This window comes from Flavobacterium nackdongense, from assembly GCF_004355225.1.
Taxonomy (GTDB): domain Bacteria; phylum Bacteroidota; class Bacteroidia; order Flavobacteriales; family Flavobacteriaceae; genus Flavobacterium; species Flavobacterium nackdongense.
This window is the reverse complement of sequence record NZ_CP037933.1, coordinates 4,150,074-4,207,744: the sequence shown is the minus strand read 5'-3', so window position 1 is coordinate 4,207,744 and position 57,671 is coordinate 4,150,074. Positions and strand designations below refer to the sequence as shown.

Sequence of the window (57,671 nt, the reverse complement as noted above, 5' to 3'; positions counted from 1 at the left end):
GCCATAAGCATTTCACAATCTCAATTAGAATTAGACAAAAATAAATTGGCTTTGAAATTGCAAATGCAGGAATTGAAAAATAATTTCGATAAACAACAAAAAGCATTAGACTATTATCAAAAGGAAGGTTTGCAGTATGCAGAACAGATTATTACTACGGCTCAAAAAAGTTATGCAAACGGCGATATGAGTTATTGGTCGTACATCAGTTTTTTAAACCAAGCCATCGACATCAAAAAACAAAATGCCGAAGCTACTAATGCTTATAATCAAAGTGCTATTCAATTGCAATTCCCATCCATTTCTAACAACTAAAATTTCTTAAAATGAAAAATATATTTTTAAAACAAAATAATAAACTTGGTTATTTCTTCAACCTCTGTATGCTGTTTTCTATTCTCTTTACTCTAAATTCTTGTGCCGACAAAAAATCAGAAGAAGCCCACGAAGAAGAAAAATCAGAAAACGAAGTAGCATTAACCGCTGTACAATTCAAAACAGTTGGTATTGAAACGGGTTCTGTAGAAAACAGGAATCTCAATTTAGTAATAAAAGCCAATGGATATACAACAGTTCCACCACAAAACAGGGCAAATATTTCTACCTTGATTGGCGGAACGGTTAAAGACATTTTGGTTCTTGAAGGCACGTTTGTAAACAAAGGAAAAGTATTGGCAACCATTCAAAATTTGGAAGTTGTTGAAATGCAGGAAGATTATAATTCGGCTATTGCCAATATTGAATACTTGCAATTAGAATACAATCGCCAAAAAACATTAAGCGATCAAGATGTAAATCCTAGAAAAGTACTTCAGGAAGTAAAAGCAAAACTAGCTGTTGAAAGAGCAAGAGCAAAAGCAGCAAAAAACAAATTACAAGCCTTGAATATGAGTACAAGCGGTTCTAGTTTAGTGCCAATTGTTGCACCAATATCGGGTTATGTTGGAAAAATCAGTATTGCTAAAGGGGCATTTGCCGAAACGGGAACAACCCTTTTTGAAGTGGTGGATAACAGTCAGATGCACTTGGATTTGAATGTGTATGAAAAAGATTTAGGGTCAATTTCTGTGGGGCAAACAATTGACTTTATTTTAACAAACCAAGGAAACAAATCCATTAAAGGAACAATATTTGGTATCAATAAATCATTTTCAAACGAAAGTAAAACTGTGGCGGTTCACGCCAAAATTAATCCAGCTGATTCCAAAGATTTAATTTCTGGGATGTATGTTTCTGCCAATATCAATATCAAAAACACAACCGTTCCTGCCGTACCCAAAGATGCTGTAGTTAAAAATGGGGATAAATACTTTGTGTATATTCAGGAAGAACACGAAGAAAAAACCACAGCTAAAAAAGCAGAAGCACACGAACACAAAGAAGGCGAAGCACATTCCGAAGAAGCTGTTGGCGAGGAAGAAGGACACAATGAAGTTCATTTCAAAGCAATAGAAGTTATACCAGGAACAACTGATTTAGGTTATACCGAAGTGAAATTTGTTGAAGCAATTCCTACTGATGCAAAAATTGTAATTAATGGGGCATTTTATTTACTTTCTGCTATGAAAGGTGGTGGAGAACACGAACATTAATAATTGAAAAATGAAGCACAAACATAAATACGATGCAAACGGCAAACAGCTTTGTTGCACACTCGAAGAAAAAATAAATCAAGAAACTGATATTGACATCAGTTGTTGTGCTGTTGACTCTAAATCGGAACATTCTGATGATGACGGACACGATCACGACCATTCCCAAAAAAGCGAAAGCACCCTTAGAATGTTCGTTCCGGCAATCATAAGTTTTACATTATTACTTATTGCCATTGGTTTTGATAACTATTTTCCACAAACTTGGTTTACAGCTTGGGTACGTATTGCTTGGTATGCGGTTGCCTACTTACCTGTTGGTTTTCCTGTGCTAAAAGAGGCTTTTGAAAGCATTCGCAATGGCGAAATATTTTCAGAATTTCTATTAATGAGTATCGCAACTATTGGAGCATTTGCCATTGGTGAATATCCAGAAGGTGTTGCCGTGATGCTGTTTTATGCAGTTGGCGAAGTATTTCAAACATTGGCAGTTCAAAGGGCAAAAAAGAACATCAAATTATTATTGGATCAAAGACCGGATGAAGCAACAGTAATGAATGGAGAAAAGGCGACTGTAAAAAAAGCTTCCGAAATATCCATTGGAGAAATCATTCAATTAAAACCTGGAGAAAAACTGGCACTGGACGGAAAGTTAATTTCTGACACCGCTTCGTTCAACACGGCAGCTCTAACAGGAGAAAGCAAGCCCGACACAAAACAAAAAGACGAAACCGTTCTTGCCGGAATGATAAACCTGAATACAGTTGTTTTGGTCGAAGTAACAACAGCTTATTCAGATAGTAAGCTCTCAAAAATCTTGGAAATGGTGCAAGATGCCACCGCAAAAAAAGCACCAACTGAATTATTCATTCGGAAATTTGCCAAAATATACACACCAATAGTGGTATTTTTAGCCATTGCAATTTGCGTGTTACCAATGCTTTTTGTCGACAATTATGTCTTCAGCGATTGGCTGTACAGAGCATTAATTTTCTTGGTTATTTCCTGTCCTTGTGCGTTAGTAATCTCCATTCCGTTAGGATATTTTGGAGGAATTGGAGCAGCAAGTAAAAATGGAATTCTGGTCAAAGGATCTAATTTTCTGGATATAATGGCAACCATTCAAGTGGTCGTTATGGATAAAACAGGAACGCTGACCAAGGGCGTTTTCAAAGTTCAAAAAGTGGTTGCTGTGGATATTTCCGAAGCTGATTTAGTAAAATTTACGGCTGCATTAGAAACCAAATCGACTCACCCCGTTGGAACAGCTATTATTGAATATGCAAAAGGAACAGAGAAAAACACAACCGTTACCGACGTCGAAGAAATTGCAGGACACGGATTAAAAGGCAAAGTAGATGGAAACGAAATCTTGGCAGGAAATGTAAAACTGATGAAGAAATTCAATATCAGTTATGATGCCGAAATCGACAATACACCTTTCACGATTATCGTTATTGCCATCAATCAAAAATATTCTGGCTATTTTCTAATTGCAGACGAAATAAAAGAAGATGCCAAACAAGCTATCGAAAGTTTACATAGAATAAATGTAAAAACAGTAATGCTTTCGGGAGACAAACAAGCCGTTGTTGATGCTGTTGCCAAAGAGTTAAATATCGATCAAGCCTATGGCGATTTATTGCCTGAAAATAAGGTAGAGAAAGTAGAAGAACTCAAATCTGAAAACTTAAAAATTGCTTTTGTTGGCGATGGTGTAAACGATGCACCAGTAGTTGCCCTTGCCGATGCAGGAATTGCAATGGGTGGTTTAGGCAGTGATGCCACTATTGAAACGGCAGATATTGTAATTCAAAACGACCAGCCTTATAAAATTTTCACAGCAATAAACATCGGTAAAAAAACCAAACAAATTGTCTATCAAAACATTGGTTTGGCGTTTGCAGTAAAAGCTATTGTTTTGATACTCGGAGCAGGAGGATTAGCCACAATGTGGGAAGCCGTTTTTGCCGATGTTGGGGTAGCATTATTAGCAATATTAAATGCAGTTAGAATACAACGAATGAAGTTTTAAAGTTAATTATATATTTTAGAAAAGACGTTTGTTTTAAAAGGCAGATGTCTTTTTGTTTTCTTAATCATTATCTCATTCAGCTGCACAAAACTTTCGTTTAGTCCAAGTATTCCTAAACTCAAGTTTTAATTGGCTTAATTTCTCTAATTACGTAGGTGGTGGTGATAACGTTTTTTTCGTTCGCGGTGAATAGGACGTTTTACACTTCGATTGGCACTCCTGGCCAACGCTCCTAAAAAAATTACTGTCACGGTTTTTGAGACAAAAACACGTACACTGCGTGACTCGCGCCAGTAATTTTTTCCCCCAAGCTGTGTTACATAATTGAGTATTATAGTTCATTACAAAGCTTTTATATTGTTTTTTTGGTTTTTGCAATGAAGCTATAATATCATTTATGTAAAACAGCCGCTCTGCCAACGCTCCGGTGGTTTGCTCCAGGACAGCAGTTTGAGCAGCTCAGAAAATCTATCCTACTATTAAAACATCCGTTACGAGCTGCTCAAACTGCCGCCCTTCACAAACCACAAATATTCCTCACGTAGAAACTATATCCTTAACAAAACGATTCCGTATCGCTGATAAATAATAATGGTCTTTAGCAACTTAGTAGTGAAATCGGAAGTCTTTGCATTGATTTTGTGAGTAGAAAAAATGGCTTTGATGTGTAGTTGATTTGCCTAGGGTAAAAGCCATTTTTTCTACCCACAAAATCAAAAGGCCAGCAAGAGTATTGTTTTTTTTTTTTGCCATTTATTTAGGAGCAATTGTTTTTCCGGAAAAGCAGTTGCCATAACGTGCTAAAATAAAAATCTATTTTTCCTTCTGTACGCTTAATAGTAAATCAGGCACCAGCTTTTCCACAAAAACAATCTTTAACTCCTCAATCTGCATAAAAAAAAAACAATACCCTTGCCCGCGCTACTGCCCCGCCTCACTAGGAATTATAATGCATTGTTTTTGTGAGTGCAGACCATCACTTACAACGTTGCCTACTACCATTCAAGATTCCAATAAAGCAATGGTCTGCACCCACAAAATCAAAAGGGCCAGCAAGAGTATCATTTTTTCATTTGCCATAAAATCCCCAGTAATTGCATTTGCGAAAAAGCGGATGCCATGCAGGTTCATAACACCACTTTGATTAGTTTAAAGTATCATCTTTGATTAAAGTCTATGGCATCCACTTTTCCACGAACGCAATCAGAAACACCCCGTAAGCAAATAAAAAAACAATACACTTGCTTCGAGCTACCGCCACCAACACTAGGAATGATAATGCATTGTTTTTGTGAGTACAGACCATCACTTACAACGTCGATTGGTAAATTCAAGATTCCAATAAAGCAATGGTCTGCACCCACAAAATCAAAAAAACCAGCAAGAGTATCGTTTTTTCATTTGCAATAAAATCCCCAGTAATTGCATTTGCGAAAAAGCGGATGCCATGCAGGTCCATAACACCACTTTGATTAGTTTCAAGTATCATCTTTGATTAAAGTCTATGGCATCCACTTTTCCACAAACGCAATCAGAAGCACCCCGTAAGCAAATAAAAAAAAATACACTTGCTTCGAGCTACTGCCACCAACATTAGAAATGATAATGCATTGCTTTTGTGAGTGCAGACCATCACTTACAACACCATTTGCTAAATTAAAGATTCCAATTAAGCAATGGCTTGCACCCACAAAATCAAAAGTGCCAGCAAGAGTATCGTTTTTTCATTTGCCACAAAATCCCCAGTAATTGCATTTGCGAAAAAGCGGATGCCATGCAGGTCCATAACACCACTTTGATTAGTATCAAGTATCATCTTTGATTAAAGTCTATGGCATCCACTTTTCCACAAACGCAATCAGAAACACCCCGTAAGCAAATAAAAAAACAATACACTTGCTTCGAGCTACTGCCACCAACACTAGGAATTATTATGCATTGTTTTTGTGAGTGCAGCCCATCGCTCACAACGTCGATTGGTAAATTAAATATTTCAATAAAGCAATGACCAGCACCCACAAAATCAATTCCAGGAAAGAGTATGGATTTTCAAAACAGAAAAAAATTGGAATGGAAGTTATTGTGTTTTTCTGTTTTAAAAATCCATACCCTTTCCACAACCATCCGACTATAACAGAACATTCTCTAATAGGTAAAAGATAGGAAGTATTTGCATTGTTTTTGTGAGTGCAGACCATCGCTAACAAAGTTGATTCCTTAAAAATACGACTCCAATAAAGCAATGATCTGCACCCACAAAATCAAACGGGAAGAAAGAGTATGGATTTTTAATACAGAAAAAAAATTGGAATGGTAGTTTTAGTGTTTTCTGTTTTAAAAATCCATACCCTTTCCACAACCATCCGACTATAAAAGAACATTTTGGGATTAGTTAATTAAGGACACTACGGCGTTGATTGAAAAATAAAAAAAAATAAAAAAAAAGAAAGTAAAGGTAAGCTCCAGTTTCAAGAAAGTAAAGTTCAGGCCTCCGGTTTTTATAAAAAAATCTCCACCCTCATCATTTCACAACAACTTTTGCTTAAAGATTCACGCCTCCGTTTCTAAGGACGCGTCGGGTAGTATTTTTTTATAAAAAAACTTGACTTTCTTGAAACCTCCACTAATAAAACGACTTTCTTTTTTTTCCTTTTTTTGTCTTTTGAAAAATTTTATGTGTGGCGAGCGCAGCGAGGCACATGAGTCTTTCAGCCGAAACCCTGCGAAAAATTGGAAAGTTAACCCGTTTTTAAATCCAGTCCTATGACCAATTTTATCATCAAAACCCACCGAAAAGATACCCTGTACACAAAACCCCACTTATTCATACTTAACAAGGGGATGAACAGCGGAAAACCCCAAAAAGAGCCCTTCACAAACAGTTTCGTAGTCATTTTTGAGAAAGAAAAAGATTGCGAAAACATTTTTTTCATTGCCTATAGTTTGTGGCAGACAAAATTCTGGCACCCATTTTTAATCGGTTCCGTGATTCCCTTTTTACGACTTCCAGACTTCCAAAAGGAATTTAATCCACAAGCAAGCCTAATGATGGTCGAACACGAGCAGCATTTAAAGAATGTGGAGGCCCTCAAACTTCTGGAAAAAAAAGAAAAGCAATACAAAGAGGATATTCTCCTGATAAATGACATCCGCAAAGCCATTTTGTACCGCTATTGCAAGAAATAAACTGTGTTTTAACCTAATATATTTAAGCTATGAAACTATTTATCCTTTACCAAACCGACATTTGGAAAACCAAAATCTCCAGAGTCTTTTACGGAATATTCGACAGCCGGATTAAAGCCCTGGATTGTGCCAAATACAATGGATTATATGGCAGAAATGCAAAAGTGGTAATTGAGGAAGTAACCCTAAATATTTTCGAAGAAATCTAAAAAAAAATGCCCAATCCAAAGTAGGAAAGGGCATTTTTAAAATCTAATCCAAAGGTCACCACAACTAGAACTAGACTATTTTTTGTGCTTCTTGATGAGGTATTTGAGTAGCATTGATATTACAAAACTGACAATCGCTCCAAGAGCTGCTAATAGAATCGTTTTTATAACATCTTCCGAATGTAAATTCGGCAAAACACTCAAAAATGTACCTCCGGCTGTCCCCATCAGGGTATGGTTACTGTTGGTCATCTTTGCTTGGCGCCAAAACCGCTTCCCCTGTGGTCAGCTGGCTTACCGCCGAGACAACTCCACCTGCAACAGCCAAATAACCACCAACAGTAGTCAAAACAACTGGCAAAGCCACTGGAGCAGCCAGGATCGTTCCGCCAATGGCAGCCAAAGCCAATCCAATATTTCGAAGCACTTTAAAAAATTTAGGCGTTGGAGCTTTCACTCGTTTTATAATATTCATCTTTTCTCTTTTTTTGTCATTCCCGCGAATGCAGGAACTGTCATCCTTCCACAGTCAGGAATCCAGATTGAACAATCAACTCAATACTTTCTTTGTGATCCAAAGCTTGATAAACCAAATCTTTCAACTTGACAAAAGCTGTTCGAGACATCAGACCCAATCCGGGCCCAGAAAGTTTAGTTACGGGAGCAATACAACCATTCAATTCTCTTAAGGCATTATTGGCTGGGTGAAACAGAATTAAACTTCTGTTTTTTACATCTACTATTTCCAAATGCCATTGAAACTTCTTGCTGTACCGCTTTTTAATAAAATATTTCCCCTCCGGAATGCAGGAAACCTTCGTTTCGTTATTCTTCCAAGGCAATTCAATAGTATGGCAGATTAATTTGCCCTCGCATTCGAGTTTACCATTGCATCCTTCAGGGAAATAAGTTCTAGTTAAAAATAGTATCATTACTGAACACTAAAAACTGATCACTGACCACTATCTTAGACTCCACCATCAACTTTCACCAACGCCAATGGGTTGTAAGCACCATTTTTCAATGGGTACATTTGTCCATTCACTTCTTGGTAAAATTCAATTCCCAAAGCCAAAAACAACGGTTTTGTGCTTGCTGGAGTGACAGTGTTCACTTGGTTGATGGCTGCTGTAGCAGTTCCATCCCAAGGTAGAATGGCACTCTCTGAATGAGCTTCTACGAAAGTTTCATTCTCAAAATCAATTTCTGCTCCTGCAGAAATGATTTTAAAGTGAGTGGTTCCACTTGGTGCTGCAAGCATATTCGCCGGAATAAACGAATCCAAATCAACAGTGATGTCTCCAGATACACGATCAATTGCGCCCACAAAAGGTGCAAATAAACTGGTGCCCAGTTTTCCTCTGATGTTGAATTCGAAGCCAGTAAGCAATTCCGCCTCACCATCAATCACATTTCGCAATCCTCTTACGCTGATAACATCAGCTTGGATTACCTTAACCATTTGCTGAGTCAATCGGCTCACCATTCTGCCATCAGCAGAATTCAAGTGCAAAGCTCTCAAAGCCGTTCTCAAAATCTTACCGGCTGTCCCGGCTCTTCCAAATTCAGAACCGTTCTCACGCGTTCTCTGAAACGCAGGATCACTTTTGATTCTGCTGGCGTCGATGCCCCCTTTTTCGCGGGCCAAATGCCCGTCCTGGGTTTTGTAAAAGGTAATATCTCCGATAGTACCTTTCAACTTAATTATGCCTTTTTGCCTTGCCATAATTCCTAAAATTTAGATTATTAAATCATTTAAAACTCCCTCAATCATCATCCGTTGCAACATCTTTCAATTGATTTCGAGAACAAATTTTAGCCTATTTAACAGAAAATAAAAGCAAGCACAGTTCCATATGTCCAAAAATGACACAAATGGCTTAAATCGACACAAATGCACATAAAAAAACACCCGAGAGGGGTGTAACTTGCAGCAAATAATAGTATCTTAGAATATCTTAATTTTGTCAAAATTTTTGACTTGTCACCTAGCACTTTGAAGCTAGTCAAAGCCTAGTCAAAGGTATAGATAGTGTATGAAAAACGAAAAACAGAGGGTTTGCATTTATCCGAAGGACATACAGCGTATAACAGGCAAAAGTTACCGCCAAAGTACCAGATTAATGCAAAAGGTCAAAACCGACCTCAACAAGCTCGAAAATGAGTTCTTAACGATAGATGAGTTCTGTTTGTACACAGGAATAAAATATGAACAAGTAGCTCACTTGATTTTTGGATAAAATGTGGATAAAGACCCTGTCTCATTTTAAACCATTGTAGAAAAACACATAGTTAAACAACTAGTTCATTTTTTAGTATTCTTTACCCTTTAAATTATGATTTATCTAGTTAATTGTGTACTTTTACACTTCACAAATTAATGGAATTCTAAACGATAAAAAGGGGGTAAATTCGGTTACCCAATTTTAAATTCAATTATATAATACTGAAATACAACGCATTAGAAGCAGGAAATTAGACCCTCTTTCTCCGCTAAATTAAAACCCTAACGATTGAAAATCAATTAGTTAGGGTTTTTTGTTTTTGTATATAGCCCACATTATCCCCACACTTCGGATCAAAATCAGTGACATACAAATCGCTTTAGCTGATTACAACATCCCAACCAAGCAACTCAAAATCGATATGTACCTCCCCGATTACAACGAGCTCCAACAATTCGAGGACCTCGAAGCCAATATCGATTGGATTGTCATACAAATTATTGGCGAAATAGCCTTCCGCAAACACATACGACAAATCCTTTTACATCCTATGCCCTTGGAACCCGTCGGCCTTTTACCTCTGATAGAACTCCCCGATTTTATTGAATATCTCTATCAAATCAACTCCAGAAGGAAAACGAGAATAGTGTAGTTATAAAGCAGTAAAAGTCTAGTTGAAAAAAAATAGTAAAAAATTAGCCCTTTTACGGTTTCTCGTAAACTGTAGTAAATTATTTTCAATACCTTAGCAGAAATAATTCTTTAGGAAACCAAATGAACAAGAAAGATTTATCGGAAAGAGATATTTGTTCAAAATTTATTACTCCAGCTCTCCAAAAAGCAGGATGGGATCTACACAAACAAATTTTAGAAGAAGTTTTTTTTACAGACGGCAAAATCTATGTCAGAGGCAAATTAACCGCAAGAGGCGAACGAAAACGTGCCGATTATATCCTGTACTATCAGGATAATCCCGTAGCCGTAATTGAAGCTAAAGACAACAAACATTCCATTAGAGCGGGCATTCAACAAGCCTTGGGCTATGCGGTAACCTTAGACATTCCTTGTGTTTTCAGCAGCAATGGCGATGGATTTCTATTTCACGACCGAACAGCAACCGATGCTTCTATTGAAACGGAATTGTCTATTGACGACTTCCCTACCCCTGCAATGCTATGGGATAAATACAAAAAATACAAAGGTATTGTCAATCCTGAAGGGGAACAATTAGCCTTGCAAAAATACTTCTCCGATGGTTCGGGACGCAAACCAAGATACTACCAGCAAATTGCCGTGAACCGCGCTGTCGAAGCCATTGCCAATGGCCAAAACCGAATCATATTGGTGATGGCCACCGGAACCGGAAAAACTTACACCGCTTTCCAAATCATTTATCGGTTGTGGAAAGCCAGAACCAAAAAAAGAATTCTATTTCTTGCCGACCGAACCGCTCTTGTAGATCAAACCCGAAAAGGAGATTTCAAGCACTTCAAGGATAAAATGACGATCATTAAAAAGAAAGTCATCACAAACGGAAATGGGAAGGACGAATTGGTGAGCAACAAAAAAAGAGGTATCGACACTTCCGATAAAGCCTTTGAGGTTTTCTTGGGACTGTACCAAGGATTAACCAATAATGAACCGGGCATTGAAGATGCTTACAAAGATTTTTCTCCTGACTTTTTCGACCTGATTATTATTGATGAGTGTCATCGAGGCAGCGCCAATGAAGATAGTGCCTGGAGGGAAATTTTAACTTATTTCAGCAAGGCCACTCACATTGGTTTAACCGCTACACCCAGAGAAACCAAAGAAACCAGTAACACCGAATACTTTGGGGAACCGGTCTATACTTACTCTCTAAAACAAGGAATTGATGATGGGTTCTTAGCACCCTATAAAGTAATTCGAGTAGCGCTAAATGTGGATTCAGAAGGCTACCGACCTCAACAGGGCAAAACTGATAAAGAAGGCGTTCCTATAGAAGACCGCATTTACAACCGTAAAGATTTCGACAGGAAACTGGTCATTGACGAACGTACCGATAGTATTGCCCAAAAAGTAACCGAATACCTCAAAGGATTAGACCGTTTTGCCAAAACCATTATTTTTTGTGTGGACATTGACCACGCCGAAAGAATGCGCAATGCCATTGCCAAACACAATGCCGATTTAGTTGCTGTGAATCACAAATACGTGATGCAAATCACGGGTGACAATGAAGAAGGCAAACGGGAATTGGACAATTTCATTAATCCTGAAGAAAAATACCCGGTTATTGCCACTACTTCAGAATTGATGACTACCGGTGTCGATGCACAAACCTGCAAGGTAATTGTATTGGATGCCAACATCAATTCGATGACCAAATTCAAGCAAATTGTAGGTCGCGGCACTCGTATCAACGAAGAATACGACAAACTCTATTTTACCATTTTGGATTTCAGAAATGCTACTGATAATTTTGCGGATCCTGCTTTTGATGGTGAACCGTTGCGAGTTAAACCCATTACGGAAGAAACCGATTTGACTACTATAATCGACGAGGAAGAAGAAGACGATACTACTATAATTGATGATGTATCTGGCGACGAAATTATTATAGTGCCTCCAAAGATTAAAAATCCTATTAGCGAACCCCGCCCAGAATACCAATACAGACCCAAACAATACATCAATGGTGTCGATGTTTCGGTTTTGGTCAGTCGTGAATTATTTTTTGATTCTAATGGGAAACCAATCACCATCAGTTTAAAAGACCATACCAAAGAGATTATCCAAGGTAAATATGCTTCCTTGGAAGACTTCCTTTTGACCTGGAATCAGGCCGACAAAAAAGAAGCCATTATCAAAGAATTGCAGCAACAGGGCATAATGGTCGAAGCTTTATATGATGCAGTAGATAAACAAGTAGATTTATTTGACCTGATTTGCCACGTGGCTTATGATCAGCCGCCACTAACCCGACAGGAACGTGCCAACAACGTCAAAAAACGAAACTACTTCACGAAATATGGAGAACAGGCCCGTAAAGTATTGGAAACCTTATTAGACAAATATGCAGATGAAGGAGTAGAAAACATCGAAAACATTGATGTATTGCGCGTAAAACCCTTTGATGATTTTGGTTCACCTATTGAAATTATCCAACACTTTGGTGACAAACAACATTATTTAGAGGCAGTTAGAGAACTGGAGAACGAATTATATCGAAAAGCATAATGGCAAAATTAGAAACTTACAATACTCTAAAAGATAAAGATGAAGCATTTGAACAAATAAATATTGATTCAAAAGAGCAATTAGACATTTATATTGAAAAATATAAAAAAGAACAATCAAAATATGGTCTAGTTTTTAGAGGCTGTCCAGACTCAAAGTATAAATTATATAACTCATCACAAAGGAAATGGTTAAACATAGAACTTCATAAATTGGGAAGAACATATGATGAATTTATTGAAATAGAAATAAATAATGCAAAGAATTGGCAAAATGGGTTATTAGAAAAGTTTTTTAATGCTTTCGGTCAACCTCCATTTGACATTTCGATACTTAGTTTCCTTCAACACTATGGTGCTCCTACCCCATTGTTAGATTGGACCTATAGTTTTGAAAATGCTCTGTTTTTTGCAACAGATGGCCTAAAATCTGCTGACTCGGATAATGACATTGATAATTATTGCTCAATTTATATTATAAATACTAAATGGCAAGAACTTACAAACTATCTTGTATATGTTCAATCAGGCTTAGATCAAATTGATAAAATATTAGATAAACATCCAAAAGTTAATTCTGATAATGTTATCGAAAATTTACAAAATTTTAACTATAATACTTTACACCAAATAAAAATTGCTCAAATTCCAGGTTATAAAAGGAATGGATTTGCATTTAGTTTGCGTAATAGACCCTCATTCAATTTGGTTTGGAACCAGCAAAATCTAAATATTATTAATCAAAAAGGACTTTTTGTTTTTAATTCAAGTGAAAATAAACCTTTAGAATTTTTTTTTAAAGGAGATAAGACTAAAGTTGAAGGCAGTCCTTATTACTTACCCAAAATTATATGTTTAAATATCCATAAATCATTATATGAATACATTAAACTTAAATTAACCAAAGGAAAAAGATTTCCAATTAATAAAGATTTCATTTATCCTCAAGAAGAAATGATTGCCAATAAATCATTTCAACATTTTTTAAATTTTGACTTTTAACAACATAATAATGTCCAACATATCCTCCATCTTAAAATCAATTCAAAACATAATGTGGCAAGACACCGGACTCAACGGTGATGCCCAACGCATCGAGCAACTCGGTTGGATGCTCTTTCTAAAAATATTCTCGGACAAAGACAAAGAACTCGAACTGCTCAACGACAATTATACCTCTCCAATTCCCGACCTATTCCATTGGGTGAAAGAAAAAGGCAATTGGGCGGGCGATGACGAAGGAATGACAGGCGACGAACTATTGGAATTTGTAGACCGCCAATTGTTTCCTGCCTTGCGAAATATTGATGTTAGTACAGGAAACCGACGAGCATTGATTGTCCGCGAAGTCTTCGAAGGCAACAACAACTATATGAAAAGCGGCATTAACATCCGCAAGGTGTTGAACAAGCTCAACGAAATGGACTTTAACATTGCCAAAGACCGTCACGCTTTTGGGGAACTATACGAAAGCATCCTCAAAGGATTACAAAGTGCGGGTAAAAGTGGCGAGTTCTATACTCCTCGTGCCATCACTTCCTTTATTACCGAAATGATCAACCCACAATTGGGTGAAAAAATATTAGACCCTGCTTGCGGAACGGGTGGTTATCTAACCTGCGCCATCGAGCATTTGAAAAAACAAGCCAACAGCGTCGAAGATCGCCAAAGCATAGCCGAAAACATTGAAGGTTGGGAATACAAACCACTACCCTATTTGCTGGCGACAACCAACCTGATTCTCCACGATATGGAAGTGCCCAACATTCGTTTTGGTGATGCTTTGGACAAACCCTTAAGCAGTTTTACCGAGAAAAACCGCGTAAACGCTATCTTGGCCAACCCTCCTTTTGGCGGTATTGTGGCGAACAATAACGAAACCAACTTCCCGCAAAACTTTAGAACCAAAGAAAGTGCCGATTTGTTCCTGATTTTAATGATACACTTATTGAAACAAGGCGGTCGTGCCGGAATTGTGTTACCTGATGGTTCCTTGACAGGCGACGGTGTAAAACAAAGAGTACGACAAAAACTGTTGGAAGATTGCAACCTGCATACCATTATTCGTTTGCCCAACTCTGTGTTCCAACCCTATGCCACGGTAGCCACCAATTTATTGTTTTTTACCAAAGGCACACCTACTAAAGAAGTTTGGTATTACGAACACAAATTACCCGAAGGACAAAAAGCCTACAACAAAACCAAACCCATTCAAGCCAAGGAATTCAACCCAATTAAAACCTGGTGGAATGACCGCAAGGAAAGTGAGATTGCCTGGAAGGTGGATATCAAAACCATCATTGACCGTAATTACGACTTGGACATAAAAAACCCAACCAAACAGGAAGAAACCCACGAATACAATAGTTTGGAATTGATGGATTTGTTGCATACTTCTTTTGATAAAAGCAACGCTTTGTTGAACCAATTAAAAAAAGCGGTGAAATGAGTGTAGCACCACAATTCTCGGAGGTAATATCGTTAATAAAAAAGGCGAGATACAATGCGTTTAAGGCTGTAAATACGGAGCTTATTAATTTGTATTGGGAAATAGGAAAATACATAACCACCCGAACCCAAAGCGAAGGTTGGGGCAAAGCCACTGTACAACAACTAGCACAAGTTATCCAATCGCAAGAACCAGATTTAAAAGGATTTTCGGATAAAAACTTGTGGCGAATGAAGCAGTTTTACGAAGCCTATTGCCATTTTCCAAAACTCTCACCACTGCTGAGAGAATTGAGTTGGACGAATAATGTTATAGTTTTTAGCAAAACCAAAACAGCAGAGGAAAGAGAATTTTATTTGCGCCTTTGTAAAAAAGAAAATTACACAACAAGAGAGCTGGAACGTCAAGTCAACAGCTCCTATTTTGAACGTACTATGTTGAGTAATCAAAAACTCTCGGCAGTGCCGAGAGTTTTGCCAAACGAATTTGAAAACATCTTCAAGGATAGCTATGTACTAGAATTTTTGAATTTATCCGAAGACCATTCCGAGAAAGATTTACAGCAACAACTCATCGAGCAAATGAAACATTTTTTGCTCGAATTGGGCAAAGATTTTTTGTTCGTGGGCGAAGAATACCGTTTGCAAGTAGGCAACAAAGACTACCGAACCGATCTTTTATTTTACCACCGCAACCTACAATGTTTGGTAGCGTTTGAACTTAAAACAACCGATTTTGAACCTGAGCATTTGGGCAAACTCAATTTTTACCTCGAGGCCTTGGATCGCGATGTAAAAAAACCACACGAAAACCCAAGTATTGGCATTTTGCTATGCAAAGGCAAAGACGATGAGGTAGTAGAATATGCTTTGAGCCGAAACCTATCGCCCACCAGGATAACCGAATATACCATTGCGCTACCCAATAAAAAACTGCTGCAAGATAAACTGCACGAAATATACGAGTTGTTTGAAAGTAGAAAGAAAAGTGAAGTGGAATTAAATAACGAAAGGGAATAATGAGCATTGAAATAAAATATATACCACTTTCTTTTATTAATACAGAAGAAGAAATTTTAAAACAAATTAAGAACACAGTTTTATTTTCTCATTTATACCAAACATTTGAGGAAACTTCATTGAATCACTATTTAGAAAGCACTCAATATGGATATAATGCACCTTCATCACCTTCAGGAACACATCAATTAGTAAGAATTACGGATATAAATAGCGGAAAAGTTAATTGGAATACCGTTCCTTTTTGTGATTGTGATGCCGAAGATAAATACCTTTTAAATGATGATGATATTTTAGTGGCTCGAACTGGAGGTACAACCGGAAAAAGTTTTATAGTTAATTCGGCACCAAAGAATGCGATTTTTGCAAGCTACTTGATTCGATTAAGACTCAAAAAAGAAGTGAATTTAGAATTTATTAATCTATATTTAAACTCCTATGCATTTTGGAGTCAAATAGTGGAAATGAAATCGGGTTCATCTATGCCAAATGTAAATGCTGAAAAATTAAAAACGCTTCGAATTCCTAAAATAAGTTCAAAAGAACAAAATGAGTTTGTAACCTCTTTTAAGAATATTGAAAAAGCAAAAAACTTGCATTCATTATTCGATAAGATTAACGAGGTAGAAAGTTTGTTTCTAAATTCAAAAGAAATTGTAAATGAACTCACCCACCAACTCGACCTCATCAAGCAACTGCGTCAGGCATTTTTGCGGGAAGCGATGCAAGGAAAGTTGTTAGCTCCCTCTCCTTTGGAGAGGGCGGGGGGAGAGGATGGACAACAACTCCTTGCAAAAATAAAAGCCGAAAAAGCAAAACTCATTGCCGAGAACCTGCCTGCCGGCAAGGCAGGAAAACTGAAAAAAGAAAAAGAATTACCGCCAATTACGGATGAGGAAATTCCGTTTGAAATCCCGAAACATTGGGCTTGGTGTAGATTGGGAGAGATTTGTAATAAAGTTACGGATGGTTTTCATAATACCCCTCCTAAAGTAAGTTCCGGATTTCCATATATAGCAGCAACTCAAGTTAAATCAGACAAAATTGATTGGGATAATTGTAATTATGTTGAAGAAAAATTCCATAGAGAATTGTATAATAAGACTACTCCAAAAAAAGGGGAAATATTGGTAGTAAATATTGGTGCTGGATGTGGAACACCTTCAATAATTGATGTTGATTTTGAATTTAGTTTTAAAAACACTGCAATATTAAAGTTCAATCAAGATTTGATTTACAATAAATACCTGTTCTATTATTTCATTCTAAGAAAAGATGAGTTTTATATAAATCTGACAAAAGGAGGACTACAACCATTTTTAAGCCTTAAAATACTAAATGAAATTGACTTTCCCCTTCCACCACTTCACGAACAAGAACAAATCGTAAACAAGTTAGGAGAGTTAATGTCGTTTTGTGATAGTTTAGAGCAAAGCATCAAGGAAAGTCAAGCCTATAACGAAATGTTGTTGCAACAGGTTTTGCGAGAGGCGTTGCAGGGGAAAGATGCTGTTTATGTTATCCAAGAAAAAGGCTAAGATACTCTAACGCCATTTGAATAATAATTATTGCTATTGACGCATAACCAATTAATTCGAGTCTTTATAACACCGACCCAGGTTCTTCAAGAGATTGTGGAATTACTAATAGCAATAGCTCCATCTAGTCAATACTAGACTTACTTGATGAAATTATCGCAACGACTTTCAAATTTTATTTCTCGTATTGGACTAACCAAAGAAGTAGAAGAATTGAAAACTAATAGCGCATACAATAGATTAAGACTATTTTATTGTTAGAGGTCGCCTTCAAATTTTAGCTTTAAAAAATAACAAAAAAAAGAGTCTGCTTTTTTAAAACGACAGACTCTTTTACTACTAAAACAAAAAATTAAATACTACTTAAAATCAGACAGAATCTTTACCAAAATTTGGCGTACAAAGCAAATATTATTAACAATGTGATTACAATCATCACTGTAGTTTGAGGCTTTATCTTGAACATTTCAGTATCTAAATCGAATGCTTTTGGGTTAATTTTTGGTCCAGCGAAACTCACGGCAATCATCAATATCATCGTAAACATAAATGACAATCCCATACAAATATGAAATGGTATTTCGAAACCGCCTTTGCCATTAGGCCAAGCTGTATATAACAAGGTTTCATTTCCAAATAAAGCTGGGGCAAATTCATTGAATAAAACGGATAATACAAAACCGGCAATTACACCAACGATAGCAGCAGTTCCTGTAGTTCTTTTCCAGAACATCCCCAAAATAAACATAGCAAATACCCCAGGACTAATAAAACCAGTATATTTTTGGATATACGTAAATCCTCCAACTCCACCTATTCCAAGAACATCATTCCAAGTAAACATAACTGCCAGGAGCATCGCGGCAAAAACAGCATATCTTCCAATATTAACCTGACTTCGGTCTGAAGCATTTTTTTGAATGTATTTTTTATGAACGTCCAAGGTATAAATAGTAGAAATACTATTTACTTTACCAGCCAATGAAGCTACAATTGCGGCTGTCAATGCAGCAACCGACAACCCCTTTAAACCTGTTGGCAAGAAAGTCAATACTGCTGAATAAGCTCCGTCTTTTCCACCAACCAATTGAGGTAAATGCCCATTTTCGTATAAAACAAAAGCTGCAATTCCAGGCAACATTACGATAACTGGCATTAATAATTTTAAGAATCCTGCAAACAAAATACCTGTTCGTGCTGTTTGCAAATCGGCTCCTAAAGCCCTTTGAGTAATGTATTGATTGCACCCCCAATAATTCAGATTAATGATCCAAATCCCAGCCAAATAAGACATCATTCCTGGAAAAGTAAGGTATTTATTTATTTCTAATTGAGAAGACGTTTCAGTAGGTCTTGGAATAATCATTTTGAAATGTTCTGGTGCTTTTTCCATTAAGACGTTAAATCCGGCAATTGCATCTTGACCTACTCCAAAAAATTGTCCAACGGTTGTTAAAGCTATATAAGTAGTCACTAACCCACCAATTATTAAAACAGCCACCTGAATTACATCCGTATACGCCACCACTTTCATTCCACCTAGTGAAATTAACAAGGCAAAAACAGCAAGACCAATCATAATGGTATGAAGGTATTCTCCTCCGGCTAATCCGTTTATGGCCACTGCTCCTAAATATAAAATAGATGTCAAATTTACAAAAACATACAAAAACAACCAAAACACAGCCATAATCAAAGCAGTCGATTCGTTATATCTCGTTTTTAAAAACTGCGGCATGGTATAAATCTTATTTTTCAAATACACTGGAATGAACCAAATAGCTATTATAATCAATGATATAGCAGCAATCCACTCGTAGGCGGCAACAGCTATTCCTAAAAAGAATCCTTCGCCACTCATCCCAATAAATTGCTCCGCAGAGATATTAGAAGCAATTAAAGAAGCTCCGATGGCCCACCAAGTTAAGGTTCCTTCCGCTAAAAAATACGCTTTAGCATCGTGTTCGTTTTTTTCACGTTTACGATAGATAACATATCCATAAACGGATACAATTATAAAATAGATAATAAATACCGCATAATCAGCGAAGACAAGATTCTTACTCATTTGTTTATTGTTTTAAAAAAATTACTTTAACTACTGCTTTCAATTTTGAAAGAAATTGTTTTTTTTGGATAAAAAAAGTGATTCAATTCCTCCAATTCTTTATAATTATTATTTCAAAATATCTAGATAATCACCACTATCTATCAATTCATAAATTTGGGTTCTTTCTTTGTCTCCCTTATTGGGCTGATGCAAACAAAGCATTGATTTCCCTTCAAATGTTTTGAATATCATCCCATGTCCTCCGCCTTCTTCAAAAATCATTTTATCAATTTGCTTCCAAGGGCCTTTTATAGACCCAGACTCTGAAATTAATTGTCCCAAACCGTATCCTTTATCTCCAAAACTTGACCAAATCATCAACAACTTTCCAGTTTTTGTTTTATAAAGAAAACAACCATCGGTAACATAACCATGATATTTGAAGCCAGTAGTAGACAAACTTCTTACCCATTTAGCCTCTGTAGCCTTGAACAAGGTTCGCGGAACTCCAACAGTGCCGGATAAATCGTCTTTTAATTGAATCAATTCCATCGTACCATCTCCAATCTGTGCCCATTCGTGACAAAAAACCATATAAGGCACATGATTTTCAACCCATAACGTACCATCTAAACTCATCCATTCTTTTGGAGTCGTAGGTTTATTGGTAAAAGCTTTAAATGGACCTGTCGGTTTGTCTGCCACTAATATTTGAGTTCCTCTACGATATTGCTCTGGCTGTTCCTTCGGTTTTAAAGCCATTTCATCACCCGTAAAGGTTACAAATAAAAAATATTTACCTTTATAATAATGCATTTCAGGTGCCCAAACCATTCTTTTGCCCCAATGGTCGCTCGGAGCTGAAAAAACAGTATCAGGTCCTGACCAATCCTTCAAATTAGTACTTTTATACACTTCAACACCTTTTATGGTATCGTTATCAAGTAAACGATTCCCCGTTTGTGCATATAAATAATAGGTTTTAGAAATACTATCTGTGTAAATAAAAGGATCCCTAACTCGAATGTCTGCTAATGTTTTTAATTGTGAAAAACCTGTTAGACTAAGCAATAAAAAAGAAATTCGAATATAAATCCTCATTGCATTCGTAATTTAAATTAAATAAAATATAGGTTTTCAAAAACCCGTTATGTAAAGTACCGCATAACGAGTCTTCAAAAACCAAACTAACCAAAACCTCCTATTTAACTACTTTAGTTAATCTAAATACTTTCGCTCCGTGACTATCAATCTTAGCTCTAATTTGTGTATTTATTATTCCTATATCTTTTTTCTCCCATAAATCACGGACACTATAATCCCCTCGAATACCTTCATTTTCTAAAGTAAATTTAACTTCCTTTTCTTTTTCTGATAAATTAAACAACGCTATAAATCGATCTCCGTTTTTTGGGTCAGTTGCTATCCACACCGCTTGTCCATCATTTTTTATGACTTGTCTATTATCTGTAGAATGTTGATTAACATAAAGAATTTCACTATTTTTCAAAAATTTCATAGTACTTTCTGCTGTTGTCAATAAATCGCCACCCATTATTAAAGGAGATTTTGCCATAGACCATAAACTCATTAACGTATAATGCTCAGGCACTGTAAAATTTGACATTCTTTCTTTCCCATGAGGACGGTCATCTAGTGACAAACGCCCTATTGGTAACATATCGCCATCCGGCCAATGTCCCTCACCAATAAAAGGAGACCAGGCATTTAATAAATCGAAGTTATGCTCTAATGATTCCCAATTATCCCAAAAATCACCAGAAATTCTCCACATATTGGCATTTTCTATTAAATGTGAGGCTCTAGAAACGGGTGCTTCACCACACGACAAACTTAGGACCATCGGTCTACCACATTGGGCAATAGCTTTGTGCATCATTTCGATTTCCTCTTTATGATAAGGAGGAAACATGGTGTCATCCGCTTTAATAAAATCTACTCCCCATTGGGCATATAAATTGAAAATTGAATTGTAATATTCTTGTGCCCCAGCTTTGGATGCGTCAACACCAAACATGTTGTTACACCAATTACAGGTATCGAATGGTTCGGCAATATCTTTTGCAGTTGCTTTACTTCCCATTATTGGCGTACCATTGAAAGCTGCTGCTCTATGGATCCCACGCATAATGTGTATTCCAAATTTCATTCCTTTTCCGTGAACATAATCGGCAATTGGCTTGAATCCTTTTCCATTGGCTGCAGAAGGAAAACGCTCTACCGAGGGCAGCAGTCTTCCGTATTGATCCATAGTAACATCTTTAGGGAATTTAAGACTCCCGTCAGCATTAAACTGGATGTCCGGATGTCCCTTTCGTTTTGGTGTATTCCAATTTCCTGGTTCTGGATTCCACCAGATATAATCAATTACAGCATAATTCCATCCGTATTGCAAAAGGTTTTCAGCCATATAATCAACCGTAGCCTTAAATTCTTTTTCATTTATTCTACAATCATAGGCATCAAAACTATTCCAACCCATAGGTGGGGTTACAGCCAAATTTGATTTATTCTTAGCAACTTCGCTTTTGCTTTCAACACTTTTATTTTTGTCCTGAACCTGCGAAAATGCTGAAATTCCAAAAATCAAAGCCAAAACTATTCTTTTAATATACTTCATAATTCAATTATTTTCAATTTTCTTATTTAAATCTAGTTTCAACTTCTTTTTCATCGGGAGTAAATAATGAAATCAAATGATGTTCCGTATGGGCAGTTTTCATCAAATTACTCAACTCTTTTGCCTTTTTAGGATTGGCAGAAAAAACATTTTTAGTTTCAGAGGGATCTTCCACAATATTATAAAGTTCTTCAACAATGGCTTTAGATTTATCTCTTACATTAAACTTAATGTATTTCCAATCACCCACTCTAATCGCTTGCCTACCGCCTAATTCATAAAATTCCCAGTACAAATATTTATGCGCCTTTTGTTGGCTATCCTTACCTACTAAAGTGGGTAAGAAAGATATCCCATCAACATTTTTAGGGGCTTTAGCTCCTACAGCATCAGCAAATGTTGACAAAAAATCCCAAGTCGCTACTGGAGTATTTGACACTGAAGCTGGTTTAATTTTTGCTGGCCATTTCACAATTAATGGTACTCTAATTCCTCCTTCGTACAAATCTCGTTTATCACCTCGATAAATACCATTACTATCGAAAAACTTAGACGTATGTCCTCCTTCATTATGTGGCCCATTATCGCTAACAAAAACAACAATCGTGTTATCGGCAATACCCAACTTTGCAAGTTTTTCATCTATTTCTGCGACACAGCTATCTATAATTGAAATAGTAGTTGCAAAACCTTTTTCTGGATTTGGCCATTCTTTATTGGCAAACTCACCATAATTAGGAACTTCCATTCCGTCTCCTGTAAAATAGCCCGCTTCGTTATTTGTATGTGGTATATTCAAACAGTAATAAAGGAAGAAGGGTTTCTTTTTATTATCTTCAATAAATTGTAATGCATCTGCTCTCAACTTATCAATTGCATAGGTTTCTTTAATTTTAGCCACTCCTGCCCCTTCTTTCATTCCTTTCTCATAGGCGTATGACCAATCGGTTTTATTTCCGGCTTGAACTTCTTTTTTCCCATTTCGATACAAAAACTCAGGAAAAAAATTATGTGCATGCCACATATTTACATAGCCATAAGCATGGTCAAAACCATTTCTTGCAGGATCATCTGGTAATGGATCATTACCAACGCCCCATTTTCCTACCACTCCTGTTACATAACCTTTACTTTTTAATACATCCGCCACTGTGGTTTCATTAGTTTCGAGTAATTGCCCCTCTGGACTATTTCCTCTAACTGAGGTATGTCCTGTATGTTTTCCGGTAAGCATTGCGGCTCTTGATGGTGCACAAACCGAAGAACCGGCATAATGCTGAGTAAAAATCATTCCCTTGGAGGCAAGCTTATCAATGTTTGGAGTTTTCAGCGTCTTTTGTCCAAAACAACTTAAATCACCGTAACCTAAATCATCAACATAAATAAAAACAATGTTGGGTTTTTCATTTTCATTTAACTTTCCTCCTTGGTTCGTTTGAGAAAAACCTCTTCCTACCACAATAAAAAATACAAGAACTAATGCCTGCCTAATTAAATACTCTTTTTTCATTTTTTAACAATACTAAAATTTCTATCCAAAAGTAGAAGATACATGCTTTATTGAGCAGCTCTATTGTTCATTATTCTTGCTTTTTTTATCGGAAACATAATTTATGAATCTTTTCTATTGCACAATTACTTCCCGAGTTGTTGTTTTATCAATAATTATAAAGTCGGAGGCAGTATTCATTTTTTTTCCATTAATTTTTAAATTATCAAAAGTAAAATTAGAGATCGGATGATTACTGTCGTGCCCCATAAGTAAACTCGGAATTTTTTGTTTACCATAAAATTCTATATCCTTAAAAATAAAGTTAGAAAGTGATCCTTGTGTAGGATTCCAATTCCCCCATCTATTAGGACGGGTTACAATATGGAAAATACGCCACATAGAATTATCGATTCGAATATCTTGAATGTGGAAATTACTAATAGTAGCTTTTGATCCGTGCACTGCACAAAAAACAGCCAAATTTTCGTTATCCCAATGATGCTCTACTCTAATGACATCAATATCCTGAACTTTAATATTCCCAAAATCTTTACCTCCGTTCCAACTTATCATAAATGGAGCACCGTTTTCTAATTGCCATATAACACAATTTTTTACCGTAGTATGGCTATTATAGAGTTTGACAGCATCATCATTTACCTTGAAAAAACAATTCTCAATAAGCGTATTTTCACCTGCCGAAATTCCGTCGGTACTAAACCACCAACCCATCATTTTGACATTATCAATATGATGATTGAATCCGCTCAACGAAATCATATATCGAGGAGCATGAAGTATTGTAATTCCTTCGATTGAAATGTCTTCACTATTTTTAATCGTAATCATATGATTGTGTGTTCGTGCTTTATAATCTTCTCCAGACAAAATACCACGACCTTTGATGCTAATTTTTTTGCCACCTTCAGCATAAAATTGACCTTTAACATAGGCTCCGCCAGCGATATAAACCGTAGTATTTGAAGGAATTATAAATTTATCCCCAAGTTCATGAAATCCAGGTTCAAAATAGATCACATTTTTCTCATTCCTATTTGGGATATTCTCTTCTAAAGGATTGGCAAAAAGCAATAATGGATGTTCAATAAAAATTCCTTTTTCGAATTCAACCGAATAGTGCCCTGCTTTTGCCAGTTCAAATTCAATGGTAGTGTCATTTATTATTTGAACCTTTATGTTAGATATTCTAGGAAGAACTTGAACAAAATTAACTTTAGACTTCAATAAAATAACTCTAACTTTAATCGTTCCTTGAAATGAAAAATTAGTCCAGGAGGTGGATTTAGAATTATTGGTAACGTGCATCGCATTCATCGCAAACACATTGGATGGAACGACTTTGTTTTCCTGAATCAACTCTACCTTATAGTATGGCGATGAAAAAATATATTCGTTATTCCCCTTTACATTGGATGGCATTTCATAAGTTACAATTTGTGCCTTTGCAAGTAAACAGTAAAGTAAAACGATGCTATAAAAGATATTCCTAATCATTTTCGCTCACTTTTTGATGTTTGTTTTTAGCTGTAGGTATAAATAATCTATCCCCATCGATTTGAATAGGTTCGATACACAAATAAGGTTCTGAATATTTTTCGGAGCTATGATAAGTATTAAAATACCGTTTGTTCTTTCCTAAAAACAATTGATTGCTAAATACGACTTGTGTTGGAGGTGCATACCCGTGAACTGTTGGATACTTGTTTTTGACAACCTCATCCGCTTCTTCCTCCAAAAATGTATACATTGGATTAGCTCCATCCCAAATCCAAGGTCCTAAGGGATGCTTTGCAGTCATATGAAAAATCTTCACTTCATATCCACCATAAAATTGTGAAAACAGCATATGATGATCGGAACCAATTTTTGTAATTTGTGGTGCATCTAAATATTTATAGTGTGTACCTAAAGTTTCAGGGCCAAGCAATTCTTTTGGCTCTGATTTCAATTCTCCTTTTTCGATATCAATTTCGGCTATATAAATACGAGCATCTTTATCGTAAACCACATAAATTTCTTCCTCATTTTTTCCTATCACCAAGCTGCCATAATTGCCCAATACGATAGGTTTTTCTATAGTGATTACCTTAAAATCTTCCTTTAAATTATTGGCAACTGCAATTCCAAACCCTAATTTTTGATAAGGATTGACGGCATTGTTTCGATTATTAAATGTAAAATAGTATTTGTTTTTTATTTTGATGATTTCAGGAGCAAACCATCCATCTTTATACCAGGCATTAATTGGAATCGATTGTGTATCGATAAGCTTTTTTGTGATTTTCCAATTGGTAAAACCTTTCGATTCATACAAATTTGGTCCCAAATAGCCTTTAAACGGATTGGAGTATTCAGTACCTAATAAGTAATACTTATCCTGCTCATAAAAAACAAAAAAATCTTTCATCCCATATGGGTTGATGCCAGCTCGAATGGGATTATCCCAACTTTGGTCAAACACTATTTTTTGCTTTGTTCCACAAGCCAAAAATAGGCAAAAAACAAGTACTGAAAGAATTGACAAAAACAACTTCATATTCATATTGGTTTACTATTGACAAATTAAATATATGCTAATTAAGATGATTTGCTTTTTAAAGCATACTCTTAGCTTAAATGAACATATTTCTACTGATTTAAGCAATTCTGCTGATAAAATTTACAGAAAAACTAAAGCAATGCACAATTGAGCAATTCAATAGACTGAAATAACTCTAATTTTGAAACACTAATGCTATCTTTTTATGAAACGGTTATCTATAATTCTACTTCTTTTTTTATCTACTAACAGTTTGTGTTTTTCACAGCAAGAAATAATAAAAAATACAAACCACACGAACAAAAGACCGAATATCATTTGGATCTATGTTGAAGATTTGAATCCTATTTTTAGTTGTTATGGAGAAAAAATAAATCCAACTCCAGCACTTGACAATTTAGCAGAAAACGGCGTTCTTTTTAGTAAAGCTTTTGCTGCAGCTCCCGTTTGTTCTGCTTCGAGATCGGCAAATATTACAGGTACAATGCCAACTACATTTGGCATACACAACCATCATTCTTCAAGAACTGTGGAAGATGCCATTTTTTTGCCAGATGGAGTAAAAACGATACCCGAAGTATTCAAAGAAAATGGGTATTACACTTTCAGCCACGGGAAAGACGATTATAACTTTATCTATAATCGCAAAAAATTATACAATGATGAAATGGGTATAGACTTTTATTACACTTTAACAGGCACCGGAGATTGGCTTTCTCCATTATCGAACAACCAACCATTTTTTGGACAAATTCAATTAGAAGGTGGCAAATTAGGATTAGTACAAGTCTATCCCAAAACGAAAGAAAAAATTACTCCAATTGATCGAAATTTAGTGGTACTTCCTCCTTACTATCCCAATGTACCCACTTTACACGAAGATTTTTCACGCCAATATGATGCAGCACGAGCCACAGATGTGGAAGTCAAGGAAATATTAGAAAAACTCAAAGAAAAAGGACTATTGAACAATACCTATGTGTTTTTCTTTGCAGACCACGGCTATGATGGCTATAGACACAAACAATTTTTATATGATGGCGGACTTCACATCCCATTAATCATTGGATATTTTGGTACTGATTCACAAATAAAAAAACATAGCAAACGCAATGATTTAGTTAGCGGAATCGACATTGGAACTACGTCCTTAGCGTTGGCTGGCATTCCTATTCCAAGCTATATGGAAGGGAAAAACGTTTTTGCTCCCAATTTCAAAAGAGATCATATTGTGGCAACTCGAGACCGTTGCGATTTTACTATAGATAGAATACGAGCCATACGTACAGACAAATTTAAATATATCAAAAATTACATGCCCAATCGGTCTTATACACAACCTACTTATAGAGATAGAAGAATTGAATATGTTGATACCAAAAAAATGTTTGAAGCAGGAAAATTAAATGAAGTACAAGCCAAATATTGGTTACCAACGAAACCCGAAGAAGAATTATACGATTTAGAAAACGATCCATTCGAAATTAACAATTTAGCCAGTAATCCTAAATTCGGCAAACAATTAGAACGACATAGAGCTCTTTTGAGTAATTGGTCCCAAACGTATGGGGACAAAGGCGAAGAACCTCAAAATATTTATTCACTAAAATTTATGTATGAAAGATGGGGAGAACGCTGTGTCAATGAAGAATACGATGTCATAAAGAATATGAAAGTGAAAAACAAACCTCAAATCAGTATAAAAAATTAGATGATAAAAAGAGGGCTTTTTTCTATTATCTTCACTTCATTATTTTTTAATATGAGCTTTTCACAAGTTAGTATTAAAAAAGTCAATGCTTTTGGCTATGACAACTGTATAGAATTAAAAAACAATGAAGTCACTGTTATTTTAGATCCCAATGTTGGTGGCAGAATTTTAGCATTCCAACGTAACGGAAAAAACATCCTATTTGAAAACCCTGATTTGAATGGAAAAATATGGGAAAAAGGAATGCCTAAATTTGAAGTCAGCGGTGGTCGATTTGATATTGGACCAGAAAAAACAGCTCCATACAGAGAAAGTTTTCATAATTCTTGGATAGGTGAAATTACAGGTAGAAATTCAGCTAGACTTACAAGTCAAAAAGACAGCCTAACTGGAGTGCAATTGATGAGAGATTTTATACTTTCGGACAATTCATCCCATTTAAAATGCATTCAACATATTAAAAACATTTCAAACAAGGTTCAAAATTATGCGCATTGGAGCAGAACATTTGCTAAAGGAGGTGGAATTTGTCTGGTACCATTAAACCCTAAAAGTCGTTTACCAAAAGGATACGCAATGTATCAACGCAATACTACTTTAATTGATTATAATCCGCCGCAAGAAGAGAACTTAAGAGTACGTGATGGTATTTTAGAAATGTTAGGTACGCCTAGTCAACCCAAATTTGTAATGGATAGTAATGCTGGCTGGTTGGCTTACAACTCAAAAGATGATTTGTTATTTATAAAAAAATTCAAAGCAAATGAACCTAACACCTATGGAGATGTATTAAGCAATCAAGTATCTATTTGGTATTTCAAAGAGGAGAAATGTGAAATAGAACCCATTGGCCCTTTAGAATCGATTCAGCCTGGAAAAACAGTAAGTTTCACCGAAGACTGGTGGCTTATGGATTATAAATACCCAACAGATAAGACTATAAATTTAAATGAAATAACAACAATTATTAATTCCCTCTAATACCTTATGAGACTTCTAATTTTAATCTCACTATTTTCCATAAGCACGAGCATATCGTATTCCCAAATTAAAAAAAACTCAAATACAGCTCCATATCCTTATGGAAATCCAGTAATTAAAAATATGTATACTGCTGATGCTTCACCTCATCTTATGCCTGATGGGCGTGTTTGGATGGTCACTTCAGTAGATGCAGAAGATGGTGGAGGTTATGCCACCATGCATTCGGTTCACGCTTTTTCTACAGCAGATATGGTTACTTGGGTTGATCACGGAGAGATCATCGGTTTAAAAGATCTCAATGAAACTCCCGGAGAAGACTGGGCGATTTGGGCTCCTGATTTTACGTATCGAAACGGAACTTATTATCTATATTTCCCGATGCGAAATCTAAAAGCCAATGGAGAAATAGATCGTTATTGTGTAGTTGCCGAAAGCAATAGTATGCAGAAGCGTTTTAAAGTCACAAATCCTCGAATCGAAGGAGCAAATAGTGCACTTGACCCATCGGTTTTTGTAGATGATGATGGCGTCGCCTATTTGTATTGGAACCAATTGAATATGGGAATTCTGAAAGAAAATATGCGCGAATTAGAGGGCAATTCATTTAAACTTGATATTGGTGCCAAAAACTTTATGGAAGCTGCTTGGATGCACAAACGCAATGGAAAATACTATTTTAATTACCATACCAAATACAATAATAAAGTATCCAAAGACAATCCAGAGGATCCAAATCGCGAAAAATCAAACCTTGATTATAGCGTAGGAATTTCTCCAAAAGGCCCCCTAACCTATCAAGGAACTATGAATTATGAGCTTGGAATTAATGTTAAAAACGCACCATTATTGGAAGACAAAAACTATGTTCCATGGCGTTTAATGCAATCCAATCACGGGGGAATCGTAGAATACCACGGTCAGGAGTACTTATTTTATCATACTTCGGCGCTGTCCTCCTGGCGTCAAGACGAATTTAAAGGTCCAGGAACCTGGACACAACGATCTGTTTGTGTTGATTCTTTGAATTATACACATGAGGGTTCAATTATTCCTGTACGTCAAACGATCGAAGGGGTAAAAAAAGTAACTATCAATCAAGATTTTAGTATCGCATTAAACCCTAAAAAAGCATTCGAGCTGCAAGAAATTAAAATTAAAAACAATACAATTACGGCACAAAACAGTAGTTCGATTTCATTTAAAAACATAAATTTAGGAACAGGATATTATTATTTTGGAGTGAAAGTGCTACAATCAGTTACAAAAGGTAAAATTGAAATACGAAAAGACGGTAGCAACGGAACACTCTTGGGAACAATCCTTTTAAATGAAAATAGTCTAAAAACGAATAATGGAATCGCAGAAACTTTTTTAAGAGAAGCCAATGGAGTGCATACCATCGTTTTAGTATTTAAATCGGATAATAATGAAACTATAAAAATTACTGAACCCAACTTTTTTGCAGGTTCTCCAAAAAAAATAAACTAAACTCAAATCATAAATGATACACCTACCAAGAACAAAAACGCTACTAAAATTTAAAACTGTAAGCATTTGTCTTTTAATTTCGATGGCAAGCTTTGCACAAAAGAAAAATTTAAATACTAAGCCCTATCCTTATGGCAACCCCGTAATTAAGCATATGTACACCGCTGATGCCTCGCCTCACGTTATGCCTGATGGCCGTGTGTGGATGGTCACCTCTGTAGATCATGAAGACGGTGGAGGCTATTCGACCATGCATTGCTATCACACTTTTTCATCAAAAGATATGGTCAACTGGACCGATCATGGAGAAGTTTTAAATATTTATGATGCTATTGGAAAGACAGAAGAACCCAAAGGAGAAGATTGGGCACTTTGGGCACCAGATATGGTTTACTATGAAGGAAAATATTACCTATACTTTCCTGTGCGTATATTATTCAAGGAAGGAGGATACGATGAAAAAAACCGAAAAACAATTGCCTATACTGCCGTAGCTGTTAGCGATTCGCCAGATAAAAGATTCAAAGTAATCAATCCAAAAATTGAGGGAACAACAGGCATTGATCCTGCCATTTTCATCGATGATGACGGTCAGAAATATTTGTATTATGGAAGCCATATGGCTGCCAAACTTAAAGATAACATGACGGAATTGGATGGAAAACCAATTAAATTAGACGTCGACGATGACCGTTTTATGGAAGCTATTTGGATGAACAAAAAAGCAGGAAAATATTACCTTTCGTATCATACAGAATATGACAAGCCTATAGATCCAGAAAAACCCGATGATTTATTTAGAAAAAAATCAAGATTAGATTATGGTGTTAGTGACAACCCTCTAGGTCCATTCGAATATAAAGGTATTTTGAATTACGAATTGGGTGTAAATGTAAGTGAAGGACCAAAATATCCTGGCAAAAATTATGTGCCTTGGCGTTTGTATCAATCCAATCATGGGGGAATCGTAGAATACCACGGTCAGGAGTACTTGTTTTATCATACTTCTGCTCTATCGTCTTGGAGACAAGATGAGTTTAAAAATGCCGGCACTTGGACACAACGCTCGGTTTGTATTGACAAAATTGTTTATGATGAATCGGGGCAAATTCGTCCCGTACAACAAACCTTAACTGGGGTTCCAGCGGTAGTTATCAATCAACCCTTTGAAATAAATTTGGATATAAAATCCAATCTAATCAAAAACAACATCCTTGAGTTTAAAGATATCAACTTAGGTTCTGGATACTATTATGCTGGAATGAATTTAAAAGGGATTAAAACCCCGACAAAATGTGCCATCCATTTAGACAGACCGGATGGTGAACTCATAGGTACATTTATCATTAAAAAAGACGGAATTAGCGAAACTTTATTAAGAAATGCCAATAGGACACATACTGTGTTTTTTGTTTTTGAAAATCAATTTGATGCCAATAGTAAAATAGTATCAGCAAAAATATTTGCAGGATCTCCCAAGTAATTATTTTTTAATTTTTCTCAGTGCACCAGCATTTATTGGCAACAATAAAAGATGGTGCACTTTTTTCTAGACCAAATCTTATAAAAACAACTATTATGAACAATTGGACAAAAAAGAAGTTTTTTTGCATTAATCTTTGAAGCTAAATCGATATAATTTTACCATAAATTGACTAATCCCTGAATTAAACTATTTTATAAGTATGAAAACCATTTTATCCTTTTTGATGATTCTTTTCGCAACATCAGTTTTTGGGCAAATTACCCATTATTCGTGGCCAACGGCTTTTTTTTCGGATAAATACGAGGTATATGTGAAAAAAGGTACCGATCCTGAAATAAAATTAGATGTTTTAATGTCTCTTCCTGACCCAAATGATATTCAATACGATAGTCAAGGATCTGAACTCGCAGGAAGAAGTTTTTCCTTTGCTTCTATCTCCTATGACAATACAGTAAGTACTGGGATAACATTTAGAATTGTTAAAAAGTATGGAAGTTCATCGACAAAAGTAAAAATCGCTCCCAAAAGCTACAACATTACTCCCACGGTTGGAACTAACGAAGTGTCATTCACAATTAATGGCAACAGTAAATACGTTTCGGTTAATTTTGAAGATACTGCAAACGAAACTAGTACCAAAAAATGGATCAAACATATGTTAACCATTTTTATCGATCCTGCCGAAACAGGAGCTCCAAACCCTACAGATCCTGGAGTTGTAACCTACTCTTCTTCATTATCTCCTACTGCATTAGATAATGCTACAACAATCTATTTCCCTCCGGGATATCATAATTTAAGACAGTATCAATTTAGCAGTTCAATTCTTACTACAGACGGAATTCTTACGTTGAAATCGGGTAGAAAAATGTATTTGGCAGGAGGTGCAGTTGTTGAAGGAATTGTTCAAAGATTTGATTATTATGATACCAATCAAAAAATATACGGACGCGGCATTTTAACTGGTAAACAATACATTTGGCAAGATGCAAGCGGCAACAAACCTTATGGCGAATTGGTCGAATTAGGGCAAAACGCATCCATCGAAGGTGTAATGCTAATGGATTCTCCAAATCATGGTATTGTGGGTGTCAATAATTTTATGATAAACAATTTAAAATTTTTGGGTTGGCACGCCAATAACGATGCGATTCGTGTGGGCCAAAGAAGTGAAATAAAAAATTCTTTCATCAGAGCTGTCGATGATTTCTTCTACAATTTTAATAATTATGTCCATGATTGTGTTTTATGGGCAGGACATAATGGAGCTATCTTGACTTATGGATGGGGTGGAGACCCAGGAGGATTAACCTATAATTCCGGAGCTTCTACATTAGATAATATAGATATTATTAATCCAGAATGGTCAAGTTTAGGGAATAATAACGGTATAGTAGCCGCACAAATAGGTTTAGATTACAAACCTTTTGCTTATGGAACAGCCTCCACTTTAACTACAGTTAAAAACATTAGAATCGAAGGTAGTATTCCGGGTATATTGAACTTAAAACCAAGATCTAATCCCGATGCTATTCAAGTTCCTGTAGCCAATTTGGGTTATTTAGGAGACTTACTTTTAGACAACATCACTGTTGAAAAACAATTTGCTAAAGGGCTTATTAGAGGGCAAGCCAATGCCACTACTACGGGAACAAATACATTCTTTACGAAAAACGTAACCATAACCAATAGTACCATAGGCGGTACTCAAATCAATACCATCAGTGCTCCTGTTTATTTTGATATTGAAGCCAGTACTACTCAAAATATTGTTTTTGATATAGGAACGGGATCCTCAAGTTCAACCTTAGAAACCGTAGATTTCGCATCTAATGTTCCAATAACTAAACTTAGCACCCCTGTTACGGGCACTACGATGGGAATAACCAATGCCGATATTGCAGGACTTACTGCGGGCACAGGGCAATGGTTTGCAGCCGATTACAATCTCCCTACTGGAGAATTTTCCGTTCAAAGCACAGGCGGTAATCTAGATCAATATGTATCAAGAGTTTCTTCATCCGAGTTTGCTAGAGGAATTGCTTATGTATTCAATAACAGAAATAAAGATGCTTTTGGCATATTAAATATGTCTTTTGATTATTTATGGAAAAGCCCACTCACAGCTGACCGAATATCTTATAGAGTTTATGGTGTTAATGACGACGAAAACAATGGTATAGATGGTTATTTTCAACTTACCGGAGGTTCTGGTGCATTTGGAGATAATTCTGCATCTAGTTATGTAAATGGTACTGACGCTACTGCAATCGCAGGGAACAATGCTTTAGGCACAAGTGACAGTTGGAAAAAAATTGACTACACTATTGATGCTACACAATACGAATACATTGTGATTGTTTTTGCAGGTGGCTTTGGTACGGTGCAAGCTAGCCCTATTGGTCTGTTTGGGATTGACAATATTAAAGTCCCTACTAACAAAACCTTATCAACAGCTACATTTCAAAAAAGTAGTTTAGTCATTTTCCCGAATCCGGTTGAAAATAATCTAAATATCACCAACCTAGAGGGCGAATACTCCTACTCTATTTTCGATTTGCTTGGCAAAAAACACAAATCAGCTAGCAAACAAACTTCAAAAGCAATTGATATTTCTGAATTAAGCAGAGGCACTTATCTTATTTCGATAAGCAACAATGCAAACAACCAAGAAACCTTGAAATTTATAAAAAAATAAAATACATCTCCAATAACAAAGCACTGCCAAAAGCAGTGCTTTTTTTTGCAACTTAGAACAAATCAGCTAATTATATGTACAAATTGAACAAAAAAGTACCCTTCAAAAAAATAGTTTTACAGAAATAATTTATTTACTAATTAATAAAAACCAAGATTATGAAAAACAAAATTTACTTATTTAAAAAACCACGGACTTTTCTTTTTGTCCAAATCATGCTGGTATTCGGGCTGTTTACTGGCAGTTTACAGGCTCAGGTTCCCACTCATATTTGGAGTGGAGGCAATGGTGATTGGAACGATGCGAATAATTGGAATGTAGTAACCACCACTTCGCAAACAGCTGCTTCGACTAGCGGTAGCACCACTTTAACTCTAAGCGCTGCAAATGCTGCTATTGCGGTCGGAGATTATGTTTCAGGTCCGACTACAACTATTAGTTATGGAACACGTGTCACTGCGGTTGCAGGAACTGCTGTAACTATAGATTATCCTGCGAACGTAACAAATGCAGCTGGTGCCTTTGTTTTTTATAAACCTGGAGCTACGGGAGTATCATTTCCGGGATCCGCTGCAAATCACGGTGCACTTATTTTTTCAGGAACTTGTACAATAACAGCCAATCCCGCGAATCCAATAAAGTCTCTGCTCGTTGAGAATACTTCATCACAAGGAAAATTAATCATAAATAGCGGTATTACATTAGCTTTATCTAATGCTGGAGCGGGTTCGACACCATTGTTTATTGTGAGAGGGGGATTAGTAGAAAATAACGGAGAGCTCAAATCTACCGCGACAATTTTCAACGGAAATTGCGTTCGATTCGATACTCCATTAGCTGCACCAAGCGGCGATTGGGGAATTATTGGCTCAGGAATTCTAACTTTTAGTAACACTTCTTTAGTTAATAATAATATGTTTACAGGGTCACACATTAGTATCAATCATACTCTTGCTTCTACACCAAAAATCGTAATTAATTCAGGATCTACTTTTACTGCTTTAAGTCCAAGCCAAACAGGCGCAAATCCTGCTATTCTATTCAATATTGCTACAAATTCAAAAGTACAAATACAAGGTTCTGGGCTAACGGCTCCTGCATCGGTTCCTTTATTTAAAACTGCTGCAGGTAGTACAGTAACAATAGATTCTGGTGTTACATTAACCTCTGTTAATGCTGTTCCTACTACTATTGCAGGAACAATAAATAATTCAGGAACAATAATAAGTTCGGGGCTCATTACGAATACTGGCACTATAAATAACATTTCTTCTGGAAAATTAATTTTAAAATCTGAAGCTACCGCGGCCTACTTGTTTACGTTATCTTCTACTACCCTTCTCGCAATAACAGCTGGTGATACCTATACTAGCGGAGGAGCAACTTTTACTGTTGTTTATAGTAGACTTGTAAATTCAACTGCAACTGTAAAATTATTAGCTATAGCTTCGTCTTCGACCCCCGTTGCATTATCTGGAACTTTAACAAAAGTGACAGGCTCAGGTGATGCGAGTATCGCGTATACCGCTGTTGAAAAAGTAGGTATTGGTTATTTATCAAGTACTACCTCTGTTGATAATGTTACACAAGACCGTTATTTGAGCAGTAACCAACGTGGCTGGAGATTATTGAGTAATCCGCTTACAGATGTTACTTATGGTTCAGTAGCTACGGCAAGCACTACCCCACTTACGCTTGGGAATGGCACTGCAAAAACATACGATTCTGCGACCAATACTTGGACGGTTTCAAACACAGACGACACTCAAACTTGGGGTAGTAAAACCGCAGTATCATTATTTGTAAGGGGAAGAACAAGCGAGGTTACTGGTACTTCCTACAGCGTTAATCCTCCTTCTAATGTGACTGTTTCGGTTACTGGTGCAGCTTCAAATACCGCACCAGCTACAATTAACACTATATCTGGTCAATATTATTTAGTAGCTAATCCTTATACAGCTCCAGTGAGTGTTTCAAGTATCTTAACCGCAAGTACGGGTTTAAGTACAACTGTTTCTTATTACAACCCTACAGTCGGTTCTAGTGGCAGCAATGCTGATTTAATCCTAAAATATGGTGGCTACACTACCCCGACTGTTTCTGGCGTTGCAGGTAGCACGACCGATGTTATAATTCCTCCTATGGGAGCCTTTTTTGTGCAAGCAACTGCGGATGGAACTATCAATGTACCTAAAACAGTGATTTTTACTGGAACTCCAACTCCTCCATCTGGAAATTATACTCACAAATCAGCTCAAACAAAAATTGCGGCAACCAATGCCTTGAAACTTGAGGTAACAGCTGATAATACCTATTACGATACGGTATCAATGCGATTTAAAGCCGCAGGAGATGCAAGCAGTAATATCGATTTTGGTAAATTACCGAACACCGTTTTGGATGCTTATAGCATTGCAGGAAGCAACAAAATGGCGGTTTCAGAATTAGAATTGAAGGAGCAAATGATTCCTTTAGGAATTACATCTACCATTCAAAAGAGCTATTCGTTCAGAGTTGCAGAGAATACAATTCCTGCGGGTTTCGAAGCAGTTTTAGTTGATACCTATTTGAACAAAAATACGGTTTTGGCTCCAGGCACTGATTACGTTTTTGCTATCGATAGCAATCCAGCCAGCCAAGGAGATACTCGTTTTGCGATTAATTTGAAAACAACTGGAACTTTGGGTGTTGTAGCCAATGCATTGGATGCTAATATCCAAGTTTATCCTAATCCATCTCGTGGACAATTCAATATTACCAATACCTTACAAGATGGCGCTACTATTGAAATCAGTAGTCTAAACGGTCAAAGAATACACATGCAAAAATTGAATTCAGGAACCACTACGATTCAAACGAAATCTTGGGCTACAGGAGTTTATATTCTAAAAGCAGCTAACAACGGAACTGAAACGACTAAAAAACTAATCATTCAATAAGCCATGAAAAAATCAATTTATATACTAGCGAGTCTATTAATTTTCTTATATACTAACCCAATTTTGGCACAAGCTGATCCAGGAGACGATCCTGATGCACCAGCAGCTCCAATCGACGACTATGTTTGGATTTTGGTGCTTGTAGCCATCGCTTTTGCTATCTTCAAGTTTAGAGCAATCTACAGACAAAAGATAGCGCAATAGAATAAAAAGAAAGCATTTTGTTTTAACCAAGCCTTGTCCCTCTGGAACAAGGCTTGTTTTTTTTTATTAGGAAGCTTTATCTAAAATTCATCCTTTTATTTTCAATAATGAACAAATGGGCAATAATTATGATTATTATCGACAATCTAACAAGATCCAAAGAATTAATTTTACTATACTAAATTTATTAACCATTAAAATATAAGATTATGAAAAAAATTACTTTAGCCTTATTTTGTTTAGTTACTACAATTGTAACATCACAAAACCTAATCGTAAATCCAGACTTTCAAGCTGGCGGAGGAAGTCTAAATTCATGGACATTTACCACCCAAGGAACGTATATCATTCCGCCTGCAACAATAGCAGCAACACATGGAACTGCTGCTATAAATGATGGAACAGGAGATTTTTATGCCTCACTAAGGGGCGAAAATGGGTGTTTGTATCAAAAAGTAGCTGTTTTGCCTTCACATAATTATTCATGTACTTTGGTTTTTAGATTTATTACTACAAGACAAACCTCTGGTTACGGATATGCTATGGAAACAACAACACCATTAACTCCACCTGATGTTACTACAATTCTTAATGGGTCTTCGTCGCTGAAATCATTTTGTACCACAAATGGTGGTGTTTGGACAGAATTTGGATCTCTAGACAATGCCAATTTAGTTGCTGATCCTGCCAACTATACCCGCACTTTTACTTTTGCAACACCAGCTGATGCTACTTTTGTTTACATTAGTGTCGGTTCAAAAGGTGCAGTTTCAAATTTACAACTCAATACGGTAAACCTAACAGATACAGGAGCACTTTCAATAAATGAAGTAGAAAAATCACAATTTACTGTATACCCAAATCCAGCAAACAATGATGTGACTATTTCAAATATTCAGGGAGATTTTTCATATAAAATTGTTGATGTTTCAGGTAAAATTGCTAAATCAAGCACTAAACAAGCATCCAATACCATAAACATTAGTGACTTGAATGCAGGAGTATATTTTATGGAAATCACAAATAGTGACAACATTAAACAAACAACTAAACTTATCAAAAAATAAGTACTAAAGTTAAATTCAAGCGAAGGCTGTTCAATACTTTTTTGGACAGCCTTTAATGTATATATTAAAAAAATATTGTGCTAGAAATTCCATTAAGTTAAAAAGGATAACAATTCGCCCCTTTTTAAAAGTAAATTCAATAACAATGAAAAAAATCAAACTACTTTTATTTTTTATGCTATCTAGCGTAATTTCTACTAGTGTATATTCGCAAATTAGTGCTCCTTCAAAAGTCTACTTCTTATGTGAAAGTCCTTTTACTAATTTAAACCTTTTTTGGCAAGATAACAGTAATAACGAATCTGGTTTTGTTATTGAATCCAAACTTGACGGTGGCAATTGGGAAACTTGGGAAACAATAAATAGTGCCAATGTAACTTCTTACAATAGACCAAATTACAGTCGTACAGAAAGTAGAGAATTTAGAGTGATTGCTTTTAATGGTTCTGAAACCTCCCCAGTTTCGAATAGCATAAGGGTGGTGGGAACCAGTTCTACACTTGAAGTATCTCCTGAAATTCCGGGCATTAGAAATCCAAAATCACATACCATTAGTGGGGTAACATTCTCAGAAATTCAAGACCAATGCCCAGCTGATCCTTCAAAAGGGAAAGCGACGAGAATTTCAACTTACTTTAGCGTTGAAGTTCGCAAAGCATCTGAATCAACGCTACTGAATACGCCTGTCTATGAAACACGCTCACAGATCAGAAATTATATTGCACAAAACGACCCGCAACACACCGGTGGTCACAGACCTTATGCTTGGGGTAATTACGGACCATCCTCTAACAGTCCTAGTAGAGTAATGCACAGTAGGCATTGGACCAATATAGATGGTGCTGAAAACATTGTTGTACGAATCAAATTATTACCCACTCGATTGAGTGCACATTCTAGCAACATCAATATAAATGATTTGCAAATAATGCCAACTCCCCTAAATGTAAATTTGGTTGATGACACTACTGTTGATGTAACTTTAGCAGGTGCCACATCCGATTATGCCTTGCATTATAGAATTGCTTTCAATAGACAAGCTTGGACTACAGCTTCCGGTAGAGACCCTAACACAGCAGAAGCCCCCTTATTTATCTTTATGAATCCAATCAGTATAGCTCCCGCTTCGGCTCCTGAAAATGAATTCAAGGAATTTAATGGAGGAGCATTGATCGTTATGGGAGCAGGAATTCATTTACCCAATAATAGATGGCGATTTTTTGGTAGCGGTGAAAACAGTGTTGCAAGAGAATTATATGCTCCTGGAGATGCTTACTTGCACGGAGGTTTTGTTTTTAATGAGGATACTTACCAAATGAAAGCACACGGAAGGGCTATATATAGTGATGAATTCTTTAATGTTTTTGATATCGAGACTGCAACTGGATACGAGTATTCCAGCCCCGGACGAACTCCTTGGTCAAAAATGACTTGTACCCAAGGCAATGTTTGGAACATAACACCACCTTGGGAGGCACGAGTAGCTTTTTCTAGTACTTATGCCAATCAAACCCTATTTGAAGGTTTTACCAACATTGGGGGTAGAATGGGACCTGTTATGGAAAACGGTAGAGCATCTATGATTAACCATAAAGATGTAGGCTATACAGGAAGTACCTATCAACGAGGCAATGGTATTGCTGGAGCAATTTATAAAGGTTGTCTTTTGCACAATGAAGATGACGTTACCTATACCCATCCCGATTATCTTTTTGACCATTGTACAACTTACAATCTAGTTAATGGCCCCACTTTTCAATTGGGATGGTCTTCAACAAGCTATTTTAACGCTCTTGCCACCGTAAAAAACCATACTGTTTTTGAATCTGACAGAAAAGCAGGCACCGGAAATAACCACGGTGTTTGGAATGCTGCTGGCTTAGGATTAAACACCTTTACTTTACATACTGGTGGATATTGGGAAGATGTAACTATTTGGGGAGAACAAAATATTGTTTGGTCTATAAAAATACTTAACAATGCTACTACGGGATTTACCACTACTCCAATAATACAAGACAAAACTTGGAAAAATGTGACAGTTGAATTTCCTTCGAGATCAAAAAATCTACTTCAAGGAAACATAAATTCCTCCTTAAATCAAGTAGGATATCTCAAGTTTTTTCACTTTGATAATTTAGTAATAGCAGGAAAACGCATCAACAATATTGATGATGGCAATCATTTTACCTACAATGCTCAAACATTGTTGCATACTTTTACTTTTTTCAGTTTACCAAATCAAGTAATAAGCCCGACAGCAGGTATTTCACCAAACGGTCAGGCAATTTCTATGTTTAATATAAAACATAAAAAGTTCGTAAAAATTGACGAATCACTGCCTGTGAGTTTGAGTCCAGCCTGTGCTAATTCGTCTTCAAATGCTAGTCAATTTACTATCGTAGATGCAGGTAATGGATACGTTGCTTTACAAGCATCAAATGGATATTACTTAAAAGCAGATGCCAATAGATATGGCTATATACATAGCTTGCCAGATTTAGTAAGAGGGGATGTTGACACGCAGGCAATTACGGATTCTGCCAAATTTATTTGGGTAAATGTAGCAACTGATCAATTTGCACTGTACTCAAAAACGATGGGCCTTTATGTACGAACTGAAAGTAATTCAGGTCCCAATCTACCTCTTTATGCTGCCAGCAATAGCATAGGAGAAGCAGAAACATTCTCGTCCAATAGCAATATTATTTTAAGAACTATTACGGCTAGCGCCAGCGGAAGTGGCACGATTTCTCCCAATAATACCGTCAGTGTAATAGATGGAACAGACCAAACATTTACTTTTACTCCAGGGGCTGGATCTACAGTAAATAATGTAATTGTAGATAATGTATCGATAGGCAAAATGAATTCCTATACCTTTACTAATGTAACCACCGATCATACTATAAAGGTGGATTTTAATACAGTAATCCCTTCATTAATCCAAGCTGAAAATTTCAGTGCAATGTTTGGTGTTCAAACACAAACAACCACGGACTCAGGTGGCGGATTAAATGTAGGATTCATAGGTGCAGGCGACTGGATGGATTATGAAGTATTTGTTCCGCAAACCGGCACTTACAATCTTGATTTTAGAATTGCAGGTACAAATGCAACCTGGTCCTTTGATATACTATCCAATAACAACCTTTTGAAGACAGTTACTGGTATAAATACAGGAGGCTTCCAAGTATGGAGTACTTTAAAAACGACAATTGATTTAACAGCAGGCCAGCAAACGATTCGTGTTTATGCTAAAGCAAGTGGGTGGAATTTTAACTGGATGGAATTCACAACCAGTAGTTTAGGTAATGATGCTTTTACGAAAGACCAAATTATCGTATACCCAAATCCAGTTGAAAATGAGGTATTCATTACTAACATCGAGGGTGATTTTTCTTTTAAAATTTTTGATTTAACAGGCAAAAATATTATCAAAGGAAACCATCAAACTTCGGGTGGAATTGATGTTAGTAAATTAAATAAAGGAACCTATCTCTTAGAAATAAGCGACAATAACAACCTAAGAAAAACAGTTAAAATTCTAAAAAATTAATATACTTTCCTTTAAAAAAGCATTGCATAACTGCAATGCTTTTTTTAACACTCATTACCCAAAATATTAATTACCTAACTTAATCCGTTGAATGTCATTAATTTTTGAGGAGAATCTGCCAATTTACCGGTGATTTTGGTCTGAAAATCAGACTTTTAAACCATAAAGATGACCAAACTTGAAAAATCATTATCAAAAACTTAAAACTCCAAACGGATTATATTTACCTGTTTCTATATTCAAACCAATCAAATTCTGCTTTGTTTTTACTTAATTTACCGTTTGAACTAGCATACATTCCAACATAAGCACCTATAAAACCACCTGCAACATTTGATGTCAATACACTTGCGTCTTGGTCGGGTCCAATTTGAATCATATTATTTTCATTAGATCCAAAATAAAAACGAAGCTTCATACCTTCATTTTCTATTCTTAAAAGCACCTCTTTTTCATTATAGGGAACACTGATTATTTTTTGAATGGATTGCATTTTTTTATCCTGATTAAAAACTTGGATTAATTCGATTGAGTTTTTAGTTTTTACTAGTTGATACTGATAATTTTCATTCTGAAGTGACACCAAACCCGCTACTTCATTTTCTTTTGAAGTTTTAAAAGTCATTTTAGTCGTGGCTACGCTTTTTAAATATTCTAATCGTCTTCCTATAAACGAAGGGTTGTTTTTAGTTTCCGTAATTTTTTCAGGCCGAAGTGAAATTTCTAGCTTTCCTTGATGTAAAGTATACCATCTACTCAGTGGTGTTCGGATAAAATTCCAATCAAAACCCAATTGGTTTTCCTCGAAATCATCTTTGAATTTTCTCTTAAAAGGAGTCCAAGGAAGGTCAGGACGTTTGTCTTGAAGTAAAACCTGACCAATACCTTCGTTAAAAATTGGAGTAGTTCCCTCAAATTTTACGGGCGTTAAAAATGTTTCTCTTCCTAAATAATACTTTCCTTCGATGGGGCGACAAGCTAACATAACCGACCACCAATCTCCGTTTTGAGTCTGAACCAAATCAGCATGACCTACTGTGGTTATCGGATAATTACTCCCTAAATGCCTATGTGTGAGCACTGGGTTTACTTGTAACGGAACATAGGGTCCTGTAATTTTATCGGCTTCAAAAGCTGTAATGGCGTGATTATTCCAAGTACCGCCTTCTGAAATCATCAGTACATATTTATTCTTAATTTTATAAATATGTGGTCCTTCGGCAAACTTGGCATTTTTAGCATGACCGGTAGTAAGTATCTTGGGTGTTGAAATAATTTTACCCGATTTCAAATCAATTTCGCTAATGTAAATTCGGTCTTGCGAATTCCATTCTTGTGGTCCCCCGATATCGTGAGTTGACCCAATATAATAAGACTTGCCATCATCATCCCAAAAAATTGTGGGATCGATACCATAGGATTTATCCACCCATATTGGGTTAGACCAAGGGCCAGCTGGATTAGTAGCCGTTACATAAAAGTTGTCGCCACAACCACATTGGTTGATGCATTGTTTACAGGTAACAATAACATAAAACAAACCATCGTGCTGACGAATGGTAGGTGCCCAAATACCACCTCCATTTCCAGGAGTTTTCATCATCAATTGTTCAGGTCTATCCAATACATTGCCTATTTGCTCCCAGTTTACTAAATCTTTGCTATGAAAAATGGGAACTCCCGGAAACATATTAAAAGAAGAATTGACCAAGTAATAGTCCTCACCTACTCTAGTTACTGATGGATCAGGATGAAACCCCGGTATAATAGGATTTTGAAAAAATTTAGGATTTTCTTGCGCCTGCAATACAAGACTTACTAAGAAACTAAAAATAATTTTTACTATTGCTTTTTTCATTTTCATTTTTGAATTTACCTTACTACACCCTTCTGAATTAGATATACAGACATCTTGCCAATTCTACAGTGGTTCGATTATTTTTTCAAACCTCCCGTAATTTCGTTTACTAATTTGAAAAATCCTTTTTTCCTTTCGGAATTAATACCCCAATCTACAGGCATACTCTGATACCCCTCATGAAAATCAGTTTCTCCTTTTTTTCTAAAATCAAAATACCCCCAAGAAACGTAGTTTTGGATGGCTACTACGAAATTATTAGTTTCTTTATCAAAATTAAAATGATCGTCTTCATTGATCACTATTGGCATTGGTCTAAAACTTGGTAATTGCTTTGTTTTATCTATCAATTCCTGAATAACTGCTGTAGTTTCAGCTCCATTTCCGTGTATTAAAATAAAATCAGAGGCTTTGACAACGGCATCAGTAGGAACAACTTTGCCACTAAAACTAGTGCTTACCAAATAGCGATAACCTTTTTGTTTTTTGTTTTTCACTCGATCAATTAATTCAACTATACGCTCAGGTGCTATTATGTTATGGTCATACTCTTTTCCTAAATCACATTCATTGGCAATCTCGATGATTACATTTTTATATCCTTTCTTAAAAAGCCAATTGATTAGATTATCGGTAGCGTTGATTATTCCTGCTTCATCCTTTATGTTTTGATCCTGACCAAAATAAAAAATTCCCAAAATAACCACCATCTGCAATTCATCAGCTTTCTTAAGAATCTTATCCAATCGATTCATGTACGGTTTTATAAGCGAACCGTCTGGTTTGAATCCGGGATTTAAACATTTCTTGTTTCCATATCCGTATGGGCTTCCTCCTTGCATATTGATGGTAAAAGCATTCATGCCTTTTTCATACCAAAGCGGAATCGCAGCAATAAATTCATTATTATTCCTTTCAGCATCCCATTTTTTGGTGTCTGGATAAGCAAATTCACCTACATTTTCAGAATTCAAATCGTCGAAAATCCCCTGAACCATTCGTGAATTTATCAATAAACCTTCAATTTTATTTCCTTTCCAATAACGTCCTTCATAAGTGGGCTTTCCGTTGATAAAAAATTGATTTTCTTTAATTTCTACAACAGTTTGCGCTCGGATAGAGCTATAGCCTACTAGCAATAATGCTCCGACTAAAAAAAGTTTTGCTTTCATTGTTTTAATTTTTTTTCGTTTTTATATTTTGCTTTATAACCCTTTATACTTAAAAGTTTCGAAGACTGCTTCGCCTGTTCCATAGCTAAACAACGAATACTTGTAACTTTCATGAGAACGCACGGAACAATCAAATTTTGTCCAATTAGCCCCGTCCTCACTGTAAAACATACTCACGTCTTTTCGGCTATTTTTGATTTTTAGCCATACCGCTTTCTTATTTTTAAGTTTATAAACCGATTGTCTAAGCCTCCAATCAGGCCCTTCTGCTATTGATACTGTTTCGCCGTCGGTTACAATTCCTTCGTACCCCATTCTTAAGCCAGCCAAAGTTTTTTTAGAAGCACTTTGGATTTTCACTATAATCTCATAACTGTCGTTTGGAGCAAAATTATAAATCTCTGATGCCGATCGGAAGCTCTCGCCAGAGGCTTTCATAATCAATTTCCCATTGCCCGAAATGAAATTTTCCTTTTTTGCATTATCATAATACCATTGCATTCCCAATGTTTCTGTATCAAAATTATCCGATAGTGCCAAGCCATGCCCTGTATTTTCTCCTTTAATTTTTGGAATTAAATCATCCGATTTAACACCTATCTTCTGAATGGGCCAACCGTCGTTTGTCCATTCGATAGGCATTAACAAACAAGGTCTTCCCATTTCGACAAAATTGTTGTTCCTTCCGTGAAAAATTGTCCACCAACTCCCATCAGCCCCTTCAAAAACAGTTCCGTGTCCCTGATGCCAGAAAGCTTCCTCTTGGCTAAACGTATGCGTAAGTGGATTGTGAGGAGAATTTTCCCAAGGTCCAAGAGGATGTTTTGCTCTTGCTACAATACTCATATGAGCAGTTGAAGGCCCATTTGTACCGCCTTGAGCAGAAACCATAAAATAATATCCGTCTTTGTAAAATAACTTTGGACTTTCTAAACATTTACACTCCACAACCCAATCATTAGGATAATTCCAACCATCGTACACCTTTTGTGGTTTTGATACAGCTTTCGTTCCTTCGTTGTTTAGACTAACCACCCAACCATGATTTAAATACAAATACTTCTCCCCTTTTGGTGTTTGAATAAATCCCGGATCAATCCCAGAATAATCCGAACCTGGAGCTTCTATCTCTAAATTGATCGGATCTGACCATGGTCCTTCGGGATTTTTAGCTATTATGACAAAATTCCCAAATGCCTCTTCTTTCTTATTTGGAAAATCTTTAATAGGCATATAAATGTGAAACTTACCATCAAAATATTGCAAATCTATTGCCCAAACCGTATTGTATCCTTCAGGTAATCGATGTCTAACTACTGGTTTCCAATTGACTAAATCTTTGGAATGCCAAATCACAATACCATTGGTTCTACTGAAGGCAACATAGTAATCATCTTTAACTCTTACCAATGTAGGATCTCCGTAATTACCCGGAAATATTGGATTCTTGTAAAAACCATTGCCTCTATCTGCCATAATCTGACCTTCATTTATTGCATTATCAACTGTTCCTTTTTGCGAAAAAAGAGCAATTGAAACCAGAAGTAGTACTGTATGTAAAAGTGTTTTCATTTCAAAATTTATTTAGGAATTAAAATTCGGCTCGTTTTAAAGCATTAAATTCATCTGAGGTTATTTTTATGAATGACCCATGTTTGGATTCTGCTGCGAATTGAACTTTTGTTGAAATATCTTTCCAATCTTTCAAATTTTTACTTTCCAATGCTTGCATGCCTTTTCCTCCATTATAATGATCAAAATACAAAAGATAGGTGTCCTCCTTTTTAAAAACAGAAGGGCCTTCTGTCCATGTAGCAGTGATGGGCTCACTCAATTCAGTCCAAGGGCCAAGAATATTTTTAGACGTTGTAATGCGAAGATTTTTTTTCAAAGGGGTGTCTCGCTCATCTTTGACAACCATATAAAAAGTATCCCCTTCTTTTAGAATTGTAGCATCAATGACCGGAATTCCCGGATTGTAAAAAACAGTTGGCTTGCTAAAATTCTTAAAATCATCGGTAGTCATATAATAAATACGATGGTTTTTATCATTTTTCACTTGTCCTTCAGTTTCAGGAAATTCACCTTTGATGGTGGATGACCAATAAATAAACCATTTTTTGGAAGCTTGATCGTAGAACATTTCAGGTGCCCAAACGTTTTTTACATTCGGATTATCAGCCAGTATAGGGATTGTTCGTGGTGTAGACCAATGCACTAAATCATCAGAATGAGCATAGCCCATTTTTTGGTTCCCAATGGTCCATAACAAATGAAATCCTTGTCTAGGATCTCTAGTGATAAATGGGTCTCGCATGCGGTTCATACCAATAGCTGGATTTACCCAAGGCTTGCCATTATTCAATTCATTCCAAACATAACCGTCTTCGCTTGTAGAAAACCACAAACCTCTGTCTCCTGGATCTTTAAACCCAACATACAGCCATTTTGATTGATTTTTAAAATCATTTGAATCCCCAAAAGTTGAATTCAATTTTTCAAATTGTTCTTCAGTAAGCGGCAACATACAACCGTGTCTTGCTTCTTTAGGAAGGCTGAAACTATTGGCATACCCATCGTACCAAGGCCCTTCAATGTTTGTTGCTATTGCCATTTCGTATTGAATACCTGGATATTGCTCAAAATACAAATAATATCCTTTTCCGTTACCTTGTGGTATCAAAGTAGGAGCTTCCCTGAAATTGGGAGAAATTGATGGACTTGGTTCGCTATATGGTCCTTCTAAATTTGTTGCTTTAGCAATTCGAATAGATTTTCCGGTTGGCCAGTCTTGACTTGGAGCGCGTTCATCTTTCAATAGGGCATAATAGGAATTATTGAATTTTCTGACAATCACGTCTATGGTGGCGAAATCTTTATCAAACAAGCGTTTGGGCATTGATATCTCTTTCAAATTGGTGGAGGTCACAAATAAAGTACGCATACTTCCCCAATATTCATCTGCCGACACTTTGTTTCTGTTTTTAGTAGCAAAATGCCAGGTGATGATGTACTTTTTAGTGTCGATGTCATAAAACATTTTCGGTGCCCCATGCCAATAATCTTTTGAATCGAATTCGGGCAAACGACTCATATCAGGTTTTAAATCCGTTAAAAACGCCCAATTCAGCAAATCGGTTGAGGTCCAAATTCTAATTTTATTCCCGCCGTCTTTTGGATTTCCCACTAAATAAAACTTGCCGTCATGTCCTGTAATTATATCGGGGTGGCCTTTGTAGTCTTCCAAGATTCTTTTCCCATTGCGTAACGAGTTCCAATGCAAACCATCTTTACTGATTGAATAATGCAAGGTTCCGTAATCATCGTTGGTCATATGTGCGAAAAGATAACCACCAATTTTGTCAGTTTCTTGAGCAAAAATTGAAAAAGAAATTAGTAAAATAATAACTGTTTTAAAATTCATAAAAAAAAGTTTATCGGTTTTTTGTCACTATTACCATTTAGTTGATTACAAAATTGCAGAACTACTAAAAATGGAAACTGGATACTAAATAGTTCAAAAAATATACTATTACTTTAAAAATTTCTCCATTGGAATATCTTCTTTAAACTCTTTAATTTTAATATTTCTATAAAAAACTTCAGCAGTTTCTGACTGCAAGCCTATGACACCCTCTTTCAAACTTAAATTGGTTAATACATTTACAACAACCCCATTTAATTTATGAATAGCGTATTTATCTCCCATCACAATGATTTCACACTGATTCCATTGACCGTCTAAAGCGTGAAACGGAGCATTTTTGTGAGCTCTATGTTCTCCTCCCCTGTGCTCTTGAACAACTCCTCCATCTTTTAAAGATAAATAGGTTTTCATTTTAGGATCACTAACTTTTTCGTCGGCAACCCAATCAAATTTAGCCCCAGAATTCCAAATATCACCGGTATGATTTCGTTTTTCTAAATGATTGTATCTCACTTGATATTCTATTCCTTGAGGCCAAATTGCCACATCAAAAACGTGGTAATACAAGCCTGCATCATACTGAAATTGATTGAAATTGTTGTAGGTTTTGGTTCCCCATTTGTATTCAAATTTAAAACTATACTTACTGTATTTTTCTTTGGTAAAGAACATACAATGCGTTAGCGATTTGCCTGCATTGGTTGTTCCTTCATCTGGAAAATCTTTGAAAACATGCATTTCGCCATTTTCTCCGGCTGTAAAAACTTTTTGTGCCAACTCTCTATTAAAATTTCTACACATAATGTTCCAGTTATCCATATCTTTTCCATTGTAAAGATTGACATAACCCTCCTTGTCTATTGCTCCTACAGCAGTTAGTTGGCTTCCGTTTTTTTGAGAACTACAACTCCCGATCAGTATTGATGATACAACTACTAGTACTTTTGAAAAAATTTTCATATTTATATTTATTTAATTACTATTTCTTTTTTAGTCTTTTTCTTTTCCTTTTTTTTAATTATTGCCTGCCCAAACAACAATAAATACTTATAAAAAGTATTCGTTAAAATAAATTGAATTGTTGATTGCTTATTTTTTTATCAATGCCATTAAAAAACTTACTCTATTACCACATTTTCTACTTGAAATGTGCCAATATCGAAATCGTCTTTAGTGATTTTTTTCCCGTTGATGGTGACATTTTTAAAGTATATATCCTTAATCCACGAAGTAGATGTTTCTCCTTCTTTTCTATTCTTGCTGGATTTAATAGTGCTTTTATTTAAAACAAATCCATCTACTGATATATTTTCGAAATGAATATTCTTAAAAGAACCTACATTTCCACTTTCGTTCGTTTCAATTCTAAAAAGACTCCAAACTGGCCCTTCGATACGGATGTTTCTAAAATAAACATTGCTAAGATCTCCTGGCCCTGATTTCCTTGAACCTATTAACATTCGATTATTGGCTTCAGCTACATGTCCCGAGTGTATAATATCGCAATCGTGAATATACCCTCCTTGCTCATCAACTGGCGAACTGCCCCAATGAAATTGAAAAACACAACCATTGTTACCTTGCCAAAAAGTACAGTGATGAATATTACAATAATTAGGACTGACATATATTGCATCATCATTACAATTAAAAAAACAGTTAAAAACGGTTGTATGTCCCTGCCCGATTGTAGAAACACCATCAGTATTATAAGGCCATGAACCAAGCATTTTTACATTATGGATGGTTATGGGAACTCCGGTGGCACGAATAAAAAATTGACGGGGACTTGCTATTGTAATCCCTTCAATATTAAGGTTGTCGCATCCTTTTCCTGGACTGTCGGCAAAAGAATTCCAACTGGTTTCGTTTTCGGCAGAAAGCATATTTATAGCGTGATACCTCATACGTTTGGCAACTTTTATCTTAGTATCATTAACACTTTTCATAGCAAGAACTTCCGCCCGCGAGATACTATCACCTGCTAAAACACCACGACCTCTGATTGTAACATTGGATGCCATCATGCCATGTATTGTGCCTATTAGATAAGCCCCGCCTGCAAGATAAACCGTTTGATTCGAGAATATTTCGAAAGCAACACCTATGGGGTGAACTCCTGGTTCAAAATAAATAACCGATGCTTTTTTTACTTTTTCGCGAATATTCTTAAAATTAGTACCTTCCTTAATAACTAAAGTACCAACAGCAGTTTTTGATGGCACACCAACCTCTGGTGCATCGCCAAAAATAAATAAGGGATTAAGGTAGTCACCATTAATTACAACTGCCAATTTACGGGGATTGTCAAGCGTAAAGCTAAGTTGATTGTTAGATATAGTACCTTTCAAGTTTAAATTAGAAGGCAATATTTTAAAACTTTTAATTTCTGAACTATATTCGACCGTAATTTGTATTTTCCCTTTAAAGGAAAAACAAGTCCAAGCTACTGATTGTTCAGTATTCAAATCGGCTGTTTTTCCTCCAAAATAAAAATTTCTCAAGGCTTCATTTTCATTAATTCCTTTAATCACACCATTGCGAGTGCTTTCGGTCTTGGGTGAGTCGTCGTCTAAGGGTGTACTATAATACACAAACGAATCACTTTTGTTATTATCATCGGCTACTTTAACCTTGTATCTATCGCTAGTCTTAACTCCTTTGGGAGCTGGATAGACTTCAAAAAATGTGCTTTGGGCATTAATTTGGTTCAATAATACAAATGTTAATAAAACCGTTATTAGAATTTTTTTTTTCATCATTTAATATTTTACAAATTGTTTAGCTACCCAATTGGTTTTGTTGTCTGATATAACTACCAATATGGATATAATTCTGTCTTTTCAATAGCAATCTTATTGATTTCATTTTCAGATTTCTGATCAAAAAATAACTTACCAACTAAGTTGAAAATCTAACTGAATTCCTTCTTCTGGCTCAAATCAAGTTTTATCACATATTAGAAACCTTATTTTCTAAGCTTTTTAAACTAACACAAAGTCATTCACTTTACCTTTTTATGTGACCTTAGAAATTTGAGTAAATAAATTAATGCTTAAAATAGTGAGGCACTCGTGAATATTAAAAATTTCAAATAATCCTTATTCCTTATAGGTCGATTCATTAGCCTTTTTGACTCTTTCTTTATCTAATTTCTCTACTTTTCGGTCGTAAGTAAACAAACCGTTCATTTCATTTTCTACATCAGTCCACTGTGTATAAACCGAAGCGCTCAACCCTTCTTTTTGAAAATCATTCACAATCATTTTTATAAAGCGCTCATATTCTACTGTTGCGGCTTCCTTACCAGCATAATTGTAATGTACCCAAGGACCGTCTAAATCCCAAATATGCCCTGGCACATTATATCCTATTGCACCATATTCCCCATTGACCACTGCTCTTTTGTTGGAAGCAAAAGGCACCGAAGGTGGACGATAAGAATGATTGTCTTTTATATGTCCTACTTCATAGTCAATATCCGGTTTTCCAGCGTCGATACCACTGTTCCCAATTACTAAGCGAGAAGGATCCAATCCCATCGTATAATTGGTCATTCGCTCTACATCATACAATCCCCAATGCTCATTAAAAACGACCCAAACAATTATTGATGGATGATTGGCATTGTTTCGAACCATCGTAGTTAGTTCAGTTTCAAACTGTGTTTTTTCTTCCTCTGTACGTTTTTTGAACGTACTTGGCATATCTTGCCAAACCAAAAGTCCTAATTTATCTGCCCAATAGTACCAGCGTTGGGGCTCAATTTTAATATGTTTTCGAATCATATTAAAACCCCAGTCTTTGATATTGGCAATATCCCATTTTAATGCTGCATCAGTGGGTGCCGTATAAATTCCATCTGGCCAATACCCTTGATCTAAAGGCCCCATTTGGAATAAATATTTATTATTGAGCATAATCTTTTTCAAATTCCCAACCGATTCTATCGCTATTTTTCGCATTCCCGTATAGGATTTTACCTCGTCATAGGTTTTCAAACTGTCTTTTAATCGCACTACTACATCATACAAAAACGGGCTATCCGGAGACCATAATTTAGGATTTGGAATTTTTACTTTAAAATTATTATTCAAAATACCTTCAGCACTGCCAACTAATGTATTCCCATCTTTGACTAAAACCTCTACTTTCTGATTTCCAACTGCTTTTGCGTTGACCAGAACATCAATCAATGCTTCATCAATATTGGGTGTAATTGTAAAATTAGTAATATACTGTTTAGCAACAGGTTCCATCCAAACAGTTTGCCAAATACCTGATGAAGGCGTATAGGAATATCGTTGAGGATTGTCAAATTTATCATTTGACTGTTTGCCACAAGCTATAGCGGCATCGCTACCTGGATCGAATACCTCAATGGCCAATTCATTTTTAGCTGGCATTAAATAGGAAGTAATATTAAAAAAGAAAGCATCATAACCGCCTTTGTGTAGACCGACAAACTTGCCATTTACATAGACTTTTGCTTCAAAATCTACTGCTCCAAAGTGCAACAAAACATCATTTGATTTCCAGTCATTAGGTACTGTAAAGGAACGTTTGTACCAAGCCCGTTGCGATTTCAACTGACGTTGAATGCCCGATAAATTCGATTCCCAGGGAAAAGGAACTACTATTTTTTCGTTTAACTTTTTAGGAATTCCTGTTCCTTCAATAGCCTCTCCGAACTCCCAAACACCATTTAGATTTTGCCATTTCTCTCTCACCATTATGGGTCTAGGATATTCAGGTAAAGGATTTTTTATATCCAAATCCTTCGCCCAAGGCGTTAGCATTGCAAGCTTGTCTTTTACGTGAGTACCTGTAACCTTTTTGCTGTCTTGTGCCTTTAGAAGAGTACAACAAACTACAAATAATAGTACTACTATGTTTTTCATCTTAATTATTTTTTTACACATATAAAAATTATTGAATCGGGCTAACCCTTTGAAAACAATGATTTAACTGTTACTACAAAAACTTTAGCTCTAATGATTGTAATTCCAAATACAGTTTATGAATGACTTCAATACTTTATTAGATTTCACTTTTTAGTAAATTTTGACAGTTGTGTTTCTGTTTTTAGTAAGTATATCCCATCACTCAAAGAAGAAATGTCAATTTCAGAGGTTGGCAAAGAACTTTGCAATAGTATTTGTCCTGAAATAGATAAAATTTTATAACCATTTTTGCAATCTGCATAAATCTTAGATTTTGCAGGATTTGGGTAAACTATAAAAGGTTCTTGGTCATTATCGTTTTTTTTTACACTAAGCGTCGCAAAATTAATTGGTAAATCATAAGTATCCGCTCCCGAAGCAAAAACAACATCAACAGTGTGATTGGTATTAATATTTTGAAATACAATTGCTGGTTCACGCATGGTATAAGAAGGGTTTCCGTATTCATAGATCAATTGATTGTCTATTGTAATGGATTGAATTCGGTTACCAGTTGCGGGATTAAATGAAATCATAGGACTTTGCCCGCCAATGGCTTGAATACTATTATTTTTACCAACGGGTCTAAGGGTTCCGTTTCCTGTTGTATTATAAGTAATGTTATAAACAACACCCTCGCTATTGAATGTAATATTTCTACATCTTTTCGCGTCGTCGGAATTAACACCATTTGTACCAACTAGATTTAGTGCAAAATAATCTTTGTGATTGTCCCAAGTAACCAAATTACCATCTACAATAAGATTGGTATAGGTCCATCCCTCGACCCAAGTATTGTTCAGACCTTGCATTTCTTGCAAACATTTGGTACCATCTGGTGTTTGGAAAGGGAATTCAGTACTAACATTTTTTATTAAAAAGTTTTTAAGGAAACCGGCTGGAGCTGCACCGGCTGGTTCTATTAACACAGCGGCGAGGAAATTGGTTGGATTTTCGAATTGAATATTTTGATAAATATTGTTCTGCAATTTAATCCCTTCGTCAGATTGTCCTCCACTTATCAAGCCTACATTGCCTTTTGCAGCAATTGTATATTCATCCCATTCAGCATTGATGATGTTGCAATTTCTGTATTCGGCATAACCGCTACCCAAATCACCCCAACCCAACATTCCCACGCCACAGTTATTCCCGGGCCAAAATACTCCATTGCTTACGGTGTGTTTGTCGCGTGCATAATCATAATCATCGTTGGTTTTAATGAATACTCTGTCCACAACACTATTAGCTGATGGTCGAATGCCATCGTTATTGTAGCACCAACCAATAATTTTTATGTCTTTTATAGTACTATTTTGACCACTCGGACAGGTGTGATGCCAGGCTTCGAGAAACAAAACACCATTAAAGTTTGCACCATTTCCAAACTCGCAATACGCTCTTTTGTTGGTATTAGTTTGATTGGTATAAGGAGCATCATATGCGACTGTTACTCCTGGTAAAGGTCGAAATATTTCATGCAAGAGATGTTTTCGAGCAGTCATTATGCCTCGTCCGAAAATCGCGTTGTTAGATCGACCGTTGGCGTGAATACCTCCATAAACAATTGCTCCCGGAGCTAAGTATACTTTTTGTCCGTCTTTTGCTAAAAACAATCGGCCTCGATATAAGGGTGCATTGTCATATTCGGTACTATTCCTAACCCAGTTTGCATCGGCATCGGCTTTTAAATCGCTACCATTCCGCTCCCAACGATCGGGATGGTCTTTCAAATTAGTTTCTCCAGGCGGGAAATAGATAATATTTGCATTACGTATTGTGGAAAGTGGTGTTGAATTGCTCCAAACCACTACCCCTGGATCAGTTGGATTTGGTATGGTGTACCCTGCCTGAGTTTCGGGATTATCGGCTAGAATCACCATTCCATTTTTAATATTCTTTCCATTTTTTCTATCTCCATCACCATTAATGGTGCGATCTGAAGATCCGAAATCGAAATTTACGCTGATATATTCCGGTTTATCCATTCGGAAGCGAACGGTTTTCCCATCAAAAAAATGAGGTACAATTCCGAATGCTTTTGGGGCTATTTCTACACGTTGTGCATTGGAAGTGCTTATTTTTTGTGTCACTTCCAATTCAATCGTACCGCTAAAAGCAAACATGACAAAAGTGAGCGTACGATCTCGCATTTCTGCTCTCAGTCCATCACCTTCGGTTTTCCAATGCGTGGTATAATTGCGTGGCACTGATAAAAATTCTGTTAGATATTTCCATTCACCATACGTTTGACTACTAGCGTCGTATGTTCGGGCCTTTACTTCATATTTACTGTCTGAACCCAAGTCGGATGTTTCTGGCCAAGCATACGTATCGATTTGGGAAAAAGCATTAAATGTATTTAAGAAAAGAGCACAAATTAAAAATTTAAAAAATGTTTTGGTTGATATCATCATCTGCTTTAATTTACGAATTTTAGTTAATTAAAAAATAATCTCACAAGCAATAAATAATAATCCCTATCGCATTGGTCGCGACTTACAAGAGTCAAAACAACAGGCAAGAATAATAGAAGAATTTCAAAATTTTGAATCATTTGTAGGATTAAAATCTTTATCAATAGTCATAATCCATTGATCCATTTCGAAACCATCTTCACGCATACTAAACTGAATTTCATGAACTCCGGGTTGAAGTACATCTAAGTAAATTTGGTATGGCACACCACAATGAACTTCTTGAGTTCGCTGTTTACTGTCCCAAAACCAAGAATTTTTGCCTTCGCACCATTGCATTCTTTTTCCTGATTCAGGCCATGTTCCATCGATACCCACGTGAACGCCATTATCTTCTGAACCAGTACTATAAATCTTTGCCCAGACGAAATACCGACCTGGCTTTTGAAAATTTACCTTGTATGATACCACGGCAACCGCTCCTGGCTTATCCGAGAAATTTTCACCCGAAATTAGTTTTTCTTCGTGATTGGTGCGAGTGTCAGGTAAAATTTCGATGTAGGCCTTGCCGCTCGCGGATGAAGCGTGTGATTTACCAGCATCTGTAGCAGTTGGATTTTGAGTTATAGTGGTAATATGCCATTTTCGGATCTCGCTATTGCTTTGACTTGTAAAGTCTTCGGCTTCGACTAGTACAAAACCATTTTGCTCAAGAGCAATTTTAGGAAGTTGTTTGTTTTGAGAATTTATAAAACTTGGATTAAATAGATAACCAAATACTATTAAAAATAGTTTGATAGGGTTAGTACAATTCATAATAATATTTTTAATAATAAAATCTGTTAAAATTAATTTTTTATATTCCCTTGAAGTATCGGTTTTGTTCCTAATTCTTGTTCATTTAAACAAAAAAGACCAAATCTGAATAAATTTGGTCTTTTAATAAATAAAACTTAAAAATCTATTTTACTACGGATATAACATAGTCTTCATATTTCAATTCATCGTTTCTAAATACTAAAGTATCGGATACTCTATGATTGATATTAGTAGGAGCTACATAAGTATAGTTCAATATTAAGGTTTTTCTAGACTCACCTCCCCAAACTTGGGCTCCAGGTTCTCCACGTTTAATGAATTTACCGCTTCCAGTAGTAGAATAAGCGCCAACAGCCGAAGAAACAGTAACGTCACCATTATCAGCAACAGTTATCTCCATTTTAGTCGTAGCACTACCACCAAATTTACCCAAAGCATTCACCGTTGATTTTGTCAATCCAAGGGTAAACAAATCAGTTAATTTATTTTGCTCGATAAACTTGGTATTGTAAACATCTGTGGTAGCTACTCCACCGGTAGCATTCAAGGTTTCATCTTTGCCTTTTACGAGGTACTTGCCTTGAAATTTATTAATGTATTTAACAGCAAACATTGTGAAGTCCTTTGGTGTGAATCCTGGTTCCCAATTTGCTGCTATTCTTCTATCAGGATTAGCCATTCC

General features: G+C 36.1%; 41 protein-coding genes (2 of these 41 cut by a window edge). 20 read left to right on the top strand and 21 right to left on the bottom strand.

The features are described 5' to 3' along the window. The 3 genes from E1750_RS17645 to E1750_RS17635 all read left to right on the top strand — a co-directional run. Positions 1 to 315, top strand: partial view of a CusA/CzcA family heavy metal efflux RND transporter gene (locus E1750_RS17645; RefSeq protein ID WP_133278034.1) — the 3' end only. The gene continues 4,002 nt to the left of window position 1, outside the view; only the last 315 of its 4,317 coding nucleotides appear in the window; the start codon falls outside the window, past its left edge; its stop codon occupies positions 313 to 315. A 68-nt stretch (positions 316 to 383) separates the two neighbouring features. Next, positions 384 to 1,592 carry an efflux RND transporter periplasmic adaptor subunit gene (locus E1750_RS17640; protein ID WP_394346308.1) on the top strand — a complete coding sequence of 403 codons (1,209 nt, stop codon included), beginning with the start codon at positions 384 to 386 and terminating at the stop codon, positions 1,590 to 1,592. A gap of 10 nt (positions 1,593 to 1,602) precedes the next feature. After that, positions 1,603 to 3,627 (top strand): heavy metal translocating P-type ATPase, encoded by a 2,025-nt coding sequence (locus E1750_RS17635; RefSeq protein ID WP_133278032.1) that lies wholly within the window; start codon positions 1,603 to 1,605, stop codon positions 3,625 to 3,627. A 1,669-nt stretch (positions 3,628 to 5,296) separates the two neighbouring features. Here the strand turns inward: E1750_RS17635 and E1750_RS17820 are convergent. Next, positions 5,297 to 5,443, bottom strand: coding sequence for a hypothetical protein (locus E1750_RS17820; RefSeq protein WP_165698080.1), 147 nt, complete (start codon positions 5,441 to 5,443; stop codon positions 5,297 to 5,299). Positions 5,444 to 6,390: 947 nt separating this feature from the next. On the opposite strand from E1750_RS17820, the gene E1750_RS17630 reads away from it, so the two are divergent. Then, a complete protein-coding gene (locus tag E1750_RS17630) occupies positions 6,391 to 6,813 on the top strand; it encodes a DUF6943 family protein (protein ID WP_133278031.1) in 423 nt (140 codons plus the stop codon). A 29-nt stretch (positions 6,814 to 6,842) separates the two neighbouring features. Next, entirely contained in the window at positions 6,843 to 7,022 is a 180-nt protein-coding gene (locus E1750_RS17625) for a hypothetical protein (RefSeq protein ID WP_133278030.1), read from the top strand. A gap of 75 nt (positions 7,023 to 7,097) precedes the next feature. On the opposite strand, the gene E1750_RS17620 is transcribed toward E1750_RS17625, so the two are convergent. The 4 genes from E1750_RS17620 to E1750_RS17605 are packed head-to-tail and all read right to left on the bottom strand — an operon-like array spanning position 7,098 to position 8,748. Then, on the bottom strand, positions 7,098 to 7,274 hold the full coding sequence (locus tag E1750_RS17620) for a hypothetical protein (RefSeq protein ID WP_133278029.1): 177 nt from the start codon (positions 7,272 to 7,274) through the stop codon (positions 7,098 to 7,100). Then, positions 7,261 to 7,497 (bottom strand): hypothetical protein, encoded by a 237-nt coding sequence (locus tag E1750_RS17615; RefSeq protein WP_133278028.1) that lies wholly within the window; start codon positions 7,495 to 7,497, stop codon positions 7,261 to 7,263. The genes E1750_RS17620 and E1750_RS17615 overlap by 14 nt, the downstream gene beginning before the upstream one ends. 40 nt (positions 7,498 to 7,537) lie before the next feature. Then, the gene (locus tag E1750_RS17610) at positions 7,538 to 7,954 is read right to left on the bottom strand and encodes a DUF5675 family protein (protein ID WP_133278027.1); all 417 of its coding nucleotides are present in this window, start codon (positions 7,952 to 7,954) and stop codon (positions 7,538 to 7,540) included. Positions 7,955 to 7,989: 35 nt separating this feature from the next. Continuing rightward, positions 7,990 to 8,748: a hypothetical protein gene (locus E1750_RS17605; protein ID WP_133278026.1), complete on the bottom strand. Its 759-nt coding sequence runs from the start codon at positions 8,746 to 8,748 to the stop codon at positions 7,990 to 7,992. A gap of 812 nt (positions 8,749 to 9,560) precedes the next feature. On the opposite strand from E1750_RS17605, the gene E1750_RS17595 reads away from it, so the two are divergent. The 6 genes from E1750_RS17595 to E1750_RS17570 all read left to right on the top strand — a co-directional run bounded on the left by E1750_RS17595 (position 9,561) and on the right by E1750_RS17570 (position 17,474). After that, positions 9,561 to 9,899 (top strand): hypothetical protein, encoded by a 339-nt coding sequence (locus tag E1750_RS17595; RefSeq protein ID WP_133278025.1) that lies wholly within the window; start codon positions 9,561 to 9,563, stop codon positions 9,897 to 9,899. 122 nt (positions 9,900 to 10,021) lie between these two features. Then, entirely contained in the window at positions 10,022 to 12,469 is a 2,448-nt protein-coding gene (hsdR, locus tag E1750_RS17590) for an EcoAI/FtnUII family type I restriction enzme subunit R (RefSeq protein WP_133278024.1), read from the top strand. Further along, entirely contained in the window at positions 12,469 to 13,470 is a 1,002-nt protein-coding gene (locus tag E1750_RS17585; RefSeq protein WP_133278023.1) for an FRG domain-containing protein, read from the top strand. The genes hsdR and E1750_RS17585 overlap by 1 nt, the downstream gene beginning before the upstream one ends. A gap of 10 nt (positions 13,471 to 13,480) precedes the next feature. After that, a complete protein-coding gene (locus E1750_RS17580) occupies positions 13,481 to 14,917 on the top strand; it encodes a class I SAM-dependent DNA methyltransferase (protein WP_133278022.1) in 1,437 nt (478 codons plus the stop codon). Next, positions 14,914 to 15,936 carry a PDDEXK nuclease domain-containing protein gene (locus E1750_RS17575; protein WP_133278021.1) on the top strand — a complete coding sequence of 341 codons (1,023 nt, stop codon included), beginning with the start codon at positions 14,914 to 14,916 and terminating at the stop codon, positions 15,934 to 15,936. The genes E1750_RS17580 and E1750_RS17575 overlap by 4 nt, the downstream gene beginning before the upstream one ends. Next, the gene (locus tag E1750_RS17570) at positions 15,936 to 17,474 is read left to right on the top strand and encodes a restriction endonuclease subunit S (RefSeq protein WP_133278020.1); all 1,539 of its coding nucleotides are present in this window, start codon (positions 15,936 to 15,938) and stop codon (positions 17,472 to 17,474) included. Before E1750_RS17575 ends, E1750_RS17570 begins: the two co-directional genes overlap by 1 nt. 382 nt (positions 17,475 to 17,856) lie before the next feature. On the opposite strand, the gene E1750_RS17565 is transcribed toward E1750_RS17570, so the two are convergent. The 6 genes from E1750_RS17565 to E1750_RS17540 form a co-directional block, all read right to left on the bottom strand. Next, entirely contained in the window at positions 17,857 to 19,542 is a 1,686-nt protein-coding gene (locus tag E1750_RS17565; protein ID WP_133278019.1) for a sodium/sugar symporter, read from the bottom strand. 108 nt (positions 19,543 to 19,650) lie between these two features. Beyond that, positions 19,651 to 20,625 (bottom strand): glycoside hydrolase family 43 protein, encoded by a 975-nt coding sequence (locus E1750_RS17560; protein WP_133278018.1) that lies wholly within the window; start codon positions 20,623 to 20,625, stop codon positions 19,651 to 19,653. A gap of 100 nt (positions 20,626 to 20,725) precedes the next feature. Then, positions 20,726 to 22,165 carry a glycoside hydrolase family 27 protein gene (locus E1750_RS17555; protein ID WP_133278017.1) on the bottom strand — a complete coding sequence of 480 codons (1,440 nt, stop codon included), beginning with the start codon at positions 22,163 to 22,165 and terminating at the stop codon, positions 20,726 to 20,728. 22 nt (positions 22,166 to 22,187) lie between these two features. Then, on the bottom strand, positions 22,188 to 23,675 hold the full coding sequence (locus E1750_RS17550) for an arylsulfatase (RefSeq protein ID WP_133278016.1): 1,488 nt from the start codon (positions 23,673 to 23,675) through the stop codon (positions 22,188 to 22,190). Between the two features lie 114 nt (positions 23,676 to 23,789). Further along, the gene (locus E1750_RS17545) at positions 23,790 to 25,172 is read right to left on the bottom strand and encodes a glycosyl hydrolase family 28 protein (RefSeq protein WP_133278015.1); all 1,383 of its coding nucleotides are present in this window, start codon (positions 25,170 to 25,172) and stop codon (positions 23,790 to 23,792) included. Then, on the bottom strand, positions 25,165 to 26,085 hold the full coding sequence (locus E1750_RS17540; protein ID WP_165698079.1) for a family 43 glycosylhydrolase: 921 nt from the start codon (positions 26,083 to 26,085) through the stop codon (positions 25,165 to 25,167). Before E1750_RS17540 ends, E1750_RS17545 begins: the two co-directional genes overlap by 8 nt. A 337-nt stretch (positions 26,086 to 26,422) precedes the next feature. On the opposite strand from E1750_RS17540, the gene E1750_RS17535 reads away from it, so the two are divergent. From E1750_RS17535 to E1750_RS17500, 9 genes are all read left to right on the top strand, one after another. Further along, on the top strand, positions 26,423 to 27,928 hold the full coding sequence (locus tag E1750_RS17535) for a sulfatase family protein (protein ID WP_133278013.1): 1,506 nt from the start codon (positions 26,423 to 26,425) through the stop codon (positions 27,926 to 27,928). Positions 27,929 to 27,979: 51 nt separating this feature from the next. Further along, positions 27,980 to 28,909 carry a hypothetical protein gene (locus tag E1750_RS17530; RefSeq protein WP_133278012.1) on the top strand — a complete coding sequence of 310 codons (930 nt, stop codon included), beginning with the start codon at positions 27,980 to 27,982 and terminating at the stop codon, positions 28,907 to 28,909. Positions 28,910 to 28,915: 6 nt separating this feature from the next. After that, complete coding sequence (locus E1750_RS17525; RefSeq protein ID WP_133278011.1) at positions 28,916 to 30,400, top strand: family 43 glycosylhydrolase; 1,485 nt, start codon at positions 28,916 to 28,918, stop codon at positions 30,398 to 30,400. Between the two features lie 13 nt (positions 30,401 to 30,413). Next, the gene (locus tag E1750_RS17520) at positions 30,414 to 31,883 is read left to right on the top strand and encodes a family 43 glycosylhydrolase (RefSeq protein ID WP_133278010.1); all 1,470 of its coding nucleotides are present in this window, start codon (positions 30,414 to 30,416) and stop codon (positions 31,881 to 31,883) included. Positions 31,884 to 32,085: 202 nt separating this feature from the next. After that, positions 32,086 to 34,584 (top strand): T9SS type A sorting domain-containing protein, encoded by a 2,499-nt coding sequence (locus E1750_RS17515; protein ID WP_133278009.1) that lies wholly within the window; start codon positions 32,086 to 32,088, stop codon positions 34,582 to 34,584. A gap of 158 nt (positions 34,585 to 34,742) precedes the next feature. Further along, complete coding sequence (locus tag E1750_RS17510) at positions 34,743 to 37,523, top strand: T9SS type A sorting domain-containing protein (protein WP_133278008.1); 2,781 nt, start codon at positions 34,743 to 34,745, stop codon at positions 37,521 to 37,523. A 63-nt stretch (positions 37,524 to 37,586) separates the two neighbouring features. After that, entirely contained in the window at positions 37,587 to 37,727 is a 141-nt protein-coding gene (locus tag E1750_RS17815) for a hypothetical protein (protein WP_165698078.1), read from the top strand. 209 nt (positions 37,728 to 37,936) lie between these two features. Continuing rightward, positions 37,937 to 38,794 carry a T9SS type A sorting domain-containing protein gene (locus E1750_RS17505; protein ID WP_133278007.1) on the top strand — a complete coding sequence of 286 codons (858 nt, stop codon included), beginning with the start codon at positions 37,937 to 37,939 and terminating at the stop codon, positions 38,792 to 38,794. A gap of 145 nt (positions 38,795 to 38,939) precedes the next feature. Then, positions 38,940 to 42,353 (top strand): carbohydrate-binding protein, encoded by a 3,414-nt coding sequence (locus E1750_RS17500; RefSeq protein WP_165698077.1) that lies wholly within the window; start codon positions 38,940 to 38,942, stop codon positions 42,351 to 42,353. Between the two features lie 223 nt (positions 42,354 to 42,576). Here the strand turns inward: E1750_RS17500 and E1750_RS17495 are convergent, their stop codons facing one another. The 10 genes from E1750_RS17495 to E1750_RS17450 all read right to left on the bottom strand — a co-directional run. Beyond that, positions 42,577 to 44,211, bottom strand: coding sequence for a glycoside hydrolase family 43 protein (locus E1750_RS17495; RefSeq protein ID WP_227873925.1), 1,635 nt, complete (start codon positions 44,209 to 44,211; stop codon positions 42,577 to 42,579). A 77-nt stretch (positions 44,212 to 44,288) separates the two neighbouring features. Further along, on the bottom strand, positions 44,289 to 45,383 hold the full coding sequence (locus tag E1750_RS17490; RefSeq protein WP_133278004.1) for a hypothetical protein: 1,095 nt from the start codon (positions 45,381 to 45,383) through the stop codon (positions 44,289 to 44,291). Positions 45,384 to 45,416: 33 nt separating this feature from the next. After that, positions 45,417 to 46,955, bottom strand: a complete 1,539-nt coding sequence (locus tag E1750_RS17485) for a family 43 glycosylhydrolase (protein WP_133278003.1) — start codon at positions 46,953 to 46,955, stop codon at positions 45,417 to 45,419. Between the two features lie 19 nt (positions 46,956 to 46,974). Further along, a complete protein-coding gene (locus E1750_RS17810) occupies positions 46,975 to 48,807 on the bottom strand; it encodes a glycoside hydrolase family 43 protein (protein WP_165698076.1) in 1,833 nt (610 codons plus the stop codon). Between the two features lie 108 nt (positions 48,808 to 48,915). After that, positions 48,916 to 49,770, bottom strand: a complete 855-nt coding sequence (locus tag E1750_RS17475; protein WP_133278002.1) for a 3-keto-disaccharide hydrolase — start codon at positions 49,768 to 49,770, stop codon at positions 48,916 to 48,918. Positions 49,771 to 49,928: 158 nt separating this feature from the next. Further along, entirely contained in the window at positions 49,929 to 51,569 is a 1,641-nt protein-coding gene (locus E1750_RS17470) for a glycoside hydrolase family protein (RefSeq protein ID WP_165698075.1), read from the bottom strand. Positions 51,570 to 51,911: 342 nt separating this feature from the next. Continuing rightward, on the bottom strand, positions 51,912 to 53,711 hold the full coding sequence (locus E1750_RS17465) for a glycoside hydrolase family 2 protein (RefSeq protein ID WP_227873924.1): 1,800 nt from the start codon (positions 53,709 to 53,711) through the stop codon (positions 51,912 to 51,914). Positions 53,712 to 53,857: 146 nt separating this feature from the next. Further along, positions 53,858 to 56,170 (bottom strand): T9SS type A sorting domain-containing protein, encoded by a 2,313-nt coding sequence (locus tag E1750_RS17460; RefSeq protein ID WP_133278000.1) that lies wholly within the window; start codon positions 56,168 to 56,170, stop codon positions 53,858 to 53,860. Between the two features lie 123 nt (positions 56,171 to 56,293). Then, on the bottom strand, positions 56,294 to 56,986 hold the full coding sequence (locus tag E1750_RS17455) for a hypothetical protein (RefSeq protein WP_176582361.1): 693 nt from the start codon (positions 56,984 to 56,986) through the stop codon (positions 56,294 to 56,296). 145 nt (positions 56,987 to 57,131) lie between these two features. Continuing rightward, positions 57,132 to 57,671, bottom strand: partial view of a DUF5627 domain-containing protein gene (locus E1750_RS17450; RefSeq protein ID WP_133277999.1) — the 3' portion only. The gene runs 504 nt beyond the window's last position; only the last 540 of its 1,044 coding nucleotides appear in the window; its start codon lies off the right edge, out of view; its stop codon occupies positions 57,132 to 57,134.

What these genes read in the sequence shown, in the direction of transcription:
- E1750_RS17470 (WP_165698075.1), bottom strand. Translation starts at nt 51,569, where the DNA reads ATGAAAAAAAAAATTCTAATAACGGTTTTATTAACATTTGTATTATTG.
- E1750_RS17485 (WP_133278003.1), bottom strand. Translation starts at nt 46,955, where the DNA reads ATGAAAACACTTTTACATACAGTACTACTTCTGGTTTCAATTGCTCTT.
- E1750_RS17605 (WP_133278026.1), bottom strand. Translation starts at nt 8,748, where the DNA reads ATGGCAAGGCAAAAAGGCATAATTAAGTTGAAAGGTACTATCGGAGAT.
- E1750_RS17625 (WP_133278030.1), top strand. Translation starts at nt 6,843, where the DNA reads ATGAAACTATTTATCCTTTACCAAACCGACATTTGGAAAACCAAAATC.
- E1750_RS17465 (WP_227873924.1), bottom strand. Translation starts at nt 53,711, where the DNA reads ATGAAAAACATAGTAGTACTATTATTTGTAGTTTGTTGTACTCTTCTA.
- E1750_RS17635 (WP_133278032.1), top strand. Translation starts at nt 1,603, where the DNA reads ATGAAGCACAAACATAAATACGATGCAAACGGCAAACAGCTTTGTTGC.
- E1750_RS17630 (WP_133278031.1), top strand. Translation starts at nt 6,391, where the DNA reads ATGACCAATTTTATCATCAAAACCCACCGAAAAGATACCCTGTACACA.
- E1750_RS17540 (WP_165698079.1), bottom strand. Translation starts at nt 26,085, where the DNA reads ATGAAAGATTTTTTTGTTTTTTATGAGCAGGATAAGTATTACTTATTA.
- E1750_RS17555 (WP_133278017.1), bottom strand. Translation starts at nt 22,165, where the DNA reads ATGAAGTATATTAAAAGAATAGTTTTGGCTTTGATTTTTGGAATTTCA.
- E1750_RS17505 (WP_133278007.1), top strand. Translation starts at nt 37,937, where the DNA reads ATGAAAAAAATTACTTTAGCCTTATTTTGTTTAGTTACTACAATTGTA.
- E1750_RS17565 (WP_133278019.1), bottom strand. Translation starts at nt 19,542, where the DNA reads ATGAGTAAGAATCTTGTCTTCGCTGATTATGCGGTATTTATTATCTAT.
- E1750_RS17810 (WP_165698076.1), bottom strand. Translation starts at nt 48,807, where the DNA reads ATGAATTTTAAAACAGTTATTATTTTACTAATTTCTTTTTCAATTTTT.
- E1750_RS17515 (WP_133278009.1), top strand. Translation starts at nt 32,086, where the DNA reads ATGAAAACCATTTTATCCTTTTTGATGATTCTTTTCGCAACATCAGTT.
- E1750_RS17620 (WP_133278029.1), bottom strand. Translation starts at nt 7,274, where the DNA reads ATGACCAACAGTAACCATACCCTGATGGGGACAGCCGGAGGTACATTT.
- E1750_RS17525 (WP_133278011.1), top strand. Translation starts at nt 28,916, where the DNA reads ATGAGACTTCTAATTTTAATCTCACTATTTTCCATAAGCACGAGCATA.
- E1750_RS17560 (WP_133278018.1), bottom strand. Translation starts at nt 20,625, where the DNA reads ATGAGGATTTATATTCGAATTTCTTTTTTATTGCTTAGTCTAACAGGT.
- E1750_RS17520 (WP_133278010.1), top strand. Translation starts at nt 30,414, where the DNA reads ATGATACACCTACCAAGAACAAAAACGCTACTAAAATTTAAAACTGTA.
- E1750_RS17500 (WP_165698077.1), top strand. Translation starts at nt 38,940, where the DNA reads ATGAAAAAAATCAAACTACTTTTATTTTTTATGCTATCTAGCGTAATT.
- E1750_RS17580 (WP_133278022.1), top strand. Translation starts at nt 13,481, where the DNA reads ATGTCCAACATATCCTCCATCTTAAAATCAATTCAAAACATAATGTGG.
- E1750_RS17460 (WP_133278000.1), bottom strand. Translation starts at nt 56,170, where the DNA reads ATGATGATATCAACCAAAACATTTTTTAAATTTTTAATTTGTGCTCTT.
- E1750_RS17575 (WP_133278021.1), top strand. Translation starts at nt 14,914, where the DNA reads ATGAGTGTAGCACCACAATTCTCGGAGGTAATATCGTTAATAAAAAAG.
- E1750_RS17535 (WP_133278013.1), top strand. Translation starts at nt 26,423, where the DNA reads ATGAAACGGTTATCTATAATTCTACTTCTTTTTTTATCTACTAACAGT.
- E1750_RS17820 (WP_165698080.1), bottom strand. Translation starts at nt 5,443, where the DNA reads ATGATACTTGATACTAATCAAAGTGGTGTTATGGACCTGCATGGCATC.
- E1750_RS17490 (WP_133278004.1), bottom strand. Translation starts at nt 45,383, where the DNA reads ATGAAAGCAAAACTTTTTTTAGTCGGAGCATTATTGCTAGTAGGCTAT.
- E1750_RS17570 (WP_133278020.1), top strand. Translation starts at nt 15,936, where the DNA reads ATGAGCATTGAAATAAAATATATACCACTTTCTTTTATTAATACAGAA.
- hsdR (WP_133278024.1), top strand. Translation starts at nt 10,022, where the DNA reads ATGAACAAGAAAGATTTATCGGAAAGAGATATTTGTTCAAAATTTATT.
- E1750_RS17640 (WP_394346308.1), top strand. Translation starts at nt 384, where the DNA reads ATGCTGTTTTCTATTCTCTTTACTCTAAATTCTTGTGCCGACAAAAAA.
- E1750_RS17495 (WP_227873925.1), bottom strand. Translation starts at nt 44,211, where the DNA reads ATGAAAAAAGCAATAGTAAAAATTATTTTTAGTTTCTTAGTAAGTCTT.
- E1750_RS17455 (WP_176582361.1), bottom strand. Translation starts at nt 56,986, where the DNA reads ATGAATTGTACTAACCCTATCAAACTATTTTTAATAGTATTTGGTTAT.
- E1750_RS17585 (WP_133278023.1), top strand. Translation starts at nt 12,469, where the DNA reads ATGGCAAAATTAGAAACTTACAATACTCTAAAAGATAAAGATGAAGCA.
- E1750_RS17545 (WP_133278015.1), bottom strand. Translation starts at nt 25,172, where the DNA reads ATGATTAGGAATATCTTTTATAGCATCGTTTTACTTTACTGTTTACTT.
- E1750_RS17615 (WP_133278028.1), bottom strand. Translation starts at nt 7,497, where the DNA reads ATGAATATTATAAAACGAGTGAAAGCTCCAACGCCTAAATTTTTTAAA.
- E1750_RS17610 (WP_133278027.1), bottom strand. Translation starts at nt 7,954, where the DNA reads ATGATACTATTTTTAACTAGAACTTATTTCCCTGAAGGATGCAATGGT.
- E1750_RS17475 (WP_133278002.1), bottom strand. Translation starts at nt 49,770, where the DNA reads ATGAAAATTTTTTCAAAAGTACTAGTAGTTGTATCATCAATACTGATC.
- E1750_RS17550 (WP_133278016.1), bottom strand. Translation starts at nt 23,675, where the DNA reads ATGAAAAAAGAGTATTTAATTAGGCAGGCATTAGTTCTTGTATTTTTT.
- E1750_RS17530 (WP_133278012.1), top strand. Translation starts at nt 27,980, where the DNA reads ATGAGCTTTTCACAAGTTAGTATTAAAAAAGTCAATGCTTTTGGCTAT.
- E1750_RS17510 (WP_133278008.1), top strand. Translation starts at nt 34,743, where the DNA reads ATGAAAAACAAAATTTACTTATTTAAAAAACCACGGACTTTTCTTTTT.